Below are 57,671 nucleotides of genomic sequence, written 5' to 3'. Positions count from 1 at the left end.
AGAATTGAACGCAGTAGCGAAGAAATTTGTGGCAGTTTCTACCGCACGTAGCCTTGGTTTTGAAAACATGGGTATGGACGGATGGATCACGTGTTTTGTACGCGCTATCTTCTGTAACCTAATGGTGTGCCTAGGCGTGATCGGCAACATGACGGCACGTTCAGTATCTGGTCGTGTAGCGATGATGTGGTTCCCAATCTTCATCTTCTTCGCGCTAGTATTCGAGCACACCGTGGTAAACATGTTCCTATTCCCACTGGGTATGATTCTAGGTGCGGATTTTGGTATCGCGACTTGGTTGAACTTCAACCTTATCCCAACCATTCTAGGTAACATTGTTGGTGGTCTCGTAATGACTTGTCTGCCACTGTACCTAACTCATGCGAAAACAGCGCCCTCTATTAATGCTGAAGAAGAAGTAAATGCAGAGCCTGCAATCGCAAAATAAACTGCTTTTATCTGGCCCTACCTATGGTAGGTAGGGCTACTCAACTCATTTAACTTTCAATAGATATTGTATTGATTTGGCTATAAAAAGTAATAACTCCTTGGAGTAGTTTGAACCTTAAGTTAATAACGTGAGTGTTACTCTTTATATCCAAATTTCCGATAGGCGTTGATATGACTACTGCGAACTCATCTTTAAACAGCGGCTTTGTTTATTTAGTTGGTGCAGGTCCGGGCGATCCAGACTTGCTGACGGTCAAAGGTTTGAAAGCCATTCAAGCGGCTGAAGTTGTGGTGTATGACCGATTGGTATCTAAAGAGATTCTAGAGTTAGCACACGTATCCGCCGAGATGATTTATGTCGGGAAAAAGCTCGATTTTCACTGTGTACCTCAAGATCAAATTAACCAAATCTTGGTACAAAAAGCACAAGAAGGTAAACGCGTTGTGCGCCTAAAAGGTGGTGATTCTTTCATCTTTGGACGCGGGGGTGAAGAGTTAGAAGAGCTTGCAGAATACGGCATCAAATACGAAGTGGTGCCGGGGATCACCGCGGCGGCGGGTGCAACAGCTTATGCTGGTATTCCATTAACGCACCGTGATCATGCGCAAAGTGTTCAATTTATTACGGGTCACGTGCAAAAAGACGGTCGCGAAATTGAGTGGCATTCGTTAGCGCAATCTAACAACACACTTGTGTTCTACATGGGTTTGAAGCAAAGCGGTCACATCATGGATAACCTGATCACTTACGGATTAGATCCAGAGATGTCATGCGCCATTATTGAAAATGGTACGCGTCCAGAGCAGCGCGTGTTCCAAGGAAAACTGAACGAACTTTCTGAAATGGCTGAGAAAGCGATCAGTCCAGCATTGATCGTCGTTGGCAGCGTGACTCAGTTGCACAACAAACTAGACTGGTTTAGAAAATAAGTTCGTCTAATGGTTAGATTTTGCAGGGGCTGTGACGTCTCTGCATTTCTTGCTTACGCATTGGCATTTGATCAATCAAGTTGTTGATAAATGGCCAATCCGTTTCTGCGCCCCATCGGTATTTCTCTTGGCCATCTTTACCCAGTAAAATTGCGGTATGTGAGCCTTTTTCAATTTCATACAGCTTGGCAAGCATTTTCAAATCAAACTCTTCTTTGAGCCAAGCTGGAGACGTGTAACCTTGTTCTGTAATGACTAATGTGACCACATCTCTGTCTTCCAACTCGCACTCATTCATGAGTGTTTCTAGTAAGAATTGTTTAACGTATTCATCGTTTTCTGGAGCGAAGTAAAGCACACTCCGATGCGGCCAGTACTTTGAATGTGCTGGATAACCGAATGCTGTCGATGACAAGATACAAGAAAGTAGTATCACTAGTAACTTTCCGCCCATGACAGTTCCCCTAGAAACCCAAATACCGTTTATACGTTAAGTTTAGTGGAATTGGCTCATTGTGCTTTTACCAAAACTGACTTAGGGTAGGCAGCAAATAAATCAAGCGTAGAAAAGATGAATTCAGAAAGAAAACAAAAGATCGCCATTTTGGTTGATGTACAGAATGTGTATTACACCTGTCGCGAAGCGTATCGCAGTAATTTTGATTACAACCAGTTTTGGTATGTTGCGACGCAAGGGAAAGAGGTGGTGAGTGCTCGTGCTTATGCCATCGCGAGTAACGATCCAAAACAGCGTCAGTTTCATCACATTTTACGCGGTGTTGGGTTCGAGGTAATGCTTAAACCCTATATTCAGCGTCGTGACGGCAGCTCGAAAGGCGACTGGGATGTCGGTATTACTCTTGATGCGATTGAAATTGCCCCTGAAGTTGAGGAAGTGATTCTCGTTTCTGGAGATGGGGACTTTAGTCTGCTAGTGGAACGAATTCAGCAGCGCTTCAATAAAACGGTGACCGTTTATGGTGTGCCTAAGCTAACATCCCAAACTCTGATTGATTGTGCAGATAACTTTGTCGCGATTGATGATGACTTCTTACTGTAATAACTAACGTGACAAAGAAAAGGCGAGTCATTCAGGCTGTACGCTAACGTACAATGACTCGCCTCTAATTTATTGTTGATTTGGCTAATTATGAAGGAATGATCATTTGTCCTAACAAGTAGCCCAGACAGCAAGCACCAATCACACCAATCAAACCTACCGACATAAATGAGTGGTTGAAGTACCACTTACCAATCTTAGTGGTACCTGACGTATCGAAGTTCACTGTCGCGATATCTGAAGGGTAGTTCGGAATAAAGAAGTAACCGTATACCGCAGGCATTAGGCCGATAAGCAGTGCAGGATCCAGACCCAAGCCAAGACCAACAGGCAGCATCATACGAGCCGTTGCTGCTTGAGAGTTCACCACAACCGATACAATGAACAACGCAAGCGCGAACGTCCAAGGGTAGTTGGTTACCATCTCAACGATGCCAGATTTGAACTGAGGCATTGCGTATTGGAAGTAAGTATCTGACATCCAGGCGATACCGAAGATCGCAATGGCAGCCACCATACCTGATTTGAATACTACGCCGTTTGGTACGTCACGTGGGTCAGTTTTGGTTGCAAGCAAAATGATACCGCCGAAGCAGAGCATCATCATTTGAATCACAACGGCCATGCTGATTGGTTTCGCGCCATCCACGATGGTACGAATGTCCGGCCACATCGCGATAACGACGATAACCAAGATAGACGCGATGAACAGCAACACAGAGTTACGAGCACTTGTTGGTAGCACTTCATCAAGAGACGTTGCAGTGGTGTTGAGGATCTTTTCACGCCACACCGGATCTTTTAAACGCTCTTGGTATTCTTCATCGTCTTCCAGTTCTTTACCGCGTTTTAGGCTGTAAAGTGACATCAGCAACGTACCGAATAGCGTTGCAGGTACAGTAACGAGCAGAATAGAAAGCAGAGTGATCTCGTGTTGAATATCGGACAGCTGTGCCAAGTAGTAAACCACTGCCGCTGAAATTGGAGAGGCCGTAATCGCGATTTGCGAAGCGACGGAAGCGGCTGCCATTGGACGTTCCGGACGAATGCCGTTTTTCAGTGCAACGTCGCCAATGATTGGCATGATGGAGTAAACCGCGTGACCTGTACCGAGCAAGAAGGTCATAAAGTAAGTAACAAAAGGAGCGATTAGGGTGACGCGTTTTGGGTTTTTACGAAGAACACGTTCGGCAACTTGCAGCATGTATTTCAAACCACCAGCCGCTTCAAGAATGGATGCACATGTTACCACCGCTAAGATGATCAACATAACGGTGACAGGAGGGGAGGTTGGCGGCATCTTAAAGATGAAGACTTCAATCACCAAACCAATACCAGATACGACCCCAAGGCCTATACCACCATAACGTGAGCCGATATACAGCATCACGAGCAAAAATAGAAACTCAAGATACAACATGTGGATTTCCTTATTCAAAACAGGGGGCTATATAGCCAAATTACTTAATTACATTGTCCCGATATTCAGAAAGAAAATACTTCATGTTGTTCACACTCCTTTGGATAAGAAACAGCAATATTCAATTATTGGCAATAACTCACGCTACACAGGGAAACTGTTAACACAGTTTTATCAGGGTGTTTTTATGCTGTGTATTTTTGCGTTCATGTCAGCGCTAAATGCGAAGAGGTTTAAGAGTTTGTTGCTATTCATCGCATACGTAAGCAGACCTTACGGGCGCAAAGAGCTTGAAAATAGAGGCAGAGACCACAGATGAGAATAGCCTCTTGTTATGTAAACGCAAAGGATAATAGTTTGCATTGCGATTAGTGCTTGGGTATAAAGGTGTCAGAATGACTACACCAACAATAAACCATCATGTCTGAGCAATTTTTCCCGCAACTATTTCAAACTTCGAGTGAGATTACGCCTTACCTTCACGGTGATATTGGCGAAATAGGGCAAGAAGTTATTCATATCAAAAACGATATCAATCCGATCATTCAAGGCCTTTACCAACAGTTGTCTGAGGCTCATCCAGAAGCGGGGAAAGCGTATTGGTTGACGAGAACGTGGGATTTGTTGTGTTGGCAGCCTGTTTATGTTGCGTTCATTTCTATCTACGGTTTCCACACGTTGCCAAACATTCGTGAGATGGCGCAGCAACTCAAGCCTTGTTTTGTGTCTGGATATCGATTCGCTGACGAAACACATATACATGGTAAGCCAGAAGAATTAATAAAAGAGGCCGGACGTCAAATTCGAGAGTTGTTCGATTTCTACCAACAAGAAATGAGTCAATGGACGCGCATTCGCCCAGGCTTCACTCATCAATTGATGTCGGATGGGATCATGGCTTGTTTGATTCGTCTTCAACAGCGTTTTCCGCAAATGACCAACACGACACTGCGTGAACATGCCATCTTGTGGTTACAGGCATTGGGTTTAGATGCCAACAATAGTCATTCACTTTATGAGACATCACTGGATCAGCCGCTCAAATTGGTCAGAAAAAGCTGTTGTTTAGTCTATAAGTGTGAAGGCAGAAAGCTTTGTGAAGATTGTCCTCGTTTAGAAAAAAATCGACAGCTTATTAGCAAGCATAATCCTAATTAACATTTGGTTAACTTATGTAACAGTGCTCGATTTGAGAGTGAGAATAAGTATCATTGCATGCTCTTGTTGACAACAAAAAGATAAATACAATGATAAAAAGGACGTTTTCTCTTAATCTCATCGTACTTGCGATGAGCAGTGGATACGCAGTTAGCTCAATAGCTGCGGAAGAACTTCAACAAACATCAACACCAAGTGATGAACAAATGGTGGTCGTGGGCAGTGTGATGCCGAAATCGATCTCTGATATTCCAGGAACGGTTTGGTTTGTAGGGCAAGAGGAAATTGCCCAGCAATATCGCGCGGGCAAGACACTTGGTGACATTCTTTCTGCGACCATTCCTTCGTTAGACGTTGGTACGGGTGGTCGAACTAACTACGGCCAGAACCTGCGTGGCAGAGCGATGTTGGTGATGATTGATGGTGTCTCACTGCAGTCTTCTCGCCCAATTAGTCGTCAGCTTGATGCGATTGACCCATTCAACATCGAGCGAATTGAAGTACTATCTGGTGCAACCTCCATTTATGGGGCTGGCGCTACAGGTGGTGTTATCAACATTATCACCAAGAAAGCTTACTCCGATGACTTGTCATTTGAATCCTACGTGAGTGGGACTTCAGGCTTTAACAGCAGCGATGACTTTGATTACAAACTAGCTCAGTCTATCTCAGGTGGTAATGAGCGAATTGCCGCTAGGGGTTCGGTTGTGTACACCGAGACACAAGGTGCATTTGACGCAAATGGCGACATTGTCACGCCAGATATCTCCCAAGGATCTCTGCAATACAACTCGACGCTCGATGTGATGGGATCGACAGAGATTCAAATCTCCGATGCCAGCAAGTTAAACCTTGTCGCACAATACTATGACAGCCAGCAAGATTCGCCATACGGCTTGTACATTGTTAACAATAAATTTGTTGATGTACGAGAGGGATTCGATTCCGATCGTGAACACGGTACAGAGCGAGTTCTCTTAAGTGCGAACTACGCTCACGACAGCGTATTCGACCATCAACTGATTGGCGAGTTGTCTTACCGAAGTGAAGACCAAACGTTTACTCCTTATTACCAAGGTGCTTCTCAGCAAAAGACAGAGGTTTTTGCTGGACGTTTGGCACTGGCAAAAAACTGGGAATCATTCAACCTTGTTTATGGTGTTGATGCGTATTTAGACCGTTTTGAGAGCAATCAAGCTCTATTCGATCCAAGCATTGCAAACAACTCTGGAAACTTGATTAATAAAACGTACGCCGAAGTTGGTCGTTACCCAGGTGTAGATGTAACGTCTTACGCAATGTTTGTTCAAGGTGACTATCAAATTAATCAAGATTGGTCCGTTCAAGCAGGCTACCGCTATCAATACATGGACAACAAGATTGATGACTTTGTTGCCTATAGCGTACAAAAGAAGATTGCCTTGGGTAATGGCGTATCAGCGGATGCGGTACCAGGTGGCAGCACCGACTACTCTGTAAGTCTGTTTAATTTGGGCACCATTTATCAGCTTAATGATGAATCTCAACTTTGGGCAAACTTCTCCCAAGGTTTCGAACTTGCTGACCCTGCGAAGTACTATGGTCAAGGCAGCTATGACGCTGTGGATGCAAACGGGCACTATGCGTTGAACAACAGCATTAATGTGTCTGACTCAAAAATGTCAGGCATTAAAACGGACAGCTATGAGATCGGTTACCGTCTTGATACCAACTCTCTTGCGCTTCAGGCGGCAGGCTATTACTCGCTTTCAGACAACTCCATCAAGTATGATAGAAAAACGTTGTTGATTACGAATGTTGACGACGAGCAGCGTGTTTACGGTGCAGAAGCAAACATCAATTACTGGGTGACCCGCGATATCCTGTTAGGGGCATCAGGACACTACGTAGTTTCTGAGCTGAAAACCGATGGTAAATGGGAAGATTTGAGCGCAGGTAAAGCCAGTACGTCTAAGGCTAATGCATGGGCTGCATACTACCAAGATTCGTACTCGATTCGTCTACAAAGTCAGACGATGTTTGATTACGAAGATGACGCCAACAATAAGTTGGAGGGCTACACCACGTTTGATCTTCTGGGTAATGTAAAACTACCTGTTGGGCAGTTAGGCTTTGGTATTCAAAACCTATTTGACGAAGACTACACAACCGCCTGGGGTCAACGTGCGCAGATTCTCTATGCAGCACACTACGATGCAGCAGCGTACGACTACAAAGGAAGAGGTCGCACATTCACACTGAACTACAGTGTTGAATACTAAAGCTAACTCTCTTCGAGTATCAAAAAAGCCGCTTAAAGCGGCTTTTCTTTTAGGCTTGATCTGTCTGCGCTGTGTCTACAACGTTTTCCGTGTGCTCTGAAGCTTGGTTTTGCTCTTCAGCTTCCATTTTTGCACGTTCAGCTTTGGAGATATAACGCGGCTTATTGCTCTTATGTAGCTTAGCGTTGTGCTTCTTCTGCTTCGCTTTTAAGATCTGATTGATTTTCTTCTTGCGGTTCATGGTGGTGGTCCTTTAATTTAGCGGGGCAGGATAGTTATTTTTTTATCAAGTTACAACTAAATAAGCCCTTACGTCGGTCGCAAGATTCAAGTACGTTTCTATGTCCAATCATCTCTCGCGTTTTAATGGAGTCCAAATGAAAACACTGATCACTGAACGTTTGATACTACGTCTTGTGAGTGTAGATGATGCACCATTCATATTAGAACTTTATAACCAACCAGACTTTTACCGTTTTGTCGGAGATAAACAAATTCGTACTGAATATGAAGCGGCGCGTTATATAAAAGAAAACATGCTACGCATGCAAAAAGTTAAAGGCGTGAGTTTACTCTTAGTAGAGAAAAAGGACGATGGACGGCCGATCGGTATTTGTGGGCTAGTTAAGCGTGACACATTGCAACACTACGATCTCGGGTATGGTTTTTTACCTTCTGCTTATGGTTGCGGCTACGGAGTCGAGTCGGCAACCGTGGTGCTGGAATATGCTCGAGGGGAAATGAAACTCGATAAGTTGGCTGCCATCACCAACAATGACAATATTCGTAGTATAAGTTTGCTCAAAAAACTGGGCTTTGAGTTTGAACGAGTTGAGCAGCAATACGATAATGGTCGAACGTTAGAACTTTACACAATGACGTTGTGATTTTTGGAAGCTCATGAGCGATATTTTACTTGGCAAGCTCGCCACTGAATTTAAGACGGTAAAAGCCATGGTAGAGGTTTACTGTCACGATCACCATGGTACAAAAAGTGACTTGTGCTCAGAATGTCGTGAGCTGCTTGAATACGCAGAAGTTCGTCTTGACCGTTGTCCTTATGGAGAGAATAAACCTACGTGTAACAAGTGTCCGATTCACTGTTATAAACCGGACCCGAAAGAGCAAATGCGTTTGGTCATGCGTTACTCTGGCCCCAGAATGCTACTGAAACATCCCATCTTGGCGGTTCGTCATTTACTTCATGAAAAGCGCGCGGTACCGGAAAAACCTGCAGCGAACGCGTCAAACCGTCACAAACGTTTATCTAAACAAAAAAGCGAAGAATAAAAAAACGAGGGCGACATGCCCTCGTTTTCGTTGAGTAGAAGTTGCGTGGTTAGAGGCCAGCGGCCATACGCTGCTTAGTTTTGCTCGCTGCAAGTAGCATGTATACGCCAGTCGCAACTAAAGCGGCAAACAAGTAGCCTAGTAAGCCATGTTCTTGGCCCATAAATTTATCAGCGACAACCGGGCCAGCAACAGAGCCAATGCTGTAGCTAAACAGCATGACTTGTGTCGCAGAGACAATAAAGCGCTCATCAAGTCCTTCGCAACCTAAGTTGATCGCAATTGGGTACAAGGCAAAAGTAGCTGCACCTAAAAAGAATAAAGCAGCAGCTAATACCACGGCTGACGATGAAATAAAGGTCAAACCGATCGAAAAAATACCCAAAATACAAAAGAACGCCATTAGCACTGTGCGGCTCATGTATTTGTTCAATGTGGTCACCATTGGTTGAACCAACATGCCACCTAGGATCACTAGTGCCATCAATGTACCAATGTCTTGATGGTTGATTTTACGGTTAGTTAGCTCAACAGGCATTAATCCGTAGATCGCGCCTAAGGTCAAACCTGATACAACACAACCAATAATTGCAGCATGGTTTAGCTTGGCAATTTGCTTAAATGACAAAGCGGTTGATTCATGGTTGTTTGGTTGTTCACACTCAATAAACATCAGCACCAACATCGCCATTAGGATCAGCGTTGTAATTGCAATGAACGGAACACCGCCACTGACGCCAAGTACACCAATGCCAAATTGGCCTAATGCAGAACCGCCATAAAGCGATAGCATGTACAAGCTCAAACGTTTTGCACGTGATGCTTCGTCGCCAGACATTAGCCAAGATTCAACAATGACAAAAACGCCCGCAACGGCAATACCTGCGATAAAACGAGCAGCAAGCCACACTAACCCATTAGCAAAAACGGGTAGCGTGACAATCGTTAGCGAGAATGCCGCTAAGCAGCCAATAAACGCTTTGCGGTGACCAACTTGACGCACGACACGTTCAATAAACATCGCGCCGACCAATAAGCCGCCATAAAAAACACTCGCCAACCAACTCGCATAATCTGCTGAGATGTTGTATTCACCGAGCATGAGAGGGATCAAGCTCATTAAATAGCCCGAAGCCACCGCATAAAGAGACAGTGCGACGACTGGAACTGTAACTCGTGGTGATGCTGCAGGAACGACTGTGTTTTCCACTGTTTTGCGCCTATAAGTTAAATGAAATCTATGGGTTATTCGGCGCGAATATGAGGCTAATAGTTAGGTAAGTAAAATGATTAATTTAAGTCGTTTCGACAAATAATATTTGTTAAATAGATAGGTCGATAAGTTGCATAAAAACGCCAACCTACCAGTGAGGTTGGCGTGGAGAATTACTTATTAAGTGCTTGATTTAACCATTGATCAAACTGACTTTTAGGTAGCGCACCATTGATCATATCAACGCGTTGACCGTTCTTGAAAACCATGATGGTCGGAATGCTTCGAATGCCAAATTGTGCAGCGAGCGCTTGTTGTGCTTCTGTATCAATCTTTACAAAACGAGCCGTTCCTGCTTGTTCATGAGCGACATCCGAGAAAACAGGGGCAAAACCGACGCACGGATTACACCAAGGGGCCCAAAAGTCGACGACAACAGGCGTATCACTTTGTAATAGGGCAGAAAAGTTATCTTGCGTTCCTTCGATAGGCGCGCCATCAAAAAGTGCACTTTTACATTTACCGCAAGTTGCAGACTCTGCAACACGCTCATTAGGGACACGATTCAGACCGCCGCATGAAGGGCAGCGAGTTTTAAACGATGACATGACTTCTTCCTTTATTACGTATTGATGAAAACATGACTTACCAGTCAGCCTCATTATTTGTATACTTATTTTTTAACCTGCCGAAATAACGCAGAGCAGGTTTGTATTTGAGCCTAAGGTTCTAAGAAATTTTATTAAAATACAACAATAAATAGGTCTGCGATGACAAATTACTACGCTGAAATTACAGGTTGGGGGAAATGTGTTCCTCCTGCCGTGCTCTCTAACGATGATCTTAGCACTTTCCTTGATACTTCAGATGAGTGGATTCGTACCCGCACCGGTATCGAAAACCGCCGTATTAGCCATGTAAATACTTCAGACATGGCAACCGTTGCTGCCAAACACGCATTGGCGCGCGCGGGCGTTGACGCAAGCGACGTTGATTTAATCATTGTGGCGACTTGTTCTCCGGATTCACTTATTCCAAACATCGCATCTAAAATACAGCAGAACTTGGGCATTCGTTCTGCGGCGGCCTTTGATTTAAATGCCGCATGTACGGGATTTGTCTACGGCCTTGAAACGGGCACACGTTTGATTCAATCAGGTAACTATCGCAACGCGATCATTATTGGCGCGGAAAGATTGTCTTTCTACATCGATTGGGCCATGCGAGATACCGCTGTTCTATTTGGTGATGGCGCGGGCGCCGTTGTGTTATCAAGAACAGAAAAAGAAACGGGTCTACTGCAATCTCAAATTGGTTGTGACGCTAAAGGTCGCGATATTCTTTCCGTACCAAAGTTTGGTACTTGTATGGACCGTTTTGCGGAAGACAACGGTTACTGGGATTTCAACTTCGTAGGACAAGAAATTTTCAAACGTGCGGTAAAAGGCATGGGGCTAGCTGCGAAAACCGTGCTTAAAGCATCACAGTTAACTACCGACCAAATCGACGTTGTTATTCCTCATCAAGCGAATATTCGTATTATTCAAACCCTATGTGACCTATCTGGGATCCCACACGACAAAGCGTTTGTGAACATCCAAAACTACGGTAATACTTCTGCAGCGACGGTGCCAATTGCATTATGTGAAGCGGTAGAGCAAGGCCGAGTTAACCCAGGTGATAACATGCTTCTTGCTGCATTTGGTGCAGGTTTGACATGGGGTGCGGCAGTATTGAAATGGGGTGACCGCGTAACGCCAATTGGTGAAAGTGATGCGGCTCTGCCTGAATGTGAGCAATCCGCGCTAGAATTGCTTGAGCGTGCCATTAAGCTGTGTAACGAGCGCCGTCGCGACGAAGCGTAACGGACACTCAGCGGAAATGATATTGAAAAGGGAGCGTAAATGCTCCCTTTTTCATGACACGTTAATTAAGAGCTTATTAAAGCAGCTTAAGCCATAAAGCCAAGGTTTGAATTAGCGAAGTTGCGGATATTCGGGAACACGTATTCCAATGCCGCGTTATCACTCACGCCCATCCATTGCGCGAGGGTTGAGCCTACTTGATCAGCTGCAATTTGGGGTATGAGTCGACCTTGAGAATAGTCATCGTTTCCGCCCAATACTAGTTCAGGCCATGTGCCGATAGCTCGCTGACCATTCACTGCGCCTCCAATCAATAGTTGATGACCACCCCAACCGTGATCGGTGCCGTTACCGTTGCTTGTCATCCGTCGACCAAAGTCAGACATTGTAAAAGAGGTGACTTGCTTGTTTAGCCCCAACCCTTCAATCGCACGATACATTGCTAAGAGGTTAGTTGCTAGATCTTCGAGTAGTATGGGGTGTCGAACTAATTGAGAATCGTGTAGGTCGTAGCCAGAGTGTTTAACGAAGAAGACTTGTCGTTGTTGCTTTAACACATCTTGGCTTGCGATCAATTTATAGACGGTTTGCATCTGCTTGCCAAGTGTTGATGAGGTGAACAGCGGCGCGTCATCAATATGATTGAGTTGCTCGCTTAGCACACGGCTCATCATCATCGACTCATCAACCATCAAATTAAAGTGACCACTAAACGGATTCTTTGTTTGATGAGAAAGCAGTTGGTCATAGATCCCCTTGTATAGCGGGTTATCAATCGCGGTAAGCTGAACCGCACGGTCTTTTTTCAGCACGGTTTGGCGGTGTTCCATCGCGCGTAACCAAAGCGAGTTCCCGTGCACACTGTATAGTGGTGTTATTTCTGATTCAGAAGTTAATACGTCCAACATTCTTCCTGCCCAACCCAAGTTGCTAGATTCTTGCATACCACCAAGTAACCAAGCGTCAGTTTGTGAATTGTGGGAAAACAGTTGCTCGGGAAGTGACGCTTCACCTAGCTCAATCGCTTGTTTTGTAACGGGATGGTTGAGAATGCCGCTATTGAGCACGATATTGGCATCGCCTTGTTCGAAAATTGAAGACAGCGCCTTTAGTTTGGGGTGTAAGCCAAGTTCTACCAGATTATCCGAGCTATCGGCGGTACGCAAATTGATAGGGAGTATGTCGTCTTTAGCGACAGAAAGAGCACCTCTGACTTTGGCATATTGGTTATAGTGCGCGTCAGACAACGGCAGTACAGTGTTGAACGCATCGTTTCCACCTGCTAAATAAACACATATCAATGCTCGAAAGTCATTGGATGGCGCCGCGAGAGAATAACCCGGTAGACCAAGCGAAGCTAAAGCGCCCATCGATGCAGTGCTTTTTATAAAATTTCGTCGTGAAATATCCATAATCCACTCCTAATCCTGAATATAGAATTCATCGCCGGAAATGGCGGTAAAAATCACCAAGGCGAGCTTTGTTGTTGGCACATAGTCCTCACGATATTCATCTAACACGGTGAGCATGAGTTTTTTTAATTCCGCCGAGGCCGTTCCAGCAAAGAAGCGTGCGTTAACCAGCTCGACTAAGGCATCGTGATCATCCAAAAGAAGATAAAACTCGCCGAGATCGAGAGTGTAGGAATCACCGCCGCCTCTGCGAGTGCTGGTCAACATATAGTTGACCAAATCGGTATAAACAGACCAGTTCAGTAGCTCATACTCCGGAGAGCTAATACCAGACTCCGTAAACTCGTTAGATGGTTGGTAGTCAGGAGAGTAAAAATTAAATACGGAAGGAGAACGAAGAGGTCCTTGATTGGCGATATTCATCATCGTAGTAGCGTCTTCGTAACGTGTAGATTTGATTGTAAAACCCGCTGCTCGATGAAAATTAGTTAGGACCAGTATTGGCTCTTTCACTTTTATTGGCGGGGTATCTGTCATGCCTAGAGCCTCAGAATCGAGCAAGATGGCATGAATGACCGCGTTTAAATCTCCTTTTTCTCCTTTGCCATTGTTATTGAATACCGAAGCAACACGTGCGATGTATTCCGGACTTGGATTCGAAGTTACAAAACGTTGGATAAGTAGCTTAGAAACAAACGGCGCCATGTTTGGATGAGACATCAAAATATCGATCACTTTTGAAAGCTCTTCTTGCGCAGTTAAACCAGCAGGAATTGTGTTACCAAGCAATCGTTTCTCGCCACCATCGTGTCGGTGGCTGATGACTCGCATCGGTTCAACAAACGCTAAATCGGCATTTTTCCACCCAGTTAATGCTCGAGCGAGCTCTTGAATATCCGTTTGGGTATATGTGGGGATAGGCTTACCCGTTGTACGATCAAGCTTTTTACTGCCATCGATATTCAGTTCATACAAGCCTAGGGTGAACAACTGCATCAACTCTCGAGCGAAGTTCTCATCAGGTAATGCACCCGTCGTGTTGTTCTCTTTTGCGCTACCGAGCATGGACAAATAGCTGCCCATAACAGGATGAATGGAAACGTCATATAATAAATCTCGGTAGTTGCCAAAAGCGTTAGCAATCAATACATCATAGTAGTCGACTAGACCAGTGGGCTTACTGGAAAGGACACCGCCATAGCGAGAGACCACTAAGATCTGGCTTAATGCATACGCCATGCGCTGTCTGAGTTGATCATCAGCGGTAATAACAATTTGATACCAAGCGTTTTCTCGATTGGATTGTGCGCCTTTGGAAAAAGGTGTCCGATAGAGCGGTTGATGATAGGTGGCAGGAAGGTGGATTTGTTGAGATATCCAACTTTCCATCCCGACTTCTTCTACCTCATCAATTAATGTTGATGTTGGCCCAAAAGTGCTCTGATAGAGGAAACGCGCAACGGTTTGATCGGAGGGCGTTAGTTCCATTTCTGCTGGTACTGAAGGGACGTAACTTAGTAATAAGATAATCAACCCTAGTACCCAACAAGAGATTTCATTTTGTTTCTGACGTCTCATAGTTAACTCGCTTACCCGAGGGAACGACTTAAATCCATTTAACGGGAGTGATTAAGCTCATTTGAGCTAAATAATAAATTTAGAAAAATCAAGCAGCTGCAGGAACGAGTATAGTCTCTATAAGTGACTAACAAAAAACTCAATCTATGAATTTGGTACTTTAGTGCTAGATGTTTTTGATACTTATTTAGGTAACGTACTGATATTTAATATCGCGTGAGAATAGGGTCAAACAGTGATATAGCGAGGAATGTGTGGTGATACTGCAATAATGCGGTCAACGTGAGAGTGATGCAATCATTAAGTCTGCAATATAACTCAAACTAATTTATGAGCTAATAAATAAAGTTGTTTTATTGGCACAAGAGAAAACCGCATGGGTGTTCTCTTGTACAAAGTAAAAGGATTATTTTCTAGCAAGTTTATGGTGAGCCCGGGAGAAGTGATCGGCACAAAATGCGCCAACAATCGAGAGTTCGCCAGCCAGACAAAGCGCAGCTGCGACTTCGGCTAAGGCTTTCGCATTGCCGTTGCCGTGCAAACCCAAAATATCCAAACATGCTTTTTGCGTTGGAAGGCTAGTGCCCCCGCCAACCGTGCCAACCATGATGTTTGGCAAGGTCACGCACGCGTACAAGTTGCCTTGAGCGTCCACATCCATACGAGTGATACCAATGGCAGACTCTGCAACGCAAGCGGCATCTTGACCACACGCAATGTACAGCGCGGCAAGGGCATTCGCGTAATGCGCGTTTACGCCAATCGTCCCACTGAGTAAACCACCCACCGTGGTCATTTTGCCAAATTGAACCATAGACTCTGGCGTGGTATGCAGATATTTTTCCACTAACTCAGCAGGAATGGTCACTTCGGCGGATACTTTCTTACCGCGTACCGAGCGCAGCGTGTGCGCGTTTGGTTTTTTGTCGCCTGATAAGTTGCCATCCAAGAAGGCTTGCGTTGGTTTGATTGGGCTGGTCGCCAAAATATGATGGAACACTTCGTTTGTTGCGATGGTCACCATGTTTTGTCCGGAAGCGTCACCGGTCACGTATTCAAAGACCAAATAAACGTGGTTTCCTTCGATATTTACATTGATGTCTTTGAGTTTGCCATGTGAGGTGGTGGATTCCGCTATTTGACGAAATGCGTCAAACTGGGTCACAACCCAACTGACGAACTGACCCGCATCGGCAAGGTTATTAAAGGCGAACACTGGCGTTCGGCTCACCCCTTCACTCAGCAACAATGCGCTCGCGCCACCAGCAGCGGTAATAAGATTTGCGCCACGGTTGTAGGAAGCGACTAACGCGGCTTCTGTCGTTGCGAGCGGAACCAAAAAGTCGTCGTTCGCATACAAACCGTTGACGCGTAAAGGACCTGCGATGCCGACCGGCACATTGACAGTACCAATGAAGTGCTCGATGTTGTTGGAGTAAGCGTCGCAATGTGACTGTGTGAAAGTATCAAGAAGATGATCTTTATTGGTCACTTGTTCCAATACTTGCCAACGGCGCGCCAAATGCTTATCCGATAGGCCAGGGCTTAAGCAGAGACGTTTCTCTGGCTTGTGAAACTTCGGTTCTAATGCCGATTGAATCTTACTGCTGGTTTCGATATCGGAAAGGGCGGAGCTTTGAACAGGGTTATCTTGGTTTAACTTCGGCATACAAACGTTAACTGAAAAATCGAACCAGAGATTGTAGTGATTGGGGCTTTGATTACAACGTTGATTATACGTTTTGCAACAAATACCACTGTGTGAGCGCGTTTGTTATCCAAGTAATTTGATATTGGAGCGGAGGATTTACCAGAAATAAATGGGTTTTGACAATGAGTGCTGTAGTGAACAGAAGAATCGGGGGTAGAGAACTTAGATGGCTTAGGCCGCTGCGGATTTGAGTCGAAAAAGTGTAAGCATGAGTACCTTAAAAGCGGACTGGCTCAATCTATGAAAGGAATAAATTGTCTAACCCAGTCCCTTGGGTCAGACGCTAGTTTGAATCAGTTGTTCAAAAACTAGTTGAAGGCGCGAGCCACACGTCCCGCACTTTGAATGCGATAATGGCCAACGTAAGCAGGAACAAATACAGATTGTCCTTTCGCGGCGGTTAACGTCTCACCGTTATCACTGATGAGTGTCAGTTCGGCATCAATCGCCATCAAAATCTCTGCGCTGTTTGCCTCAACCACGTCGTGATTCGGTTGGTTAAGAATGCTGAAACTAAAGTCTGCGACTGGAACGGGGTAAAGGCTCTGGCAACCATTTGCATTGGGTTCAAGAACAAGGCTTTCAAACGGCTTAGGCACAAAGTCTGTGCATTTAACCAGTTCTTCAACATCCATGTGTTTCGGCGTGAGTCCTGCACGCAAAACGTTATCTGAGTTCGCCATGATCTCTAATCCCGTTCCTTTAATGTAAGCGTGTGGCGTTCTTGCGCTCAGGAACATCGCTTCGCCAGGTTGCAGCGTGATGACATTCAACAGTAATGGCGCAAACAAGCCGACATCGTCGGGGTATTGTGTGGATAGATCCAAGATGAGCTGGTAAACGTCGCTGTCAGTGCCTTGCTCCGAGTCAGTGCTTTGCTCCGATTGACGTGAAGCGTGGGTAAGAAGCTGTTTCAGTGCTCTTTCTTTCGTTTCGCCTTCCATGGTCAGAATGTGCACAAAGAAATCTCGCAAACCTTGTGAGTTGATTTCGCGTTTGAATGCATCTAATGGCGCACGTAGCTCATCGATATCACAAAGGCTAAATGCCTCAATAATCTCGGCATACGAGCGAAAACCGTTCATGGCTTGGTAACTTGTCAATGCGTATACCAACTCAGGCTTGTGATTTGGATCCTTGTAGTTACGATGGCTCGCGTTTAGTGGGATGCCAGCACTTTGCTCTTTTTCGAAACCTATTTCAGCATCTTGTTTACTTGGGTGAACTTGAATCGACAGTGCGTGTTCGGCCGCTAAGATCTTAAACAGAAAGGGCAGGTCGCCAAATTTCGCTGCGGTTTCTGCTGATAAGTAAGCGGGTTGGTTTTGTTTGATCAGTTCAGACAAAGGCAGCGTGTTTTGCTCAATCTGAACTTCAGAGCAGCCGTTTGGGTGAGTCCCCATCCATACTTCTGCTTGAGGCTCATTCGTTTCGTTAGAAAAGCCAAACAAATCGTGAATAGAAGAGGTGCTTCCCCAAGCGTAGTTTTGGATTTTGTTGTTCATTTGAAAGAAGCTATGCGATGAAATAGTGTTCAAATTCATGAATTTTTCCCATAGTTAACCCTCCGAACTGAATCGGAAGAAAAATTGAGCAGAGATACGTTAAATAAGGATGGCGAGCGCGGTTAGGTCACTCGCCAATTTGCCCGAAGGGCGATAAGTCGATTTACAACCGAGGTTTTGGTTCGAGTGGTTTTCGTGATGGTTGCGCTTGCAAAAATGGCAGCAACAAAAGGCCAATGACGGCTGCACAAACTGAAATGGTGATGAAGAAACCCGTCCAATGATATTCTTCAAGAATTAACGCCAGTGGATAGCCAGACAATGCTGCGCCCATGTAGGCGAACAAGCCCACGAATCCTGTTGCCGCGCCTGCAGAATCTTTGTGAGAGCACTCAGCCGCCGCCATACCGATCAGCATTTGTGGCCCAAAGACAAAGAAGCCGATGGAGAACAATCCCGCCGCTTGGAATGCAAAGTTGGTCAGAGGCATCAGCCAAAGCGCAGAGACAGATAAGAAAATCCCAATCGCGAACAGCAAGTTCATTGGCCCACGGTTACCGCCAAAGAGTTTGTCTGAGCCCCAACCCGCAACCAATGAACCAACAAAACCACCGATTTCAAACATCGACAGAGCAGCGTTGGCGTTAATCAGGCTATAGTGATGCTGCTCGGTTAAATACAGGTTTCCCCAGTCGTTTATTGCGGTTCGGACGATGTAAACCAACACATAACTGAACGCGAGCAGCCAGATGTATTTGTTGTTAAATACGTACGATTTCAGAATTTCGCGGTAGGTGAGGCCACGTCCGTAATTTTCTTGCGCAAGTTCTAGTGCGTCGTTGCGCCATTGTCCGACACTTGGTAAGCCCATTGTTGTGGGTTTGTCGCGCAATCGCCAACAAACGAATAGACCGAGTAATACACCGATGATGCCGGGTAGAATAAAGCCTTCACGCCAGCTGTAGTGCAACGTTAAATAGCCCACCCAAATAGGGATCAGCGCGCCACCAACGTTGTGTGCGGTGTTCCAAATCGCCCATAAGAAGCCACGCTCGGAGCGTGAATACCAAGTGGTTAACAGCTTGGAGCATGAAGGCCAGCCCCAGCCTTGGAACCAGGCGTTTAAGATCCACAGAGTAATGAAAGCCGCGAGTGAGCTAGAAAAACCGAACGCGATATTGACCAGACCTGTCGCAATCAATCCTAATCCCATGAAATAACGAGGGTTAGAGCGATCTGAAATCGTACCGGAAATAAACTTCGAGCAGCCGTAGGTAATGTAGAAAAGCGTGCCTATAAGACCCAAATCGCCTTTATCTAAGCCAAGATCGGTAATCATAGCTGGTGCGGCGTAGTTAAAGGTCTTACGGGTAAAGTAGAAACCTGCGTAGCCGATGTACATCCCCAACATAATGTGCAAACGCCAATGGCGGTAACGCTGGTCGATTTGCTCGTTGCTTAGACTCGGTTGAGTAAATTTAGGTGAACGTAAAAATCCAAACATCTTGAGTTACACCTTAGGTAAAGTAATGCTGATTTGAGTGCCGATCACTTGATCGCTGGTGGAGTAGATAACCATTTTCCCACCCAATGCGTGCACACGCTCTTGCATGCCGCGAACGCCCATGCCTTTCATGCTGTCCTGAACTTTGAAACCGACACCATCATCGTGAATCCTCAGTGACACCGCCGTTTCTCCAATTGTCAGTTCAATATTGATCAACTGCGCTTCTGCGTACTTGGCTGCGTTATTTAATGACTCTTGGCATAAACGGAATAGGGTGACTTTGAGTGTGTCACTCAGGCTTGTGTAATCGCCCTGCCAGTTCAGTTGAACAGTCGTTCCGTGATTGGCGAATTCCATCTCTCGCGTCAGTTGCTCGACGGATTCTTTTAAGTCCAAATCATCCAGCATTTTGGGTCTTAGCTTGCTTAACAGTCGCTTAGTGGTGTCGTACACGTTGAGGGAAAGCCCTTCGATGGTGTCGGCGCAACCGACGCTTGTTTCTGCGTTATTTACCCGCTTGATGATGTTGGCTTGTGTGCGGATCGCCGTGATGTTCTGGCCGATTTCGTCATGTAGCTCGCGCGCAATATCGCGTCTTACGGATTCTTCCGCTTTGATAAGCTGGCGAGACAAATTCTGATTGCGTGCAAGTTCGCCGCGCAATTTGTGATTGAGGTCTTTTTGTTTCTGAACCCCTAAGCCGAGCATAATGCCAGTGATGGTTTGCGCTGAGAGAGATAATAACAAATCGGTTATTTCTAGATTCGATACGCCGCTACGAGCCGCAATCAGCGCAATGCTGTTGAGCATGGTGGCGAGCAGGGCACCTTGCCAGCCGTAACGCAGAGCAAGCACGATGATTGGAATCGCCATACAAAATGGCGCAAATCGTTTTAGCTCTTCAGGCAAACTGGTTTGCACCAAAATACTGCCGATCAAAAGCAGCGCATAAAGCACGATATGACGCACCTGAAATACAACGGTATTACTAAGTAGGAGAGAGCTAAGCGGAGACCAACGACTTTGGAACAAATAACTCCATAACAAGTAGCACATAGGCACCACGAGCAAGCCTCCAGAAATGCTAGCCAGCCACACCATGTAAACCGAAGGAACGTGAAAACCAACGGCCATCACATTAATAAACGCGCTAATGATAATGACAACTCCCATGACGGCTAAGTGGCGGTTTTGGTCACCGTAGTAGTATTTTTTCGCAATCAGTGTGACAGGGATGCTGGCAACGCTGGCGATCAGCACGGTGAGCCATTGAGGTTGCTCTAATAGGGTCGCAAGTGCAATCGTCAGCGCCCATTCTGATACGTAGATTGTTGGCCAGTAAGCGGTGCGAGTGTGCAGCGCAATCCCCAGTCGTAAGGCGAATGGGAAAAGCAGAATGGCGAGCTCTGGATCGTTGACAAAGTAGTAGGCGATCACCCACAAACAGAACCAAGCACAGGCCATAACAAACAGGCCACAAATCGTTGTGACAGAATAGGCTCGCATTAAAAGGACTCTTGAGAGAATAGTTTGGCGAGCTCAACGTTGTTTTTCACGCCGAGTTTGTCGATGGCATTCGCTCGATGAACGTGTACGGTCTTGTGGCTCAAGCCAAGCTCTGCCGCGACGGACTTTACATCCAACCCGGTCGCAAGTAGCTGACATACCTCGTTTTCACGTTTTGTCAGTTGGCATAGAGAGGTGGTGTTGTCGCTAGGCGTTGCAAGTTTAAGTGCAATATCTGATGTGAGGTAACAGCCACCAGAAGCACTGGTTCTCACGGCTTGAATAAGTTCGTCTGGGCTACAGCGTTTACTAAGATAGCCTTTTGCACCTAGCTTTAGTGATTTTTCCACCATCGCAGGGGAGTCATGCACGCTAAGCATCACGCAGGCAATGCCAGTTGGTATTTCGCTAAGAAAGTTTAAGCCGCTTTCATCTGGCATGGAAATATCTAGGATGACGACGTGTGGGTGTACCGCAGGCAAGCCTGTGCGTGCTTCTGCGACAGAGCCGAACTCACCAACAACGGTAATATCACTTTCTAAATTTAATAATTGTGCGAAACCTGAACGCACGATGAGGTGATCATCAACTAGAGCAACATGAATCATTATTACAACCAAATAGAGCAGACAACTAACAACAATAAGCTCCAACAGGAGCCAATAGAAAAATCTTTAATGATACTGAATTGAACCATGCTTTTTAATGATCTTGCGCGCTTTACCGAAGTAAAGCGCGCAGAGAAGTTAGGCTTGGTTTTGTGCAAGTTGAAGCTTCTTCGCGTGTCGAATCTTCTTCTCTTCCGCGATAGCGACGAAAGCAAGCAAAACAATACAAATCATGGCGGAGGTATCTAGGGCTGCGAAGGTACCTTTCCAACCTGTTAAGCCGAAGATAGGTGTACCGTCGGCAATCATACCCAAGCCTAGTTTTGCAAAGCTGTCACCGATTAGGTAAGCGAATGTACCTTTTACGCCGTCAGCCACACTGATTGCTTTTTTAGGGACAAAACCAACCGCGGCAACACCGATAAGAAGTTGCGGACCAAACACCAAGAAGCCCAATACAAATAGTGAGGCCAAGTACATGAACTCGCTAGTGGCGTGCTGGTAGAACTCAAGCGATACGATGATCAAACCAAGAGATACACAAGCAACCAATGCGCGGCGACCGTTTGCTAGGTCAGACAGGTAACCCCACATCAAAGTACCCACAAGCGCACCGACTTCGAACAGAGTAAAGCCAGAGATTGCCGTTTCTTTTGACAGACCAAGCTCTTGGTACGCGTATACCGTTGACCATTGGTCGATGCCGATACGAACGATGTAAAGGAAGATATTGGCAAAACAAAGTAGCCAGATAACTTTGTTTTTAAGAACGTATTCAACAAAGATTTCTTTTTTGGTCATCTGATTTTCTTCTGCGGCGGTGTCTTCTTCACTCACTGCTTCATCGAAAAGTTCTTCTACTTTACCTAGACCGTAAGCTTCTGGAGAGTCGCTACCAAAGCGCATACCGATGAAGCCGACGATGATCGCGATGATAGAAGGGAACACGAACATGCCGATTACGTGGCCGTCGAATAGGTAGTTAGCACCGAAAAGAGCAACGCCCGCTGCGCCAGCACCACCAACGTTATGTGACATGTTCCACAAGCCTAGGTAAGAGCCGCGTTTGTTACGAGGTGTCCATTTTGTAATGGTTGAGTAACTAGAAGGGCCACCAGTACTTTGGAAGAAACCACTCAGAGCGTAGAAAGCCACCATCAAGAACAGGCTTGCACTACCGCCGCCCATGCTGAAGCTGAAACCAAGCATGGCAAGACCAGAAAGGATCAGCATAAAAGGGAGGAATTGCTTGGTGTTCTTACCGTCAGCGTAGTAAGACACAACGGTTTTACCGATGCCGTATGTGATGGAGAAGCCAAGGCCAATAAGACCTAGGTCTGTCATGCTCAAACCGTAAGTTGAGATCATGTCGTTTTGCGCGACATTGAAGTTCTTACGAATCAAGTACATGGTTAGGTAGCCGATGAATACGACCAAGTAAGATTGGATGAACGGTTTAAACCACATCTTTCTTCTAACTTCGACAGGAAGATCGAGGGTCGGCTTCCGCACCTGTTCGAGGAATTTTAACATGATGAACTCTCTTGTAATTGTTTTAGAAACACAACGGAGACCGTTATGCGCTCTTGTTACCTTTGACTGAGCGGAATTCTAGAGAGTGGTTTTGTGAGGCACATGAGATGGTTGCCTAGATCGGCTAGGAAAAATTCCTAGAAATGCCTAGGAAGGCGGAAAAGCGTGAAAAGAGTCACACAAAATCCTTACTAATTTATGGGTTTTTGACAGGGTTCTTATCGGATTGGAAAGCGTTCAAATGCAAGCGGGTTAATATGCGTAAGCTTAGTACAGACAAGGGGTGAGCACGTTTGGTTGGAGAGAATAGTGTCTTGTCGCTAAGTATCAATTGGGAACGAGAAGCAAACAACAGAGACCCAGAGGTCTCTGTTAGAAATATTAGGAATTCGGCTAAGTTGACGTGTTAAGGCGCAGGGCTGTATAGACGCGGCGAGCCGTGTTTTGGTAAGTGAATTAGGTTCAAATGGTTTCTTCTTGCCCATTCGACGGTTAACGCTGTAGGTGCAGATAAGCAAACCAGAGTGGGGATGCGCGCGCGAACGGCTTTGTGGATCAACTCCAAGCTGCAACGGCTTGTCATGATAGCGAAGCCACTTTGAGGCTCGATGTGATTGTTGGCCAATGCGCCAATCAACTTATCTAGCGCGTTGTGACGGCCGATGTCCTCTCGGCACAACTTGATGTTGCCTTGTAAATCTGCAAATAAAGCGGCGTGTAACGCGCCAGATTCACGTGCGGCTTCTTGATGCAGTGCGACTTTGTCTCGCAGCCCTTCAAATACATCGGAGCGCGGAGGAAGAGACGGGGTCAGCGGCGCCAAATCAGGCAAAGCTTGTTCAAGAGCCTCGACGCCACAAATGCCGCATCCTGTTGTGCCAGCAAGATTTCGGCGTTGTGTTTTTAACGCCCAGAAAGCGCGGTTGCTGATTTCCACTTCCGCATAGTGAGATTCGTGATCGCCACCAATTTCAATGTCTTTGATCTCTTTGAAGTCGTGGACGATGCCTGTGCTTAAGCTAAACCCTTTCACGAAGTCTTCCAGATGGCCTGGCGTCACCATCATGACCGCTTGGCTAATGCCGTTGTAGCTGATAGCTAAAGCGGACTCGCTCGCCAACGACATTTGTTGCACTGGGCGGCCATCAATCAATTCTCGGTAATTGAATGCACTTGGTTGAGGTGGTGCTTGATTGAAATCGGACAGTTCAAAATAAGATTGAGTAGTACATCTCATGAAATCACCTCATAAGCCGTTGTATATGCCAAAAATTGACGTGTGGATTGTTGTTATCGATTGAATATGCTTTTTGCTTCTGCGAAACACTGATCGGTTAGCGCGGAGAAGGGTTCTTGTTTTCGCTTTAACAAACCTAGCGGGGCGTGAACGGCGGCTTCTTCGATAGGAATAATGCGAAGCGTATCGTTCAACTCTTCCAATCCACAATTCAGCGGCATAATGGCGCAACAAAGGCCACTGGTTACTGCTTGGATCAAGTGAAAGGTGGAGTTACTTTCAATGACGGTTTGTGGAACTAGCCCTTTACTCACAAAGCTAAGATCAATCGAGTGGCGATAGTGCATGCCCTTCGAAAGCAGCCCTAGCGGAATGTTATTGAGTGACTCCCACAACACTTCAGATTCGGCAAAATCAAAATGACGCTCATCGAATAAAACACCAAGTTTGGTCGAATCTAGCTCGATAACATCGAAGTAAGCGGTGTTGACTTGATCGACATAACACATCCCCAAATCAAGCTGATTGCGATTGAGTTGGTCTATGATCTGTTCGGTCGTCATGGAGAGTATTTGAAAGCGTAACTCAGGGAACTGTTGAGCTAATGGTTTGAGCAATTGCATCGGGTTTTGGCTGGCGAGTGGCACCATTCCAAGCCGAAGTGAACCGACCAACTGACCACGGCAGTTGGCGGCTTCGGCTTGCAATCCATCATGAGCGGCTAAGACGGTTTTTGCCCAAGCTAAAATGCGCTCTCCGGCTTCAGTAAATCCTTCAAATCGTTGACTTCTCTGGATTAATTCGAGGTCGAGTTCTTCCTCTAAGCTTCGGATTCTCATGGACAAAGTAGGCTGCGTAATGTGGCACAATGCGGCGGCTTGACCAAAGTGTTTGGTCTGTTCAAGTGCGATGAGATATTTAAGTTGTTTGATATCCATAATGGCTTGTTAACCTTGCGTTGTGAGTCACATGTACGGGGGAACTCCCTAAAAAGGGCACAGCACTACCGTACTTTTTAAGCGCTGGAGCGTTTTAACTGGGGAATGAAAAACCAAAACCAAGTCAAGAATAAAACCACACTCAAAATTGATCTGAATCAAGGCTATTCCTGATATTAATTAGGGTCAAATTTAAAGTATCTATAGTGTGATAGATATTATCTATTATCAAGAGTGGCGATTTTATTGAGTTCGTTAAGCGAACTAGGCGGAATCGAATAGAAAAACGATTAACCTCATAAATTGTATTGATTAAAAATGTGATGACCGTTAGTGGAAAAATTCGTCATAGATTTTGTTTATCACTCGGTCAGGATTATCAATTGGACGCATATTGAATATCGACTTAATCTTTGATTTAGATCAAGACGCAACAATGCAAATTGAATCTAACAGTCTTAGAAACAGTAGGCGGGTATCCGATATCAAGAATCTAGATAAGTAAACGCTCGGACAAGCGAGAGTATGTTGAGTGGTTACTTATTTGGATTAAAAAATACATGGATTAGAAACTAAGCCCTTCAATACTTCCGCATTATCTCAATAAATAACGCGCTTGTTTTCACGGGCACCCTGCTTGCTGGTATATCTGCGAGGAGTAAAGTCGTGAGCCAAAAAGAACAAATAAAAACATACAAAGGTCCAGCTGGTGGTTGGGGTGCACTGAAAGCCGTAACCAGAAGTTGGTGGGGCAGTGAAAATGCAGTTAAAAACATTCGCACTATGCTCAAAACCAACCAAAATGGCGGTTTCGACTGTCCGGGATGTGCATGGGGCGAGTCGCCAGATAGTGGTAAAGTCAATTTCTGTGAGAATGGCGCGAAAGCGGTAAACTGGGAGGCGACCAATCGTCTGGTTGATCCTGAGTTTTTTGCCAATCACAGCGTTTCTTCTCTCTCAACTCAAACCGATTACTGGTTGGAATACCAAGGCCGTATCACGCACCCAATGCGATACGATGCCGAATCCGATCACTATGTGTCAGTCTCTTGGGATGAGGCTTTTTCTCTTGTGGCGAAACATCTCAATCAATTGGATTCACCGCACCAAGCGGAGTTTTATACCTCTGGTCGTGCAAGCAACGAAGCGGCGTTTTTGTATCAGCTATTTGTCCGTGCATTCGGTACCAACAACTTCCCAGATTGTTCCAACATGTGTCACGAAGCCAGTGCAATCGGGATGAAAGACACCATTGGTGTTGGTAAAGGCACAGTGATCTTTGATGATTTTGAAGAAGCTGATGCGATTTTCGTGATTGGTCAAAACCCGGGCACGAATCACCCACGAATGCTCGAACCTCTGCGCGAAGCGGTAAAACGTGGTGCACAGGTTATCTGCCTAAACCCGCTGAAAGAGCGCGGATTAGAGCGTTTCCAAAATCCACAAATGCCGATTGAGATGTTGAGTAATGGCTCAGAGCCTACAAACACGGCGTACCTGCGTCCTGCTTTGGGCGGAGACATGGCAGTATTTCGTGGCATCGCGAAGTTCTTGCTGCAATGGGAACGCGAGGCATTGCAAAACGGCGGCAAAGCGGTATTTGACCGTGAATTCATCAAGCAACACACGATAGGTATTGATGAGTATTTGGCTGAAGTGGACGCAACCTCTTGGGAACACATCGCGGAACAATCGGGTCTTGATTTAAGTGAAATCGAGATGGTGGCGAGCATGTATCGACGTGCAGAACGTGTGATCATGTGTTGGGCAATGGGGTTGACTCAGCATCGTCACTCTGTGCCAACCATTAAAGAAGTCGCAAACGTGCAAATGTTACGAGGTAACGTTGGTAAGCCGGGCGCGGGTCTTTCACCAGTGCGTGGTCACAGTAACGTTCAGGGCGACCGTACGATGGGCATTGATGAAAAACCTTCAGATCTGTTGTTGGATCGCATTGAAAGTCGATTTAACTTTGCCGTCCCGCGTGGTGAAGGCCACAACACTGTGCAAGCCATTAAAGCGATGGAAGAAGGGCAAGCGAAAGTATTTATCGGTTTGGGCGGTAACTTTGCACAAGCAACGCCAGACACAGAACGTACGCACAACGCGATGCGAAACTGTAATTTAACCGTACACATTTCGACGAAGTTAAATCGTTCTCACCTTGTCACAGGTAAAGATGCGCTTATTCTTCCGTGCTTAGGCCGTACCGAGATTGATCAGCAAGCGACTGGCCCACAAGGCGTGACGGTTGAAGATACCTTCAGCATGGTGCATATCTCATTTGGTCAGCTAAAACCGCGTTCGGAGCATTTACGTTCAGAACCAGCGATTATTGCCGGTATTGCCAATGCTACACTCGGGGAAAAACCAATTGATTGGCTGTGGGCGATTGAAGATTACGACCGTATTCGCGATTTGATTGCCGACACGATTCCGGGCTTTACCGACTTTAACCATAAGCTTAAACACCCGGGTGGATTCCACTTGGTAAACCCAGCAGCCGAGCGTCGATGGAATACACCAAGCGGTAAAGCACAGTTCAGCTCTAGCGAGTTGCCGAAACAATTGATCTGCGAAGCGATACTCGAAAAAGGCCAAAAGCCAGATTTGATTTTGCAAACCATGCGCTCACACGACCAATATAATACGACACTTTACGGCTTGAATGACCGTTATCGTGGAGTATTTGGTATGCGCGAAGTGCTGTTTATCAATGAAGTGGATATTCGTAAACTCGGTTTTGAACCGGGCGACAAAGTGGACATGGTGTCATTATGGGAAGATGGCGTTGAGCGTCGCGTGAGCGGATTTACGCTTGTTGCCTATGACGTGCCAGCAGGTCAGGCGGCGGCTTACTATCCAGAAACGAACCCATTGGTTCCTTTAGATAGTTATGGGGATAGAACGTTTACGCCAACCTCTAAGTTTATTGCGATCAAATTGGAAAAATCGACATCCGATAAGATCGCTTCGGTGGAAGCAGAATAGTTCCCAAACCAGCACAACGACATTCCAGATAAGCAAACGGCTGATATCAATTATCAGCCGTTTTTAATTGCTCACTTTGCCTTTAGATCATTTCGTCGAAGGCGTGTAGGGGGCTGAATTAAAATAGTTATTTTCGTTAATAACGGGGTTATTGGATAGCACTCTAAAAGGCAGCAATTAAGGCGCATTGGTCCAGCTTGTGTATAATATTAATGAAATTAGGCTATTAGACGTATAACCTGACGGATGTCTGTATTTGAGCCTAAATCTAAGCTGATGAAACTAACAAGAAGATAGATGACCTTGAAAAGTATAATTAAATTAACGTTAAGCCACTTAGTGGCTGTTGCGATTGGTATTGCGATAGGTATCTATACTTTACCGATTCTTATTGCACCGCCTGCGCCGACCGATGAGCAAGTTTCTGAGAGCATGCAAGGTGCAGAATACAGTGCAGTTGACACGAGGGACCTCAAAGGTAGCGACGCTTTTCATTGGGGAGAAGGTGAAATTCATTTGAGTTCCCAAGCTATTACGCTGGTAGGAAAACTCGCTCCCGGGCCTGACTATAAACTCTATTTATCTCCTAAGTTTGTCGAAACGGAACAAGCGTTTAATGACCTTAAATCTGAGATGAGCTTGGTTGGTGATGTCAAAACATTCAATAACTTCGTTGTTGAGGTTCCTCAAGGGATTTCCATTTCTGAATACAATACTGTTGTTGTTTGGTGTGAAACATTCGGTGAGTTCATTACTTCGGCAAAATACCAATAAATCCCATTAGGAGAAAAAGTGGTTTCTTCTTAGTTAATAAAGGTTTACTGCTCAAACAACAGGTGCAATACATTACGTGGTACAAATGCACTAAGTGCTGCTAATGGTTCTACAGTGGTTGATAGAACTTAAGGATATTTTGTGGAAGTTAAAATTTTTCAGGTCGACTCGTTTACATCAGATGTGTTCAAAGGCAACCCTGCAGGTGTGTGTATCACAGAATCAAGCCTTGGTGAGGAAATGATGTTGGCCATAGCGGCAGAGATGTCACTATCTGAAACCGCGTTTCTGTCATTAAACACAATGCAACTTCGTTGGTTTACATCTGAAACGGAAGTCGCTTTGTGTGGACATGGCACATTGGCCACGGCGCACGTGCTGAGAGAGCAAGGGTTATATAGCACTGGTGATACCATTGAGTTTGGCACGCTATCCGGCGCTTTAACTGCACAACTTGATCATGACGACATTCATTTGGTGTTTCCTGCTCCTATTTTAGATATGCGAGCAAGTATTAACACAGACTTGCTTCACGGCTTAGGTCTCGATGTGGCTGATGTAAACGCTTATGGTCAGTTTGATAATAAGCAGTTGATCGTCATCAATGATGAGTCTTTGATAGAGCAACTCGAACCTGATTTTAGTGCGCTACTTAAACAAAAAGGTCGTGGAGTTGTTATCACTGCTCACTCAAGCACTGACGCTGATTTTGTCTCTCGTTACTTTGCCCCTTGGGTGGGTGTTGATGAGGACCCAGTAACAGGTTCTGCTCATTGCGCTTTATGTGTTTACTGGGCCAAAGAGCTCGGTAAAGCGCAATTAAAAGGCTTCCAAGCATCCAAGAGAAGTGGAGTTGTTTATACAGAACTATTGAGTCCGGAATACGTTAAGCTTTCTGGAAGTGCGGTAACAATGTTGCGAGGAGATATGAGAATCGCGTAGTCGTCCTTTTTGGTTCTCGTTTTTTTTGATTGCAGGTTTATCCAGTTTGCACTAGTGACAAAGCTAGAAAGCTGTCTATCCACGTGGTTGATTTTGTTTGTAAAAGCACCCCTCCCATAGTGGTGTATAACGATTGGAGAGTTATATGAAAACTATCGGTCTTCTAGGCGGCATGAGTTGGGAGTCGACGCTTAGTTATTACAAATTGATCAATGAAGGAGTCAAAGAGGCGTTAGGCGGCCTAAATTCCGCAAAAATTTGTATGTATAGCGTGAATTTTTCAGAGATAGAGAAACTTCAACACCAAGGTAAATGGGAAGAAACGGCAAGTATTCTATCTGATGCTGCATCTTCAATAGAAAAAGGGGGCGCTGATTTTATTCTTATTTGTACGAACACAATGCACAAAGTTGCTCCTCAAATTGAAGCCAGCATTAATATCCCCATACTACATATCGCAGACGCGACTGCTGAGTTACTTCGTGAGAAAGGGGTTCAAAAGGTCGGACTCCTTGGTACTCAATTCACAATGGAGCAAGACTTTTACAAAGGACGGCTTTCCGACCTCTATGGGCTGGATGTCATAACTCCTGCTCAAGATGATCGCTCTATAGTGCATAACATTATTTATAAAGAGTTATGCCAAGGTGAAATCAAAGAGGAATCGAGAACGATATACCTGCAAATCATTGAAAAACTAAAAGAGCGGGGAGCTGAAGCTGTGATTCTCGGGTGCACTGAAATTGCCTTACTTGTAAACCAAAGTCACACCGATGTTACGCTACTTGATACCACTTCTATCCATGCTCAAGCGGCAGTCCGTTTGGCGATAGAAGGTTAATGAGTTAGATTTGAGTCCATGTAAATAAACAAAAGAGAAAACCAATCCCTCGGTTTTCTCTGTTTTTATTATCCCGTTATAAGCGCGAGAATTTGAGTGTTCTGTATCCACCAATCAAGTTGCGGGCTTTGTAACCATTGTTGACCAGTTGACGGTATGCCACGTTACCGCGCAAGCCTACTTGACAGTAAATCACAATCTCTTTGTCTTTTGGTAGTTCACCCATACGATGGCGTAGCTGATCAACCGGAATGTTGATTGCCCCTTCAAGATAACCAACAGACTCCAATTCACCCGGGTTACGGACGTCGAGGAGAATTTGATCTTCAGTCAGGTTGTCGATTTCATCGTAATGAATCGCCGCTGCGTCACCTTTGATGATGTTATTTGCCACAAACGCCGCTTGGTTGATCACATCTTTTGCACTGCCGTAAGGTGGCGCGTAAGTCAGTTCAAGATGCTGTAGTTGTTCAACCGTCATGCCAGCACGTTGTGCAACAGCCATAACGTCAATACGTTTGTCGATACCGTCTTTACCAACTGCTTGAGCACCTAAAATCTTGCCTGATTTTGGATCGAACAACATTTTGAACGACACCACTTCTGCACCAGGGTAGTAGCTCGCGTGGCTTGCGGTATGGACGTACACTTTTTCGTATTCAACGCCAGCGCGTTTCAATTGTTTCTCATTTTTACCTGTTGAAGCCACAGCAAGGTCGAAGATCTTACAAATCGCAGTACCTTGTGTACCTTGGTAAGTTTCTTTGCGACCAAGCATATTGTCCGCTGCCATACGACCTTGACGGTTTGCCGGGCCTGCAAGTGGCACTAGAGTTTGCTCGCCTGTCACGAAGTCTTTCTCTTCTATCGCGTCGCCGACAGCGTAGATCGAAGGATCGCTGGTTTGCATGTATTCGTTCGTGTAAATACCGCCTAGCGCGCCAATTTGAAGGCCAGCTTCTTGCGCCAGTTTTGTCTCAGGACGCACACCGATTGCCATGATCAGAATATCGGTAGTGAGTTTTTCACCGTTGTTCAGTGTTAACTCCAATTCACCTTCTAGGTGTTGGTGTTTCTCACTCTCACCAGAGTCGAAACTTGCAACGTGCTCGTTAGGTACGAATTTCACAGATTCAAGCGCGACGCCAAGTTTTAGGTCGACACCTTTGTCACGAATTTCTGCATGAGCAAAACCTGCCATTTCACGGTCTACTGGCGTCATGACTTGGTCTGCCATTTCGATCAGAGAGGTTTTAATGCCAAGTTGGTGGAAGGCTTCCATCATTTCTAAACCGATGAAACCGCCGCCAACAACCGTCGCATGTTCTGGTTTGTTCATTTGGATCGTTTCGATGATGCGATCCATATCTGGAATGTTACGTAGCGAGTGGGTGAGCGGGTTATCGAGGCCTGGGATTGGTGGAACAATAGGACCAGCACCTGGGCTAAGCAGTAGGAAGTCGTATGATTCTACGTATTCAGACTCATCCAACAGGTTTTTGATCGTAACGGTTTTGTCCTGTCGGTTAATAGAAACTACTTCATTCATCACGCGAACATCAACGTTAAAACGTGCTAAAAAGCTTTCTGGCGTTTGTAGTAGTAACTTACTGCGTTCTTGGATATCGCCGCCGATGTGATAAGGCAAGCCACAGTTGGCAAATGAAACAAACGGGCCACGTTCAAACATGATGATTTCGGCATCTTCGCTTAGACGACGAGCACGCGCCGCCGCAGATGCACCACCTGCAACACCACCGACGATTAAGATCTTAGTCATTTTTAACTCCAAGTTTTAGGGCGAACTGACCTTTCACGAATAGCCAGTGTGAAAGGTCACTACGCTCTAGATTATCTAAAACCAAATTTCTTTAAAAAATAAGCAGCAGGGCAGATTCCCGTGTAAGCACTTTGAATAAGATTAACGCCGATAAACACGGTGAACCAAATGAAGTTACTGTGAACGAACACGGTTAGTATGACCGAGATCAATACCATCGTGCCTGCAAAAATTCGTACTGCATTTTCTAACGTCATAACTCTTCTCCTTCGTACTCTCAAACTGAGAACGCCATCCTTTGATATTCATCACTATAATTATCTAAATTAGAAATGTCTAATGTTAATTTGTCTAAATTCATCATTGCTAATTTAGTGTTGACTAAATACATTGCTTTAGTAATATCTAATTTAGTTTTTAATATAGAGGTGAGTCATGAGCTATACAGATATGGATGTAGCAGCAATGAAAGGCAATGCTAATGAAGCTGCTGATCTCCTAAAAGTAATGGCACATCCGGAAAGGCTAATGGTGTTGTGCCAACTGACCCAAGGTGAGGTTGGTGTTGGGGAGCTACAAAAGAACTCGTTCCTTAGCCAATCCGCCTTTTCACAGCACTTGACGGTGCTTCGCAAACACAAATTGATCAAGGCTCGTAAGGCATCACAGCAAGTGTTTTATTCGTTGTCAGAACCGAGAGTTGAGTCATTAATCAAGGCGCTTCATAGCGTTTTCTGTAACTAATTCGTAGCTAAGATTTTAGAGGTAAATAATGTTAAACGTTATTCCATGGGAGTCGTTGTTTGGTGGCCTTTTGTTAGGGATCTCCGCCACTATATTGTTGTTGGTTAACGGGAAAATTGCCGGAATCAGTGGAATTATGAATGGCATTATGTCACCGAAAAAAGGCGATTATTCGTGGCGATTGCTTTTTGCGGTTGGAATGATAGCTGGTGGCTTGATTAGCGTCCTAATGTTGGGCGTTGCGGTTCCTAGTACCGCGAACCTTTCTTTAGGGATGGTGATTGCCGCTGGTTTATTGGTAGGAATCGGGACCAGACTGGGTAACGGATGTACTAGCGGACACGGCATTTGTGGCATGGGCCGTTTGTCTAAGCGCTCTATTGTGGCGACCTGTGTATTTATGGCTGTCGCTGGTCTAACGGTATTCGTTCGACTTCACCTAGTTTAAGAGAGATTCCATGAACAAGACTATTTTTCGTTTTTCTGCTCTTTTGAGCGGTGTGTTATTCGGTATGGGCATGGCGGTGTCTGGCATGATCGACCCAGCTAAAGTCATTGGATTTTTAGATATTTCTGGCAGTTGGGATCCAAGTTTGGCTTTTGTGATGGGCGGCGCACTCGCGGTATTCATGCCAAGCTATTTTTTAATCATCAAGCCGAGAAAACAATCAGTTAGCGGTGAAGCGTTTTGCACACCAACCAATAAGAACATCGACGGACGTTTGTTATCTGGTGCGGCCATCTTTGGTTTAGGTTGGGGTTTGGCAGGTATTTGCCCTGGCCCTGCGGTTGCGAGTCTGGCATTAGGCAACGTGAGCATTGTGGTGTTCTTCCTTGCGATGTTAGTTGGATCTCTGTTCGCGAAGGCGATCATTACTTACCGTAACGCGAAGAAGATGAAAACCGCGAACGCGTAAACAATCAATCTGATATGGAGGGGAAAGGATGCCCGACAAACTAAAGCGAAGTTTTGTTCAGTCCGTGATGAACAGCTTTTTCCCTCCGATCATGATTTTACTCGCGCTTATGGTCGGTGCCGCGGCTTTGTGGCTGACCCCGAAAGAGGAAGACCCGCAAATCGTTGTGCCGATGGCGGATGTATTGGTTTCGGCTCCCGGACTAAGCGCTTCTCAAGTCGAAAATCAAATCACTGAACCATTAGAAAAGCTTGTTAGCCAAATTGACGGTGTGGAATACGTTTATTCTTCGTCAATGGAAGGTGCTGCGCAAGTCATCGTTCGTTTCTATGTCGGCGAAAACCGCGAAGATGCTCTGGTTAAGCTTTACAACAAACTCTACTCCAACCAAGACAAAGTTCCTCCTTCTGTCACTAACTGGCTTGTAAAGCCTGTTGAAATCGATGATGTACCCATTGTTGTTGCCGCAATTTATTCCACCGATCCAGACATTCTCGATCGCCATCAGTTGAGACGTATTGCAGACCAAGCCACGTTAGGCATTAAATCATTGGATGCCACCAACAAGGTGGAAGTGATTGGCGGTGAGCCGAGAAAAATCCAGATAGAGCTTGATTCCGTTGCGATGGCAAACTTCAAAGTAACCATCGATGACCTCGAACAGGCCATTCAGCTCAGTAATAGCAAAACCCAAGGCAAGAACATTCGCGTAAACGGGCAAAATTACACATTGGAGTCGGGACGGTTTCTGACTAACGCCGAAGAGGTTGGCGATCTTGTTATCGCGGTGCTCAATGGCAAACCCGTTTATTTGAAAGATGTCGCGCGTATTTACGACGGTGAAGGTGAGGCAACATCCGATACTTGGTATCGCGATAAAAACCACGATGAAGCATACCCATCGGTGTTCATTTCTGTCGCTAAACAAAAAGGCTCGAACGCGGTTAACGTCGCTCAGTCTGTTCGGGATAAACTGGCGGCGCTTCAATCCGAGCAGTTTCCTCCACAAGTTCAATTTGCAGTCATTCGTGACTATGGCGAAACGGCGAATGCGAAAGTGAACAACTTGGTATCAAGCCTTGGCATCTCTATTCTAACGGTCGTGGTGTTTGTCGGTTTGTTCTTGAACTGGCGAAGCGCATTGGTGGTTGGTATCGCGATTCCGATTAGCTATGGTGCCGCGCTCGGGATGGACTTGGCATTTGGCTATTCCATCAATCGAGTCACACTCTTTGCATTGATTTTGGCGCTAGGTTTGATCGTGGACGATCCGATCGCGAGTATCGACAACATTGAACGCTACCTCAAACGAAAAAATCTAACACGAACCAATGCGATTGTTCTCGCCATGGCAGAAATTCGTAGCGCCTTGTTAATGTCGACGGTCGCGATTGTTATCGTGTTTACGCCGATGTTTTTTATCACTGGGATGATGGGGCCTTACATGGCGCCACTGGCGTTCAACGTTCCGATCAGCGTTATCTTTAGTACCGTTGTCGCGTTTATGATCACGCCTTGGCTTGCCAAGAAGCTACTCAAAGGTGCTGAGGAAAACGGCCACTATGACATCCAATCTTCGCCGATGTATCGTTTGTATCGTGGTGTGTTGATTCCGCTACTTGAAAGCCGCAAGAAAGCATGGCTTTTCCTTGGTTTGGTTGCCTTGTTGTTCGTCTTGGCAGCATTGTTGCCAGCACTTCGCTTAGTTCCACTCAAGTTGCTGCCTTATGACAATAAAAATGAGTTCCAATTGGTATTAAACATGCCAGAGTCTTCAAGCTTTGTGGATACCTCCAACGCGCTGTCGAACTTTACGGACTATTTAATGACGGTGCCGGAAGTGACAAGTGTGTCGGGCTTTGCAGGTACCGCTTCCCCAATGGATTTCAACGGCATGGTGCGCCACTACTTTATGCGTAGCGAACCATACCAAGGCGAGCTTCGAGTCGTTCTTGCAGAGAAGAATCGCCGCGCAATGCAATCACACGAACTGGTGACACGACTCAGGGCGGATTTAGAGCAGATTGCAGATAAGTTTGACGCTGACGTGCAGCTAGTCGAAGTGCCACCAGGCCCGCCTGTTATCGCCACCATTACGGCAGAAGTTTACGGTGATGAAGCGTCATCTTATGAAGATCTGATGATCCAAGCAGAGAAAGTCGCGGATAGGCTTCGCAAAGAACAGTTGGTTTCTGAGGTGGATACCAGCATCCAAGGTGATTTAGAAACATGGCAATTCATCGTTGATCAAGAAAAAGCGGCGCTGTCTGGTGTTTCTGTTGCTGATATCAATAACACGCTTATTACCGCCGCGAACGCCAAAGTGCTCGGTTATATCGCCGATCCAAGAGAAGTGGAACCACTACCTATCGAAGTGCAGCTCCGACGCGAAGACAGAGATAACCTGAATCAACTAGAGCAGCTTTATGTGCGAGGCCGTCCGGGCATTGCAAAAGTAGAATCCAATGGGGCTGTTGTGGATGCTCCTCAGCCTATCGTGCAGTTGTCTGAAGTCGGTCATTTTGTGAAACGCGCAGCGGACAAACCGATTTTCCATAAAAACCTCAAGCCTGTTGTGTATGTCTACGCCGAGGTAGTTGGGCGTGTTCCGGGTGAAGTGATTGCCGATGTGATGGCTGACCAAGATACAACTCACGCGGAAGATGTGCATCGTCACTGGCAAGATCGCACGTACTTGAGCAATGGCGCTGGTGTCAATTGGAGCGTGCCAGACAACATCGAAGTGGTTTGGAGTGGTGAGGGGGAATGGAAAATCACAGTGGACGTATTCCGCGATTTAGGCATTGCTTATGGCGCTGCGCTGCTTGGCGTATTTGTGGTGATGTTGATTCAAACTGGTTTACCTGCGGTATCGGGCATCATCATGCTGGCGATACCTCTGACTGTGATTGGGATTATGCCGGGGTTCTGGATTTTGAATGTGTTAAGCAGTGATATCGGTAATTACCCGAACCCGGCTCTGTTCACGGCGACCGCGATGATCGGCATGATTGCGCTAGCTGGGATTGTGGTGCGTAACTCACTCGTTTTGATTGAATTTGTTCAGCAATCGCTGGCTGAAGGTCGTAGTTTACATGATGCGTTGATTGAATCTGGTGTTGTTCGTATGCGGCCAATATTGCTGACCGCGGGTACAACGTTACTGGGTAACGTCGTGATTACGTTAGACCCAATTTTTAACGGTTTGGCTTGGGCAATCATATTCGGTATTACCGCCTCGACCATCTTTACGCTGCTTGTGGTTCCGGTGGTTTACAACCTTGCATACCAAAACACCAAAGGACATGGATTACCTCAGATGGAGGAAGAGAAATGAAATTAGATACCAAATGGTTAGGCGTGATTCTGTTTGCCATACTCGCGCTTCTTTTTCTCTATATGGCTGGATTTTTTACCGAAAAGTTGCCGACAGAACATGACGCGAAAACCAACCAGATTGATGTAAATAACGCAGAGACACATCAACTGATGTTAACCAGCGAATCGGTTGTTCGAGAGTTTCCGGGCGTCGTCGTTGCAGAGCAGCACGCCGATATCGCGGCACGGTTAACGGCATCGGTGATGGAGGTATTGGTGAAGGTTGGCGATAGAGTGAAGCAAGGAGACGTGTTGGCGCGGCTAGAAAGCGATGATCTCGACGCGCGAGTTCGTCAAAGTGAGCAGGCTTTATCCTCTGCACAAGCGCAGCTCAATGCGGCGAGAAAGGAGTTTTCTCGTGTCAGAGCGCTTTTAAACAAAAAGCTGATCCCTCAATCGCAATTTGACCAAGCGGAAAGTGCGTTGCAAACCGCACAAGCCAACTTCAATAAAGCGCAAGCGGCGGTCTCTGAGGCGGAAACGACCTTTGGCTACAGCATCATTACTGCACCGTTTGATGGCTTGATCACGCAAAAGCCCATCAACAAAGGTGATACCGCGACGCCGGGGGCTTTGCTTTTATCAATGTACAATCCAAACTCGTTGGAAATAGAGGTGAACTTTGCTGAGTCTGTCATGCCTTATGTGACTTACGATAAAGAAGTGGACGTTGTTTTTCCGTCTTACAATCTCAATGCGCAAGCGGCTGTAAAAGAAGTGACGCCGTCGGCAGATGCCAACTCGCGTAGTTATACCGTAAAGCTTCAATTTGAGCCGCCAACGGCTATCTATCCAGGTACATACGCCAAAGTCGCGTTGACCTTGACCGACGATGTCGTACTTCGCGTGCCAAAAGAGGCGGTTTACCAAGTTGGCCAATTGGACTACGTAAAAGTGGTGCAAGACAGCGGTGAGGTAGAAACTCGGCTTATTCAGCTTGGAGAGTTGGGGAGAGTGCGAACGGGGTTGAAGCAGGGTGACGTCGTACTGCTGAATCCAAGAGCGCTTTGATAGAACGGTTTCTTTTGTTAACTAGTTACTATCTAACAAACAACATAAAACAGCCCAGCATGATGCTGGGCTGTTTTGTTCGTTCAGTTAAGCGTTACCGTTGCGTTTACAGGACAATGGTCACTCAGTTTGTAATCCAAAACATCTTGTGAGCTGAACAGCGTTTGATGTGCGTTTTTCGCTTTTATTTGCGGGCTAACAATAATGTGATCAATCAAAGAGCGGAATTGGTGTGTTTTTCTTGGGTTCTTATTTGAGCGAACCTTGCAATCCGCTTTGGTATCTCGCGTTACCAATTGTGCATCGTTACCAAGCGTCATGATCGCCCACAACCAATCACGTTGATACGACAAGTTGTGATTGAAATCGCCCATTACGGCGTACTGTTGCTTTTTCTTTTCTCTCTCGCTCATCCATTTCGCAAGTGCTTCTCCTTGTTGGCTCAATGTTTGGCAATTGCGGTTGTTTTTGTATGCTCCGCTGCATCCAGCTTTTAAATGCACAGAGAGCAGGTGAAGCTCGTCCTTTTGGTTTGGGTTAACGACGATGTAGCTGGCAAAGCGCAACTTGCTATTACCACGCGTGATTGAGAAGTCTGCTGGGTCAGACACTTCAATGTCTTTGCGCACAGCAAAACCGGTGTACTGGTTGGTATCAGAAAACTGAAGGTGCTTATTGTTTGATTGAGCTCGATCAGAGAGGTAAATCGCGTAGCCATCGCCTACGGCTTTTTGAACGGCGGCTTTGGAGTCGACCTCTTGAAAGGCGATGATGTCGGCTTGAGTTTTATCCACATATTGATTGAGTTTGACGAAATCGTCACTGGTTCTCGAAACCTTACCTCCATTTATAGATAGCCATTCTATATTCCAACTGGTTAAGTTGATGGAGTTTTGAGCAAGTGACGTTGAACTAAAAATTAATAAGGCAGTAACAAATAGTGATCGCATATTGGCTTGTTTCACTCCTGGATTTTAGCGTATTCCTTTCCAACCTTTATCCTATAAGCGCTCTAAAAAAAGCAAGTAGATTTCGTACCAATTTTGCAATTTTCATGGTTTTCTTCTCAACTGAGATCAGTACCAATAAGATCGATTTGTTCTTGTCCGCTAGCCGATCTTTATTGATCAAAATCAATGTTTTCAAGTGGTGCTTTTCGTTAAATACGCCACAATATATTGTGTTAGCAGAATAAAAAATAACCCCATATAGTGTGTTTGTGGATAACTCTGTGAGTATGCTGGGGTAAGGAGAAGAAAGTGAAACCAATCGTAATCAAGCGTGACGGCTCAAGAGCTCCGTTCAACAGGGATCGTATCCAAGCAGCAGTTGAAGCGGCAGCGGAAAACAAAGATAAAGATGTCGCCATTTATGCTCTTAATGTCGCTCTTGCTGTCGAGTTACAGCTAAAAGATCACGATGAAGTTCACATCCATGAGATTCAAGACTTAGTCGAGAATGAGCTCATGCAAGGTCCTTACAAAGCCCTAGCACGTTCTTATATTGAATACCGCCATGACCGCGACATCGCGCGTGAAAAGCAAAGTGCACTAACTCGTGAAATCGAGGGTTTGATTGAAGAAAGTAACCTTGATTTGATCAACGAAAACGCGAACAAAGACGGCAAAGTTATCCCAACTCAGCGTGACCTTTTAGCGGGTATCGTGGCGAAGCACTACGCGAAAACGCACATCCTGCCTCGAGATGTGGTTCAAGCACACGAAGTGGGTGACATTCACTACCACGATCTGGATTACGCCCCATTCTTCCCGATGTTTAACTGTATGCTTATCGATTTGAAAGGCATGCTAACGCACGGCTTCAAAATGGGTAATGCAGAAATCGATACGCCTAAATCGATTTCAACTGCGACTGCCGTAACGGCGCAAATTATTGCTCAAGTGGCTAGCCATATTTATGGCGGTACAACTATCAACCGTATTGACGAAGTGTTAGAACCTTACGTCATCACGAGCTATGAAAAGCATTTAGAAATCGCGAAAGAGTGGAACATTGCTGAGCCAGAAGAGTTTGCTAAAGCGCGCACAGAGAAAGAGTGTTACGACGCATTCCAATCTCTGGAATACGAAGTAAACACATTGCACACGGCGAACGGGCAAACCCCATTCGTAACGTTTGGTTTTGGTCTTGGTACAAGCTGGGCGTCTCGTCTTATTCAGCAATCGATTTTGAAAAACCGTATCGCTGGTCTTGGCAAAAACCGTAAAACCGCCGTATTCCCTAAATTGGTGTTCGGTATTAAAGACGGTCTAAACCACAAATCAGAAGATCCAAACTACGACATCAAGCAACTTGCGCTTGAGTGCGCGTCTAAGCGTATGTACCCAGACATTCTTAACTACGACAAAGTCGTGGAAGTAACGGGTTCATTCAAAACACCGATGGGTTGTCGTAGCTTCCTAGGTACTTACGAAGAGAATGGCGAACTTATCCATGAAGGTCGTAACAACCTTGGTGTAGTTAGCTTGAACTTGCCACGTATCGCGCTTCGCGCAAAAGGCAGCGAAGCGAAGTTCTATGAACTGCTTGATGATCGTCTACGTCTTGCTCGTAAAGCACTAGAAACACGTATTTCTCGTCTAGAGAACGTAAAAGCGCGCGTTGCACCAATTCTATATATGGAAGGTGCATGTGGTGTGCGCTTGAAAGCAGACGATTCGATTGCAGAAATCTTCAAAAACGGCCGTGCGTCAATTTCTCTAGGCTACATTGGCGTGCATGAAACTATCAACGCGTTGTTTGGTACTGAAGAGCACGTTTACGATGATGCCGTACTGCGTGAAAAAGCGGTCGCGATCATCAAACATCTAAAAGATGCGGTGAACCAATGGGCTGATGAAACTGGCTATGGTTTTAGCTTGTACGCAACACCAAGTGAAAACCTATGTAGTCGTTTCTGCCGCATCGACACCAAAGAGTTTGGTTTGATTGAAGGCGTAACAGACAAAGGTTACTACACCAACAGCTTCCACTTGGATGTTGAGAAGAAAGTTAACCCTTACGATAAGATCGACTTCGAGATGCCTTACCCGGAAATCTCAAGCGGTGGCTTCATCTGTTACGGTGAGTTCCCGAACATGCAACGTAATGTAGAAGCACTAGAAAACGTGTGGGACTACAGTTACACCCGCGTTCCTTACTACGGAACCAACACTCCGATTGATGAGTGTTACGAATGTGGTTACACCGGCGAGTTTGAATGTACAAGCAAAGGCTTTACTTGCCCAAGTTGTGGCAACCACGATTCAACCAAAGTGTCGGTGACACGTCGCGTATGTGGCTACTTGGGCAGCCCAGATGCACGTCCGTTTAACTTCGGCAAACAAGAAGAAGTTAAACGTCGAGTGAAACACCTATAAGGTTAATTACCACTCGATTCAACACTTTGAAAATCAACCTGCTTTAGGTTGGTTTTCTTTTTCGCGATAACAAAGAGACGCATTATGAACTACCACCAATATTATCCAATTGACGTTGTTAACGGACCGGGTACGCGCTGCACATTGTTTGTGTCGGGCTGTGTACATCAGTGTCGTGGCTGTTATAACCAGTCGACGCAACGCTTAGATTCGGGTGTGTTGTTCACGCAAGAAGCGGAAGACAAAATCATCAATGACTTGAATGACACGCGCATTAAACGTCGCGGTTTGTCGTTGTCGGGCGGAGATCCGCTTCATCCTGCTAATGTGCCTCATATTTTAAAGATCGTGAAAAGGGTGAGAGAAGAGTGTCCCGGTAAAGACATCTGGGTTTGGACAGGCTACACGCTGGCTGAACTGGATGACGCGCAAAGAGAAGTGGTGCAACACATCGATGTTTTGATTGATGGTAAGTTTGAACAAGACAAGAAAGATCTCAATCTCGAATGGCGTGGCAGTTCAAATCAAATCATTCATCGCTTTACGGATATTTAATCAAGTATTCTCCAAACATAAAAAGGGCTCACACGTGCATAACGTGTGAGCCCTTTTGGTGTGAGTTCGTTAGTGTATTTCCAGTTACGCTGTCACCGCTTGGTCATCCTCGACCATATTATTTATCCAACGTTTAGATTGGATACGATAAGTCGTAAGTACGCCTTTCACAAATTCTTCAGCTAGCAGAGACATCAAGACAAAATGCAAAGGCAACCCGAGTACCATACCAGTGTAATAGGTAAGGGGAATACCAATAGCCCACTGACCAAACGTATCAATGAAAATACTGTAGCGAATATCTGCGCCGCTCTTTAGTACGCCGCCAATCCCTACCATGTTAAAAACTCTCAAAATCATACCCAGCGCCATGACTAAGCATACGTTGAGTGCCATTTCTGCATCGGTTAATGGGCTCAGTACCAATAGATGATGAATCAGAGGCGAGCTCAACCACACTAGGAAAAACAATAAGGTGGCTAAGATTGCGCTGGTTAACACATACCACCACGCCGTTTTCTCGACCCGATCATAATGTTTTGCGCCAATATCATTCCCAAGAAGAACGGATGCAGCGACCGCAAATCCCATAAAGGTTGAAATCAGTACGCCTTCAATCGGGGATAAGAATGAGATGATCGCAAGTTCTGAAACGCCCAATTGACCATAGATGATGCTGAAAACGATCAGCCCACCAGTCCAGAGCGCATCGTGGACCAACATGGGTAGAGAAACCTTAAAGTATTTTTGACGATACTGCTTTAAACGGCCTTTCGCCCAATCGAACTTGGTCGGAATAAGGTATGCGTAGCGTTTACAGAAAAAGTAAATCAACACTGCCGTTTGGAAAAATCGAGAAACAAAGCTGCCAACGGCTGCACCAAATACGCCCCATTGAGGGAAGCCGAATAAACCGAAAATCAAAACATAATTAAGCACGACGTTCACGACAATCGCGGAGACACTGACGTTGGTTGCCAGTTTGGTTTGGCCTACGGCGCGCAATACCGCTTCTATTGGCACCACTATCGCGGTTGCAATGAGGCTAAAGCCCGTAATCACAAGATAATCACGCGCATAAGCGACGTATTCAGGATCGTCTGACATGAAAGAGACGATCTCTTTATCAAAAATCGCGTAGAGAATAATAAACGGCAGCGTCACTAAAATGGAAATACACCAAGATTGCGCCAATGTTCTGCGGATTCCTGCCAGGTTCCCTGAACCGTAATATTGAGAAGCCAGCACTGTTACTGCACCGCAAAGACCGAAAATGACTGCAAGGTTAAAGAAAAAAATGCGATTTCCGACTCCAACGGCTGCAGTGGCGGATTCGCCGAGTTGGCTCACCATGAAAATATCCACGACGCCGAGTAACGCAAAAAGCATGGATTGAAGTGAAACAGGAAGGCCAATCGAAATCAGCTTTTGCCAAAATGCTTTATCGATGTATTCGCGTGTTAAGAGCATCGCATTTCTCCTTAAAGATTAATGCGAGTAGTTTATCCCTATGATTTGGCGGTGTATTTTTCAAAGGCATCCAAAACCTTTGTAAAACTCTCCACTAGTGTATATGTGAGCCAATAAATCATGGAAGATAAACAAGAACGCTACGCGATTTCAGAAAAAACCTATCAAGAGTTTATTGATCACAGTCGAGTACTGGCATTGGAGGAGAGAGGCATTGTGCAGTGCGGAATTGCAACCTGTCGTGACTTCTTCTCTGTTTATCGTAAAAACCAAAAAAAACACATGCTGCTTTACACCGTGCGCGGTAAAGGTTGGTTAGAAAGTGGGGCGTGTCGATATGATTTGGAGCCTGGCTCGTTGATCACGGTGCCTGCAGGTGTTGAAAACGGTTTTGGTATGGAAGAGGAACCCTGGCAGATCGCATGGCTTTTTCTTACTCCTGATAGAGCATGGCCAATGATAGAGAGTAATATTAGTTACCAGCTCACATCTGCACCTGAGGTGATGTATGCGTGTATCCAAACGTTGTTACGCAGTATTAATCTTCCTATTGATTATGGTGGTGCGGTTGGTGCACATAGCGTGGCTCAGTTAGAGCTGATGTTAAACATGCCGCCCTCAGAGTCGATATCACGCAGCCAATTGAGGCTTCGGCGCGTATTCGATCTTGTCCAGCGTCAGCTCCATAAGGATTGGAGTGTCGAGCAAGTGGCAGCTTTATATCCATGTTCGGAGCCACATTTGCACCGTCTGACTCAAAAGCAGTTTGGTCGAAGCCCGATGGCACATTTAACACGTATGCGCATGGAATACGCTGCTAGGTTACTTCGTTCAACAGAATGGCCGATTCAACATATTGGAGAGATAGTCGGATATCCAACTAGTGCCAACTTTAGTACACGTTTTAAAGCGTGGTCGAGCATGACGCCAAGAGAATTTAGGAAAAACGGAAGAGTGGATTGGTATATTGAGGAGTGAATCGTTCTTTTTATAACCGATAGAGCGCACAAAACTTATCGTAACCCAGAATTTTGTTCTCTAATTGATGAAATAAGTGAAAAATCATTTCGCCATTTTTTGCGATGGTGTTAACGTGAGGTTCGGTACTTGAATTTCAAAGGGTTATGACTTTCATGTTTTCTAATCTCCCAACTCCCGTATTAGATCCTATTTTATCTCTATCCGTTGCATACCGTAACGATGACCGTCCAAACAAGGTTGACCTTGGTATTGGCGTCTATAAGAACAGCGCAGGCGAAACGCCGATCATGAAAGCCATTCAAATGGCGCAGGATGTCGTTGTTGAAACTCAAAAAACCAAATCGTACGTTGGTCTTGCGGGTTGCGAAGAATTTAATAAAAGCATGATCGATTTGCTACTGACGGGAACGTCAGCAATGGATCGTGTTGCAGCCATTCAAACGCCAGGTGCAAGTGGTGCGCTGCGTATGTTAGGTGACCTGATGAAGGTCGCACAGCCAGATACGACGGTTTGGATTTCAAACCCTAGCTACGTAAACCATAAACCAGTGATGGAAGCGGCAGGTCTTAAAGTTAAGTTCTACCATTACTTTTCTCCAGAAACGAAACAAGTAGACACTGCAAAAATGATGGATGACCTTGCGAAAGCAGGACCTTCCGATGTTGTATTGCTGCATGGTTGTTGTCACAACCCAACAGGCGCAGATATCGATTTTTCTGCTTGGCAAGCCATTACGGAATTGTCACAGAAGAACGGTTTCACCCCATTTGTTGATATTGCCTACCAAGGCTTTGGTGATGGCTTAGAGGAAGACGCAAAAGGGCTTCGCTTCATGGCAGATAACGTTGAAGAGATGTTAATTACGACATCATGTTCGAAGAACTTTGGCCTATATCGCGAGCGCACAGGTGCGGCGATTGTCGTTGGTAAGAACATGCAAGACGTGGCCAACGCAAAAGGCAAGTTACTTACGTTAGCGCGTTCTACTTACACGATGCCACCCGATCATGGAGCGGCTTTGGTTAAGACGATTCTTCAAGATGACAACCTGACTTCCGTTTGGAAGCAAGAGTTGAGTGAAATGCAACATCGTTTGGTTAGTCTTCGTCAAAGTTTGTGTAACGAATTGAGAAACAACCATAATACCGATCAATTTGACTTCATTGAGGGTCACAAAGGCATGTTTACTGTGCTAGGCTTTAGTGAAAACCAAATGGCGCAACTGCGTGAAGATTATGGCATTTATGGTGTTGGCGATGGTCGAATTAACATCGCTGGACTTACCGAAACTCATATTCCATACGTAGCGGACGCAATTAAGAAAGTATCTCAAGCTTAATTGGAGTGTGGATGAAAAACTGGAAACTGATTCTGCCGCTTATGATGAGCGGCAGTTTAATTGCTTGTACGTCAACTCAAACGACGCAGGAACCTGTTGAGCCTGAGTCGCCGAAGGTCGAAGAACCTGTCAAAGTAGAGCCAGAAGTGAAACCAGAGGTTGATCCAACGCCTGAGGTTGAGCCTAAGCCTGAAGTAAAACCTGAGAAAAAGCCCGAGCCAAAACCGACAAAACCAGCCAAAGTGACAAAGACACCAGACGGCATGTTGATTCTTGGTTCTGAAGAGTGGGTTTACGTTCCTGAAATTGATCAAACCTTCAAAGCTAGGGTCGATACAGGGGCGACAACATCATCAATTAGCGCGACAGACATTGTTCCGTTTGAGCGTGATGGTAAAGATTGGGTTCAGTTTAAGATCGACTTGGGCGATAAAGAAACTAAAGAGTTTAAAGTACCTGTAGAGCGCTGGGCTAAAATCAAGCAGTCATCGTCAGAAGAGGTGGATAAACGAGCGGTAGTAAAAGCGTATATTACCGTCGGTGACCACAAAGAAAAGACTGAGTTTACGTTAGCTGAGCGTGGGCATATGAAGTTTCCAATTTTACTTGGTCGAAGCTTTTTTAGAGATATCGCCGTTGTGGATGTATCGAAAAAGTATGTCCAAGATAAACCTAAAAAATCCGGCAAAAATTAATGCCTTATTACTAGTTCCGGCTAACAATCTGTACTTAACAAAAATGGCCTCCGAAACCGGAGGCCATTTTTATTGAATCACACACTTGTTAATGCAGTTGCTTAGTTACTTAATTAAAATGCAAAACGAGCAGACATCACAATTTGTTGGCCATAGACACCATTATTTTTGAAATCCGCGCCAAGTGATAGTTGCTGAGTAGAGTGGAATCTTGCGCCAAAATTATAAACGGTATTGGAATCGTCGTTATCCATTATTTGACCGATACGGGCATGTAGCTCAACATTTTGCATGAACCAAATACGAGTACCAATATTCACCTCAGTGCGCCACTCGTCACCCACTTTATCACTGCCGTTTTCTTTCATGTTGTGTACCAACATTTGGCCATAAATATCTGCAAATTGGCCTGCTGGGCCGTTAAAGCCAATACCACCAGCAATGTCCCAGTCTCCGCTAAACTCACTGTCTGCGCGAGCAATGAAGTGGGTGTTTTCTGTAAAGTAGGTATTGAACTCGCCACCAAATGTACCAGGGCTAGTGCCCATGCGAAATTCCATCGTGTTGTAGTTGAAATTATTTGCATGTGCGGAAAGTGGCAAAACAGCGCACAAACCAAAGGCTGCAACCTTTAGAGCTTTACCTAGCATGGTGTCTCCGGGCAAGATGATTAAAATGAACAAAAAAATGGTCTGCAAAAAGCAGACCAAGATTGATAAAGCTATCATTTTAAGTGCTTGCCGTCACCATTTAGCTGTAGTGCTCACCACATCATGCTGATATCCAAAGCAATCGGGGTTGTTTTACATGATCACCAGTTGCTCGACTTCAATTTCTGGCTTATTTCCGCCTTCAAATTCACCAAACAGACGGACTTTAGTCGTGTGATCAATCGGAGTGTTTAGCTGAATATCGTCATCGAATTCCACCATCACTTCACCGGAACCGTCGCTAAAGACAAACTTATCCGCGCGAACTTGACGTAATAAGTTACCTTCAACGACTACATCTTTTTCAGTAAACATATTGGAGTCGTTTAGCAAGGCGTCCAATTTTTCCACAGTGACAGGACCATTAAACTGCAAGTTTGATTGGTTTTGAGCGTGATCTTTCGCGAACGCGATAGAAGGAGCAATAACTAAGGCGGCGATTGTTGCGATAATTGTATTCTTTTTCATGTTACATCCTCATCGGTTTGTTTTGATGGGTTCATTAAAACAGAGCTTGTTTGAACCAATGATGATTTCAACATTCATATTCTATTCATTTGCTTGAGTAAGTGGGGACGATGACGTTATGATTGTTCATCTTCCTCTATTCCTTACAAATGTTCATGAAATCAGTGATCCCATCTTTAATGGTTCAAGGCACCACTTCGGATGCCGGAAAAAGTGTCCTTGTGGCAGGTTTATGCCGTGTATTAGCGAGAAAAGGGATAAACGTTGCCCCATTTAAGCCACAAAACATGGCACTAAATAGTGCGGTAACCAAAGATGGCGGTGAAATAGGTCGAGCTCAGGCAGTTCAGGCACAGGCGTGTAATATTGAGCCAACCGTGCACATGAATCCGGTTTTGATTAAACCCAATAGTGATACAGGTGCTCAGATCATTTTGCAGGGCAAGGCAATTTCCAATATGGATGCGGCTGGCTTTCATGATTACAAGAAAGTTGCGATGGACACGGTGTTAGATTCCTTCTCCCGTCTAACTCAAGAATTTGATTCGATCATGATCGAGGGCGCAGGGAGTCCTGCTGAAATCAATTTACGAGAAGGCGATATTGCGAACATGGGTTTTGCGGAGGCCGCTGATGTTCCGGTGATCATTGTTGCTGATATTGATCGTGGTGGTGTGTTTGCACATTTGTACGGAACACTCGCGTTACTTTCTGAATCTGAACAAGCGCGAGTAAAAGGATTTGTTATCAACCGTTTTCGAGGTGATATTCGTTTATTGCAATCGGGCCTCGACTGGCTAGAAGAAAAAACAGGCAAACCTGTACTCGGCGTGCTTCCTTTTCTTCATGGTTTGAATTTAGAAGCAGAAGACGCGATCACCGCGCAGCAAGAGTTGCACTCTGAGGTAAAACTGAATGTCGTTGTGCCTGTTTTAACCCGGATTAGTAATCATACTGATTTTGATGTGTTGCGATTGAATCCCGACATCAATCTACGTTATGTAGGCAAAGGCGAGAAAATAGATAAAGCCGATCTTGTTATTTTGCCTGGGACCAAATCAGTTAGAGACGACTTAGAGTATCTAAGAAGCCAAGGGTGGGATAAAGATATCTTACGTCATATTCGTCTTGGTGGAAAAGTGATTGGTATCTGCGGTGGCTACCAGATGCTTGGAAACTTGATTGATGATCCAAATGGCGTCGAAGGCCAGCCGGGTCAAAGCGAAGGGCTTGGCTTACTAGACATCACCACGACGCTAACTAACAGCAAACAGCTTACAAATACACAAGCACAGCTTTCTCTTAATGGCAAAACAGCCAATGTAAAGGGTTATGAAATCCACGTAGGACAAAGTGAAGTGCAGGGCGTTCAACCTCTTACATTGAGTTCCGATGAAGCAGAGGGGGCTATCAGCAAGTGTGGCCAAATCATGGGAACCTACCTTCACGGGTTCTTTGATGAGGCAGATGTCTTAAGCCTGGTGTCAGAGTGGGTAAACGGCACTCAAATCAAACAACAAGACTTTGAAGAGTTAAAGGAGCAAGGAATTAATCGTATTGCAGATGCGATAGAACAACATATGAACCTTGATTTTTTGTTTAAATAGCACATTTACAGATTGAACGTTATACCCAAATAACCAGTTCTTTCGCTTGCCTTGTATTGGAGTTTCTCTATGAAAGCATGGAAAACGCATGCTTGCCTCGCGGCAATATTAAGCATTTCATTTTCAGCTAACGCAGCTACGAACCTCAAAGTATATGCGGCGTCTTCGATGACGAATGCGATCGACGAAATCGCACAAAACTTTGAAGAAAAGTATGACGTTTCTATCACTCCCGTTTATGGTGGCTCTTCTTCTATCGCTCGACAAATTATCAACGGCGCACCAGCGGATATATTCATTTCTGCGAATACTAAATGGATGGATTATTTGGTCGATAAAGACGTTATTTCTAGTGACAATGTCACAAGCTTGGTGCGCAATAGCTTAGTGTTGATTGCGCCTCAGTCTTCAGAATTAACCTCATTTAACTTCTCTGATGCAACAGCATGGGAGAAGGCATTGTATGGAAATCGCCTTGCGTTAGGCAATCCGACGTCAGTGCCTGCTGGTATGTACGCGAAAGAATCACTGACTACACTGGGTGTATGGAAAGAGATTCAAACTCAAATCGCACCAGCAAAGAATGTGCGCCTAGCGTTGGCGTTGGTTGAACGTGGAGAAGCACCTTTAGGCGTGGTCTACAAAACCGATGCGCAGTTAACCGACAAAGTCAAAATTGTCGGTGAATTTGCGAGTGATACGCATGCGGCTATTGTTTATCCGGCTGCAGTTGTGAATGATTCTACTGAGTCCGAGCAGTTCTTCCAGTACCTAAAATCGGACGAAGCCGCACGCGTTTTTGCTCAATATGGCTTTCAGCAATAAACCGGCTTTCAATAATAGGAACGAAGCGTGACAGAACTGGAATACCAAGCCTTAATGTTAAGCCTCAAAGTGGGCGCGTACGCAGTACTTTGGCTCATTCCTCTCGGCGTTTTTCTTGCTTGGCTACTTTCTCGAAAAACGTTCTTCGGTAAATCGATCCTCGATAGCTTAATTCATTTACCACTGGTATTGCCGCCAGTGGTTATCGGCTATTTGTTGTTGATTTCTCTTGGGCGGCAAGGGTTTCTTGGAAAGTGGCTCTATGAACATGTAGGGCTAGTCTTTAGCTTTAATTGGAAAGGAGCAGTAGTCGCTTGTATTGTCGTGGCCTTGCCTTTGATGGTTCGGTCTGTGCGGTTAAGTTTAGAGAACGTCGACCCAAAACTGGAACATGCCGCTTCAACGTTAGGCGCTTCTCCTTTAAAAGTTTTTCTCACCATTACGTTACCACTGACCATTCCCGGAATTATTACTGGGACGATGCTGTCTTTTGCTCGTAGTCTTGGTGAGTTCGGGGCGACGATCAGTTTCGTCTCTAACATTCCGGGAGAGACCCAAACGATTCCACTGGCAATGTACAACTTTATTGAAACGCCAGGCGCGGAAATGCAGGCGGCTCGCCTATGTATCATTTCTATCGCGTTAGCTTTGTCTACATTAATGATCTCTGAATGGTTAAATCGTAAAGCGGCAAGTCGATTGGGTGCGAAGTAATGACGATTAAAGTTCAATTTAAACAAATGCTTGGTGATACTGATTTCGATATCAAACTTGAGTTACCTTGTAACGGAATTAGCGCTTTGTTTGGGCGATCTGGTGCGGGAAAAACTACGTTAATTAATATCATCAGCGGATTAGTTGCACCAAAACAGGGACATGTTGCGATTGGTGATAACGTTTTGTTTGATAGTGAAAAGGGGATCAACTTACCAACACACAAGCGCGGTATTGGTTACGTGTTTCAGGATTCACGTTTATTTCCTCACTATTCGGTTCAAGGCAATTTGTTGTATGGCGTTAAAGAAAAAGATGACGAGTACTTTGATGCAGTCACCGAACTCTTGTCTATCAAACCGTTACTAAAGCGCTTCCCGATCTCACTGTCTGGTGGTGAAAAGCAACGTGTTGCGATTGCACGAGCATTACTATCAAAACCCAACTTGCTTTTGATGGATGAACCACTTGCGTCGCTTGATATGCCGAGAAAACGTGAGGTGATGCCATTTCTGGAGGAATTATCGGAGAAGGTAAATATCCCTATTATCTATGTCACGCACAGTCTTCAAGAAATTTTAAGGCTTGCTCAGCACCTTGCAATTATTGACCAAGGTAAAATTACGAGTTCAGGTAAGCTTGAAGACGTGTGGGCTTCTCATGCTATGCGTCCATGGCAGTCTTTCTCGGATCAAAGCAGCTTATTTGAAGGCCGAATTGCTGAGCATCATGAGCGCTATGCGCTGACTTGTGTCAGCCTTGCACCTAATGCATCACTATGGGTGCAAAAGATTGATGGTGAGCCAGAGACGCCAATTCGCTTACAAGTGCGTGCCAACGACGTTTCTATTACGCTAGAGCAACCTAAGGCGACTTCTATTCGAAATATCCTGCCTGCGACTGTCGATTCAATCGAGGTGTTTAACGCGGCTGATGATAAACAGAGTATTAATGTATCGCTAAAGCTAGATGAGGGATGTTATTTGTGGGCAACGATAACACCTTGGGCGCTTGATGATCTCGACTTAAAGGCAGGTGATAGTGTATTCGCACAAATTAAAGGTGTCAGTGTCACGCAGAAAGACGTGGCATTAGCGCCGCATTAATCATTTAAAGCTACGCACGCTTAATGATCAAAAAAGGCCGCAAACGCGGCCTTTATTTTGTCGGAAAAACGTTATTTTGCGAACACTTCTTTGAATTCGCGTTTAAGAAGTGGGTCGCGACGTGCTTTCTTAAGTTGCTTAACCATGTCTTTCACGCAGTTGTGAAGCACATTATCAAGTAATTGAGCGCGGTATTCTTCTTTATCTTCATCTGTCATGTTTTCTGGCAGATTAAGAGTAGGGAATTCTTCCATCACGTTGATACCAGCAAATGCTTGGCCAACAGAAACTAGAGCATGAAATTGCTCGAAGTTATCTAGAATGTTCTGAGCACTTGCAGGCATTTCGTCCCAAGACTCACGCACTGCTTCTTCAGACACTTCATGGATAGAGGTAACCATTTCGAACATTTGCTCTGGAACTTCGTCAAACTCAATAACTTTACGTAGTTCAGGAGAAATGGTTGCTAGATCGATTTTTTTGCTTTCGCTGTTAGTTGCTTCTGACATGGTGTGTCTCTCATTACAAAAAGGCGGGAATATTAATACCAAATGCATCAAATAGCTATACCCATGTGTCCGTAAGATGACCAGAACACGTGAGTTTATTGAACTAACGTTCGTTGGTCATGTTTTGGTAGGGCAATTCTCAGTGTAATCGTTATAGACAATTGATTCCGTGATATTTAAACAAAAATATAGCACTTAATTATGAGTCGAATGCAACAACTCTATGAGTATGGTATATGTTTAATAAAGACAAAATAAGAAATGGAACGCGTTATGCAACCGACAGGGACATCAATGCGAATCCTCCTGGTTGACGATGTTCAGCTAGACAGGATGCAGTTGGCTATTCGTCTTAAGCAACTTGGACATATTGTAAAAGCGGTGGGGAGTGGGCTAGAAGCACTAAACACCTACGAGAGTTTTGATCCTGAACTGGTATTACTCGATATATCGATGCCAGATATGAACGGTTTTGAAGTCTCTCTTCATATCAGAGAAACCTTTCCCGACTGGATCCCAATAATTTTCCTGAGCAGTCACGAAGAGCCAGAAATGATTGCAAAAGCCATAGAGGCCGGCGGTGATGATTATTTAATTAAACCCGTAGATAAACTCGTACTGAACTCTAAGCTTATCGCAATGCAGCGTATTGCCCATATGAGACGAGAGCTTAAACAAGCGACAGCTCAATTGGAGAAAGTGAACCAACTTTTGACCCAGCAAGCGAATGAAGATGGCTTAACCAAACTCTATAACCGTCGTTATATCGATCATAAGTTAGAATCGATGGTTGCATGGCATGGCCGTCACAACATGCCAATGGCTTTGATTTTATTGGACGTCGATTTTTTCAAACCGTTTAATGATAATTACGGTCATATAGAAGGAGATCGTTGCTTGCAAGCCATTGCGAACCAACTTAAAGCAACATTTTGTCGCTCTGGCGAATACGTAGGGCGCTATGGCGGAGAAGAGTTTGTGGTGTTACTGGGTTGCACAGACGCCCAAACCGCAGAGAGAGAAGCAGAACGTATACAAGAGGCCATGTACTTTCTGGATTACCCACATGAGTATTCTAGTGTGTCCAGCAGGGTGACAGTGTCACAAGGTGTTTTTGTTTTTCAACCGACGGGAAAAGAGCAGCAGTCTGATTTGTATGCGACGGTGGATAGAGCGCTGTATACCTCAAAGTCTTTAGGAAGAAATACACATACGGTGGTAAATGCAAGTTGAAACAAGCTGTTATCAATAGTTACGCCTTAGCTACACTGTCACTTTTTTCATTATGTTCTAAGGCTAATTCGATTCAAGATCAGATACAAAAAGAGTATAAAAGGAACTTTGCTATTGGGATCGTTCTGTCAGATAGCGATGTCTTTACGGTAGGATTTCATGATTTCGATCCGAACGAATACTTCAACATAGATAACGAAGACATTGGTACTCAAGATTCGGTTGATCTCAGAAAGAAGATCGCAGTATCAACGCTACCATTTAGTTTTGATTTGTTTGAACAAGAGGGAATAAAAACTCATTATCTATTAAATGGCCGAGTTTATGCCTTAAGTACAGAGCAAGATGTGTATGTAGACCAACAAGGACAGATTCCAGATAAAAGTAAAGAGTTAGTCATGGGCGGATATATTGAGTTTGCTGGAGAAAAATACCTCACAGACAAACTAACGCTTAGCGGCGCAATCGGCTCACACTTAATGTACTATCAAAACGATTATAGTTATCGTAGTAATGCACTGAATGACCTAAAACCATTTCTAGAAGGTGTATACCTAAACACCAGTGCTTGGGCCGTTGTCGGAGAAGTCAACACAAAGCTTAAATACCTAGAGCATGAATCGTGGGGGAAATGGTACCTCTGGTCGGCTCCTCACTATTTTTATGGCACTGGCTGGGGTAAAGCAAATAATGGTGATATTGGCAATCCGGAAGGCTGGTATTGGGTCAATGGAATAAAGGTGTTTTATGATTTTACCCACATTGGAGATACTGTGCAGTCAGTGTATTCGAGCTTCAATCGAGTTGATATTGGTGGTGATACAAGAAAACCCATGAATACTGTGCACTACTACGAAGCCAGTGTTGGATGGTTAATGACACCACCATTTGACTCCGATTGGATAGATAATATCGGGATCGGATTAACGATCAATTATGGCAGTGCGTTAAAAGGAGGAAGCTTAGTCTTGTTCTTTAATCAAGATTAGTCAGCTAACTTTCGCTCTGGGGTATTAATGAAGCCTCACGCAATTGCGTCCAGCTTTTTTCGCTTTGTAAAGCGCTTCGTCCGCTAACTTAATCACGTCCTGAGGTGCTTGCCCGTTTTTACTGTCGGCCGCTCCGAAACTTGCGGTGACAAAGACTGACTTTCTCCTCGAACTGTCGTTACCACGCTTTTTTTGGCCTTGTTTATGGTTATCTGGGCGGGATTCTTCATCACGTAAAATCATCTCATACTCTGCAATGGATTTACGTGCTTCTTCTAAAAATTCTTTACACTCATCTGCGTACTTACCTTTAAAGACGATGGTAAATTCTTCTCCGCCAAACCGGTATACTTTTGCGCCACCGGGAGTTTTAGTTAGACGCGAAGCGACCATTTTTAATACGTCATCACCCGTATCGTGACCGTAGGTATCGTTAAACTTTTTAAAGTGGTCAACATCAAGCATTGCGATCGTGAACTTTTTGCCCATGTGTTTTAAGTCAAGGTCGAGTGCGCGTCTACTCGGGATACGCGTTAAGCTATCTGTGAAAGCCAACTGATGGCTGGCAGAGGCTGCATAAATAATGATAAGCAAGCCCGTTAGCGTAAACATGGTGCTAGATATGTATTGCACATCAAAGAAAATGAACGTCGCGGACGCCAGCACCATTGCAGAGTAGGTCATCGCATGGATGATTTCATTCTTCTTTAAAACAAGAATACCGAGGAAGCAGACAATACCCACACAATATAAAACTAGAATAAAAGGCAGTTTAGAAACCGTAGGTACGATAAATAAAATGCCGCTTGTCCATTGTTCAAACCCACCTTCAACGTAATACGCTAACGTAAGGTAAGACCAAAGAACGAACATCGTTAACATCAAGAGGTAAGTAAACATGGCTCTTGAGTCGAAACCGTCTTTACTAAACAAAAATACCGCAAGAAAAGAAACAGGAAGTAGCGTGGCTAAAATGGTCAGCTCAAGTAAGGCTGTACCACTTTGAAGTGGGACTTGTAGCCTGTGCTGTATCACGAAATAGGCCAGTAACATCGCTAAGCACACCATTGACTCCCGACCTTGCTTAAATGAATAGCAAAGGAGCAGTGCACAGCCTAACAGTATGTACGGCAAATTTGCGGCAATACCCCAGTTTGACTGAGTCATCTGAATGATGTTGTTCATGCTCGAACTCACTAATCCCAGCAACATAAATGGGAAAAGGAATCGAAAGCCTGATGAAGTCATTGATGATGAGGACATCTATTACAAATTGCCTGAAAATAGTTGATTATATAATTGGTTAGGTTAAGCGTTTCATCAATATAGATATTAATCTGCTATCGATTTTCATGCTTCGAGAACTAGCAAGAATACGTCTATTTGCTCATTTTCCCAAGTATTTTGGGAGACATTACGACAAAAAGAGAGAGATTGATTAAATTAAGAGCAATCAATAAGTTGTTATAAACAAGTCGTTGCTATACTTGTTTTCATAGAACAAGGGAGATTTGCCAATGCAGATAAGTTCAGATGTGCATAACTACATGGAAACACTTGTTGGACAAGTGCTCAGTTTGCCTCAGTTTGTAGAGCAGTATAACAACGAGCAGCTCGCAGATATTGCGTGCCTTGCACTTATTCAGCTTAAACCTGTCTATATTCGTCATGATATTGATTTTCTATCTTCGCTTCCGGAACAAAAGCTCACCCAATTTAAGCAAAGTGCAGATATCGCGGTGAAAAACGCGGCAGAAATGGTGAAAGAAGACCGGCGTAAAAACCGAGATTATGATGTACCTGTAATTTTTACCCATACCAGTTATGATGAAGACAAAGAATTGGACTGGTATGAAAAACCAATCCTCAATGTCAATATTAAGTGATACAAGCTTAATCTATCGATGAGCTTACCCAAGGAGGAACCGTGGGATTTTTTTCGCGTTTGTTTGGTGGTAGTGAAAAGACTGCTGAAGTAAAAACTGTGGAACCAGTTGAGTACAAAGGTTTCCTTATTTACCAAGAGAGCCTTTCAGAGGGTGGGCAATACCGCATTGCTGGTCGAATAGAAAAGCAATACGACGATGAAGTGAAAACGCATCGATTTATTCGTTCAGATTTGCTCGGCTCGGAACAAGATGCCAATGAACTTATGTTGAAGAAATCTCAAATGTTTATCGATCAAATGGGCGATAAAATCTTCGACTAACAATTCACCGCAACTTGATTCCAATCATCTTAAAAAGAGCCATTAGTGTATATGCTGATGGCTCTTTCTTTTTTAGAGCTTAAATGTTTGTTAAGTCAGCATTTAATTATGATCTGGTTAGACCTCAGTCTAGTAAGGCATGGCGTTGTTATTTTTCGTGCTCAGAGCGACAATCATTCATTACTTAGCGTTATATGTAATGAAATTTAGTATTTAAATTACAAAACACTTGAAGTAATGAGACGCGTTCGATACAAACAGAATAATAACAGGGCTGTTAGTCAAGGTGTTATTGTGCAAATGGGTGGCCCCAAACACCA

Annotated in this window: 53 protein-coding genes (1 of these 53 only partly in view); 30 read left to right on the top strand and 23 right to left on the bottom strand. The window is 44.9% G+C overall.

Features of this window, described 5'->3' with window-relative positions; genetic code table 11:
• Both L3V30_RS07500 and cobA read left to right on the top strand, forming a co-directional pair.
• On the top strand, nucleotides 1-448 hold the 3' portion of the coding sequence (locus tag L3V30_RS07500) for a formate/nitrite transporter family protein (protein ID WP_046875392.1). 401 nt of this gene lie to the left of the window's left edge; only the last 448 of its 849 coding nucleotides appear in the window; the start codon falls outside the window, past its left edge; its stop codon occupies nucleotides 446-448.
• A gap of 173 nt (nucleotides 449-621) precedes the next feature.
• Nucleotides 622-1,380, top strand: a complete 759-nt coding sequence (gene cobA, locus L3V30_RS07495; RefSeq protein WP_237308619.1) for a uroporphyrinogen-III C-methyltransferase — start codon at nucleotides 622-624, stop codon at nucleotides 1,378-1,380.
• 13 nt (nucleotides 1,381-1,393) lie between these two features.
• Here cobA and L3V30_RS07490 read toward each other — a convergent pair whose 3' ends face one another.
• Nucleotides 1,394-1,834, bottom strand: a complete 441-nt coding sequence (locus L3V30_RS07490; RefSeq protein ID WP_012842228.1) for a DUF4174 domain-containing protein — start codon at nucleotides 1,832-1,834, stop codon at nucleotides 1,394-1,396.
• A gap of 117 nt (nucleotides 1,835-1,951) precedes the next feature.
• Here L3V30_RS07490 and L3V30_RS07485 point away from each other — a divergent pair, with 117 nt between their 5' ends.
• The gene (locus tag L3V30_RS07485; protein ID WP_005394594.1) at nucleotides 1,952-2,440 is read left to right on the top strand and encodes an NYN domain-containing protein; all 489 of its coding nucleotides are present in this window, start codon (nucleotides 1,952-1,954) and stop codon (nucleotides 2,438-2,440) included.
• 88 nt (nucleotides 2,441-2,528) lie between these two features.
• On the opposite strand, the gene L3V30_RS07480 is transcribed toward L3V30_RS07485, so the two are convergent.
• Entirely contained in the window at nucleotides 2,529-3,860 is a 1,332-nt protein-coding gene (locus L3V30_RS07480) for an anaerobic C4-dicarboxylate transporter (protein ID WP_005394592.1), read from the bottom strand.
• Nucleotides 3,861-4,280: 420 nt separating this feature from the next.
• On the opposite strand from L3V30_RS07480, the gene L3V30_RS07475 reads away from it, so the two are divergent.
• Together L3V30_RS07475 and L3V30_RS07470 are read left to right on the top strand one after the other, a co-directional pair.
• Nucleotides 4,281-5,018, top strand: a complete 738-nt coding sequence (locus L3V30_RS07475) for a siderophore ferric iron reductase (protein ID WP_237308618.1) — start codon at nucleotides 4,281-4,283, stop codon at nucleotides 5,016-5,018.
• 89 nt (nucleotides 5,019-5,107) lie between these two features.
• Complete coding sequence (locus L3V30_RS07470) at nucleotides 5,108-7,279, top strand: TonB-dependent receptor (RefSeq protein WP_237308617.1); 2,172 nt, start codon at nucleotides 5,108-5,110, stop codon at nucleotides 7,277-7,279.
• A gap of 49 nt (nucleotides 7,280-7,328) precedes the next feature.
• Here L3V30_RS07470 and L3V30_RS07465 read toward each other — a convergent pair whose 3' ends face one another.
• Nucleotides 7,329-7,520, bottom strand: coding sequence for a DUF2986 domain-containing protein (locus tag L3V30_RS07465; protein ID WP_005376066.1), 192 nt, complete (start codon nucleotides 7,518-7,520; stop codon nucleotides 7,329-7,331).
• A gap of 136 nt (nucleotides 7,521-7,656) precedes the next feature.
• Here L3V30_RS07465 and L3V30_RS07460 point away from each other — a divergent pair, with 136 nt between their 5' ends.
• Both L3V30_RS07460 and L3V30_RS07455 read left to right on the top strand, forming a co-directional pair.
• Entirely contained in the window at nucleotides 7,657-8,166 is a 510-nt protein-coding gene (locus tag L3V30_RS07460) for a GNAT family N-acetyltransferase (protein ID WP_237308616.1), read from the top strand.
• 13 nt (nucleotides 8,167-8,179) lie between these two features.
• Nucleotides 8,180-8,569, top strand: coding sequence for a nitrous oxide-stimulated promoter family protein (locus tag L3V30_RS07455; RefSeq protein WP_005394584.1), 390 nt, complete (start codon nucleotides 8,180-8,182; stop codon nucleotides 8,567-8,569).
• A 49-nt stretch (nucleotides 8,570-8,618) separates the two neighbouring features.
• Here L3V30_RS07455 and L3V30_RS07450 read toward each other — a convergent pair whose 3' ends face one another.
• Together L3V30_RS07450 and trxC are read right to left on the bottom strand one after the other, a co-directional pair.
• Nucleotides 8,619-9,779: an MFS transporter gene (locus L3V30_RS07450; protein ID WP_237308615.1), complete on the bottom strand. Its 1,161-nt coding sequence runs from the start codon at nucleotides 9,777-9,779 to the stop codon at nucleotides 8,619-8,621.
• Nucleotides 9,780-9,955: 176 nt separating this feature from the next.
• Nucleotides 9,956-10,390, bottom strand: coding sequence for a thioredoxin TrxC (gene trxC, locus L3V30_RS07445; protein WP_005394579.1), 435 nt, complete (start codon nucleotides 10,388-10,390; stop codon nucleotides 9,956-9,958).
• Between the two features lie 162 nt (nucleotides 10,391-10,552).
• Between trxC and L3V30_RS07440 the strand changes: the two genes are divergently transcribed.
• Complete coding sequence (locus L3V30_RS07440; protein ID WP_005394577.1) at nucleotides 10,553-11,647, top strand: ketoacyl-ACP synthase III; 1,095 nt, start codon at nucleotides 10,553-10,555, stop codon at nucleotides 11,645-11,647.
• A gap of 86 nt (nucleotides 11,648-11,733) precedes the next feature.
• Here L3V30_RS07440 and L3V30_RS07435 read toward each other — a convergent pair whose 3' ends face one another.
• The 10 genes from L3V30_RS07435 to L3V30_RS07390 all read right to left on the bottom strand — a co-directional run bounded on the left by L3V30_RS07435 (nucleotide 11,734) and on the right by L3V30_RS07390 (nucleotide 25,182).
• Nucleotides 11,734-13,059 (bottom strand): DUF1501 domain-containing protein, encoded by a 1,326-nt coding sequence (locus L3V30_RS07435; RefSeq protein ID WP_237308614.1) that lies wholly within the window; start codon nucleotides 13,057-13,059, stop codon nucleotides 11,734-11,736.
• 9 nt (nucleotides 13,060-13,068) lie between these two features.
• Nucleotides 13,069-14,637, bottom strand: a complete 1,569-nt coding sequence (locus L3V30_RS07430; RefSeq protein WP_237308613.1) for a DUF1800 domain-containing protein — start codon at nucleotides 14,635-14,637, stop codon at nucleotides 13,069-13,071.
• Nucleotides 14,638-15,043: 406 nt separating this feature from the next.
• Nucleotides 15,044-16,306 (bottom strand): hydroxymethylglutaryl-CoA reductase, encoded by a 1,263-nt coding sequence (locus L3V30_RS07425; protein WP_237308612.1) that lies wholly within the window; start codon nucleotides 16,304-16,306, stop codon nucleotides 15,044-15,046.
• Nucleotides 16,307-16,656: 350 nt separating this feature from the next.
• Nucleotides 16,657-17,892 carry a mannose-6-phosphate isomerase, class I gene (gene manA / locus L3V30_RS07420; RefSeq protein ID WP_237308611.1) on the bottom strand — a complete coding sequence of 412 codons (1,236 nt, stop codon included), beginning with the start codon at nucleotides 17,890-17,892 and terminating at the stop codon, nucleotides 16,657-16,659.
• Between the two features lie 124 nt (nucleotides 17,893-18,016).
• A complete protein-coding gene (locus L3V30_RS07415; protein ID WP_005394568.1) occupies nucleotides 18,017-19,357 on the bottom strand; it encodes an MFS transporter in 1,341 nt (446 codons plus the stop codon).
• A 6-nt stretch (nucleotides 19,358-19,363) separates the two neighbouring features.
• Nucleotides 19,364-20,866 carry a signal transduction histidine-protein kinase/phosphatase UhpB gene (gene uhpB / locus L3V30_RS07410; RefSeq protein ID WP_237308610.1) on the bottom strand — a complete coding sequence of 501 codons (1,503 nt, stop codon included), beginning with the start codon at nucleotides 20,864-20,866 and terminating at the stop codon, nucleotides 19,364-19,366.
• The gene (uhpA, locus tag L3V30_RS07405) at nucleotides 20,866-21,474 is read right to left on the bottom strand and encodes a transcriptional regulator UhpA (protein WP_182033763.1); all 609 of its coding nucleotides are present in this window, start codon (nucleotides 21,472-21,474) and stop codon (nucleotides 20,866-20,868) included. The genes uhpB and uhpA overlap by 1 nt, the downstream gene beginning before the upstream one ends.
• 138 nt (nucleotides 21,475-21,612) lie before the next feature.
• Nucleotides 21,613-23,007 (bottom strand): hexose-6-phosphate:phosphate antiporter, encoded by a 1,395-nt coding sequence (uhpT, locus tag L3V30_RS07400; protein ID WP_021707729.1) that lies wholly within the window; start codon nucleotides 23,005-23,007, stop codon nucleotides 21,613-21,615.
• A 406-nt stretch (nucleotides 23,008-23,413) separates the two neighbouring features.
• Nucleotides 23,414-24,244 (bottom strand): formate dehydrogenase accessory sulfurtransferase FdhD, encoded by an 831-nt coding sequence (gene fdhD / locus L3V30_RS07395; protein WP_017447522.1) that lies wholly within the window; start codon nucleotides 24,242-24,244, stop codon nucleotides 23,414-23,416.
• A 53-nt stretch (nucleotides 24,245-24,297) separates the two neighbouring features.
• Nucleotides 24,298-25,182 carry a LysR family transcriptional regulator gene (locus L3V30_RS07390; RefSeq protein WP_046875405.1) on the bottom strand — a complete coding sequence of 295 codons (885 nt, stop codon included), beginning with the start codon at nucleotides 25,180-25,182 and terminating at the stop codon, nucleotides 24,298-24,300.
• Nucleotides 25,183-25,848: 666 nt separating this feature from the next.
• Between L3V30_RS07390 and L3V30_RS07385 the strand changes: the two genes are divergently transcribed.
• The 4 genes from L3V30_RS07385 to L3V30_RS07370 all read left to right on the top strand — a co-directional run bounded on the left by L3V30_RS07385 (nucleotide 25,849) and on the right by L3V30_RS07370 (nucleotide 30,730).
• Nucleotides 25,849-28,173 (top strand): FdhF/YdeP family oxidoreductase, encoded by a 2,325-nt coding sequence (locus tag L3V30_RS07385; protein WP_237308609.1) that lies wholly within the window; start codon nucleotides 25,849-25,851, stop codon nucleotides 28,171-28,173.
• 297 nt (nucleotides 28,174-28,470) lie between these two features.
• Entirely contained in the window at nucleotides 28,471-28,947 is a 477-nt protein-coding gene (locus L3V30_RS07380) for a DM13 domain-containing protein (protein WP_237308608.1), read from the top strand.
• A 141-nt stretch (nucleotides 28,948-29,088) separates the two neighbouring features.
• A complete protein-coding gene (locus L3V30_RS07375; RefSeq protein WP_237308607.1) occupies nucleotides 29,089-29,889 on the top strand; it encodes a PhzF family phenazine biosynthesis protein in 801 nt (266 codons plus the stop codon).
• A gap of 145 nt (nucleotides 29,890-30,034) precedes the next feature.
• On the top strand, nucleotides 30,035-30,730 hold the full coding sequence (locus tag L3V30_RS07370) for an aspartate/glutamate racemase family protein (protein ID WP_237308606.1): 696 nt from the start codon (nucleotides 30,035-30,037) through the stop codon (nucleotides 30,728-30,730).
• 76 nt (nucleotides 30,731-30,806) lie between these two features.
• Here the strand turns inward: L3V30_RS07370 and L3V30_RS07365 are convergent, their stop codons facing one another.
• Together L3V30_RS07365 and L3V30_RS07360 are read right to left on the bottom strand one after the other, a co-directional pair.
• The gene (locus tag L3V30_RS07365) at nucleotides 30,807-32,510 is read right to left on the bottom strand and encodes an FAD-dependent oxidoreductase (protein ID WP_048625070.1); all 1,704 of its coding nucleotides are present in this window, start codon (nucleotides 32,508-32,510) and stop codon (nucleotides 30,807-30,809) included.
• 71 nt (nucleotides 32,511-32,581) lie between these two features.
• Nucleotides 32,582-32,767, bottom strand: coding sequence for a DUF2892 domain-containing protein (locus tag L3V30_RS07360; RefSeq protein ID WP_012842250.1), 186 nt, complete (start codon nucleotides 32,765-32,767; stop codon nucleotides 32,582-32,584).
• A 178-nt stretch (nucleotides 32,768-32,945) separates the two neighbouring features.
• Here L3V30_RS07360 and L3V30_RS07355 point away from each other — a divergent pair, with 178 nt between their 5' ends.
• The 5 genes from L3V30_RS07355 to L3V30_RS07335 are packed head-to-tail and all read left to right on the top strand — an operon-like array spanning nucleotide 32,946 to nucleotide 38,560.
• Entirely contained in the window at nucleotides 32,946-33,254 is a 309-nt protein-coding gene (locus tag L3V30_RS07355) for a metalloregulator ArsR/SmtB family transcription factor (RefSeq protein WP_012842251.1), read from the top strand.
• A 28-nt stretch (nucleotides 33,255-33,282) separates the two neighbouring features.
• Nucleotides 33,283-33,702: a YeeE/YedE family protein gene (locus L3V30_RS07350; RefSeq protein ID WP_048625069.1), complete on the top strand. Its 420-nt coding sequence runs from the start codon at nucleotides 33,283-33,285 to the stop codon at nucleotides 33,700-33,702.
• Nucleotides 33,703-33,712: 10 nt separating this feature from the next.
• Complete coding sequence (locus tag L3V30_RS07345) at nucleotides 33,713-34,171, top strand: YeeE/YedE family protein (RefSeq protein WP_046875443.1); 459 nt, start codon at nucleotides 33,713-33,715, stop codon at nucleotides 34,169-34,171.
• 28 nt (nucleotides 34,172-34,199) lie between these two features.
• Nucleotides 34,200-37,508, top strand: coding sequence for an efflux RND transporter permease subunit (locus tag L3V30_RS07340; protein WP_237308605.1), 3,309 nt, complete (start codon nucleotides 34,200-34,202; stop codon nucleotides 37,506-37,508).
• Nucleotides 37,505-38,560 (top strand): efflux RND transporter periplasmic adaptor subunit, encoded by a 1,056-nt coding sequence (locus tag L3V30_RS07335; protein WP_104970722.1) that lies wholly within the window; start codon nucleotides 37,505-37,507, stop codon nucleotides 38,558-38,560. Before L3V30_RS07340 ends, L3V30_RS07335 begins: the two co-directional genes overlap by 4 nt.
• Nucleotides 38,561-38,643: 83 nt before the next feature.
• Here the strand turns inward: L3V30_RS07335 and L3V30_RS07330 are convergent, their stop codons facing one another.
• Nucleotides 38,644-39,510, bottom strand: a complete 867-nt coding sequence (locus tag L3V30_RS07330; protein ID WP_074189625.1) for an endonuclease/exonuclease/phosphatase family protein — start codon at nucleotides 39,508-39,510, stop codon at nucleotides 38,644-38,646.
• Nucleotides 39,511-39,819: 309 nt separating this feature from the next.
• Here L3V30_RS07330 and nrdD point away from each other — a divergent pair, with 309 nt between their 5' ends.
• Both nrdD and nrdG read left to right on the top strand, forming a co-directional pair.
• Entirely contained in the window at nucleotides 39,820-41,940 is a 2,121-nt protein-coding gene (gene nrdD, locus L3V30_RS07325; protein WP_237308604.1) for an anaerobic ribonucleoside-triphosphate reductase, read from the top strand.
• 84 nt (nucleotides 41,941-42,024) lie between these two features.
• Complete coding sequence (gene nrdG / locus L3V30_RS07320) at nucleotides 42,025-42,495, top strand: anaerobic ribonucleoside-triphosphate reductase-activating protein (protein WP_182036281.1); 471 nt, start codon at nucleotides 42,025-42,027, stop codon at nucleotides 42,493-42,495.
• A gap of 84 nt (nucleotides 42,496-42,579) precedes the next feature.
• On the opposite strand, the gene L3V30_RS07315 is transcribed toward nrdG, so the two are convergent.
• A complete protein-coding gene (locus L3V30_RS07315; protein WP_237308603.1) occupies nucleotides 42,580-43,965 on the bottom strand; it encodes an MATE family efflux transporter in 1,386 nt (461 codons plus the stop codon).
• A gap of 120 nt (nucleotides 43,966-44,085) precedes the next feature.
• On the opposite strand from L3V30_RS07315, the gene L3V30_RS07310 reads away from it, so the two are divergent.
• From L3V30_RS07310 to L3V30_RS07300, 3 genes are all read left to right on the top strand, one after another.
• Nucleotides 44,086-44,943, top strand: a complete 858-nt coding sequence (locus L3V30_RS07310) for an AraC family transcriptional regulator (RefSeq protein ID WP_053808398.1) — start codon at nucleotides 44,086-44,088, stop codon at nucleotides 44,941-44,943.
• A gap of 155 nt (nucleotides 44,944-45,098) precedes the next feature.
• Nucleotides 45,099-46,286 carry an amino acid aminotransferase gene (locus L3V30_RS07305; protein WP_048625063.1) on the top strand — a complete coding sequence of 396 codons (1,188 nt, stop codon included), beginning with the start codon at nucleotides 45,099-45,101 and terminating at the stop codon, nucleotides 46,284-46,286.
• 11 nt (nucleotides 46,287-46,297) lie between these two features.
• Nucleotides 46,298-46,981: an ATP-dependent zinc protease gene (locus tag L3V30_RS07300; RefSeq protein ID WP_054867620.1), complete on the top strand. Its 684-nt coding sequence runs from the start codon at nucleotides 46,298-46,300 to the stop codon at nucleotides 46,979-46,981.
• Nucleotides 46,982-47,094: 113 nt separating this feature from the next.
• Here the strand turns inward: L3V30_RS07300 and L3V30_RS07295 are convergent, their stop codons facing one another.
• Together L3V30_RS07295 and L3V30_RS07290 are read right to left on the bottom strand one after the other, a co-directional pair.
• A complete protein-coding gene (locus L3V30_RS07295; protein ID WP_237308602.1) occupies nucleotides 47,095-47,631 on the bottom strand; it encodes a hypothetical protein in 537 nt (178 codons plus the stop codon).
• Nucleotides 47,632-47,784: 153 nt separating this feature from the next.
• Nucleotides 47,785-48,159, bottom strand: a complete 375-nt coding sequence (locus L3V30_RS07290) for a NirD/YgiW/YdeI family stress tolerance protein (RefSeq protein ID WP_085343791.1) — start codon at nucleotides 48,157-48,159, stop codon at nucleotides 47,785-47,787.
• A gap of 155 nt (nucleotides 48,160-48,314) precedes the next feature.
• Here L3V30_RS07290 and L3V30_RS07285 point away from each other — a divergent pair, with 155 nt between their 5' ends.
• From L3V30_RS07285 to modC, 4 genes are all read left to right on the top strand, one after another.
• A complete protein-coding gene (locus tag L3V30_RS07285; RefSeq protein WP_237308601.1) occupies nucleotides 48,315-49,766 on the top strand; it encodes a cobyric acid synthase in 1,452 nt (483 codons plus the stop codon).
• 69 nt (nucleotides 49,767-49,835) lie between these two features.
• On the top strand, nucleotides 49,836-50,591 hold the full coding sequence (modA, locus tag L3V30_RS07280) for a molybdate ABC transporter substrate-binding protein (RefSeq protein ID WP_104970717.1): 756 nt from the start codon (nucleotides 49,836-49,838) through the stop codon (nucleotides 50,589-50,591).
• Between the two features lie 27 nt (nucleotides 50,592-50,618).
• Nucleotides 50,619-51,305 carry a molybdate ABC transporter permease subunit gene (modB, locus tag L3V30_RS07275; RefSeq protein WP_005394498.1) on the top strand — a complete coding sequence of 229 codons (687 nt, stop codon included), beginning with the start codon at nucleotides 50,619-50,621 and terminating at the stop codon, nucleotides 51,303-51,305.
• Nucleotides 51,305-52,411 carry a molybdenum ABC transporter ATP-binding protein ModC gene (gene modC / locus L3V30_RS07270; RefSeq protein ID WP_237308600.1) on the top strand — a complete coding sequence of 369 codons (1,107 nt, stop codon included), beginning with the start codon at nucleotides 51,305-51,307 and terminating at the stop codon, nucleotides 52,409-52,411. The genes modB and modC overlap by 1 nt, the downstream gene beginning before the upstream one ends.
• 71 nt (nucleotides 52,412-52,482) lie before the next feature.
• On the opposite strand, the gene L3V30_RS07265 is transcribed toward modC, so the two are convergent.
• Nucleotides 52,483-52,920 (bottom strand): DUF3069 domain-containing protein, encoded by a 438-nt coding sequence (locus L3V30_RS07265; RefSeq protein ID WP_005394495.1) that lies wholly within the window; start codon nucleotides 52,918-52,920, stop codon nucleotides 52,483-52,485.
• 273 nt (nucleotides 52,921-53,193) lie between these two features.
• On the opposite strand from L3V30_RS07265, the gene L3V30_RS07260 reads away from it, so the two are divergent.
• Entirely contained in the window at nucleotides 53,194-54,153 is a 960-nt protein-coding gene (locus tag L3V30_RS07260) for a diguanylate cyclase (protein WP_074190148.1), read from the top strand.
• Entirely contained in the window at nucleotides 54,150-55,142 is a 993-nt protein-coding gene (locus L3V30_RS07255; protein WP_237308599.1) for a Solitary outer membrane autotransporter beta-barrel domain, read from the top strand. Before L3V30_RS07260 ends, L3V30_RS07255 begins: the two co-directional genes overlap by 4 nt.
• Before the next feature lie 24 nt (nucleotides 55,143-55,166).
• On the opposite strand, the gene L3V30_RS07250 is transcribed toward L3V30_RS07255, so the two are convergent.
• Nucleotides 55,167-56,405, bottom strand: a complete 1,239-nt coding sequence (locus L3V30_RS07250; protein WP_048625059.1) for a GGDEF domain-containing protein — start codon at nucleotides 56,403-56,405, stop codon at nucleotides 55,167-55,169.
• A gap of 254 nt (nucleotides 56,406-56,659) precedes the next feature.
• Between L3V30_RS07250 and L3V30_RS07245 the strand changes: the two genes are divergently transcribed.
• Both L3V30_RS07245 and L3V30_RS07240 read left to right on the top strand, forming a co-directional pair.
• A complete protein-coding gene (locus L3V30_RS07245; RefSeq protein WP_085343796.1) occupies nucleotides 56,660-57,028 on the top strand; it encodes a late competence development ComFB family protein in 369 nt (122 codons plus the stop codon).
• A 41-nt stretch (nucleotides 57,029-57,069) separates the two neighbouring features.
• A complete protein-coding gene (locus tag L3V30_RS07240) occupies nucleotides 57,070-57,351 on the top strand; it encodes an HlyU family transcriptional regulator (RefSeq protein ID WP_005394488.1) in 282 nt (93 codons plus the stop codon).
• The last annotated feature ends 320 nt before the right edge of the window (nucleotides 57,352-57,671 follow it).

This window comes from Vibrio sp. A1-1, from assembly GCF_021728175.1.
Lineage (GTDB): Bacteria > Pseudomonadota > Gammaproteobacteria > Enterobacterales > Vibrionaceae > Vibrio > Vibrio diabolicus.
The sequence above is the reverse complement of the archived record's forward strand: the minus strand, read 5'-3'. Positions and strand labels throughout refer to the sequence as shown.

Bases quoted from the DNA above. Each gene is read 5' to 3' on its own strand.
- L3V30_RS07380 (WP_237308608.1), top strand. From the start codon at position 28,471: ATGACCTTGAAAAGTATAATTAAATTAACGTTAAGCCACTTAGTGGCT.
- L3V30_RS07455 (WP_005394584.1), top strand. From the start codon at position 8,180: ATGAGCGATATTTTACTTGGCAAGCTCGCCACTGAATTTAAGACGGTA.
- L3V30_RS07245 (WP_085343796.1), top strand. From the start codon at position 56,660: ATGCAGATAAGTTCAGATGTGCATAACTACATGGAAACACTTGTTGGA.
- L3V30_RS07340 (WP_237308605.1), top strand. From the start codon at position 34,200: ATGCCCGACAAACTAAAGCGAAGTTTTGTTCAGTCCGTGATGAACAGC.
- L3V30_RS07475 (WP_237308618.1), top strand. From the start codon at position 4,281: ATGTCTGAGCAATTTTTCCCGCAACTATTTCAAACTTCGAGTGAGATT.
- modA (WP_104970717.1), top strand. From the start codon at position 49,836: ATGAAAGCATGGAAAACGCATGCTTGCCTCGCGGCAATATTAAGCATT.
- L3V30_RS07460 (WP_237308616.1), top strand. From the start codon at position 7,657: ATGAAAACACTGATCACTGAACGTTTGATACTACGTCTTGTGAGTGTA.
- uhpT (WP_021707729.1), bottom strand. From the start codon at position 23,007: ATGTTAAAATTCCTCGAACAGGTGCGGAAGCCGACCCTCGATCTTCCT.
- L3V30_RS07350 (WP_048625069.1), top strand. From the start codon at position 33,283: ATGTTAAACGTTATTCCATGGGAGTCGTTGTTTGGTGGCCTTTTGTTA.
- L3V30_RS07390 (WP_046875405.1), bottom strand. From the start codon at position 25,182: ATGGATATCAAACAACTTAAATATCTCATCGCACTTGAACAGACCAAA.
- L3V30_RS07490 (WP_012842228.1), bottom strand. From the start codon at position 1,834: ATGGGCGGAAAGTTACTAGTGATACTACTTTCTTGTATCTTGTCATCG.
- L3V30_RS07265 (WP_005394495.1), bottom strand. From the start codon at position 52,920: ATGTCAGAAGCAACTAACAGCGAAAGCAAAAAAATCGATCTAGCAACC.
- L3V30_RS07310 (WP_053808398.1), top strand. From the start codon at position 44,086: ATGGAAGATAAACAAGAACGCTACGCGATTTCAGAAAAAACCTATCAA.
- L3V30_RS07430 (WP_237308613.1), bottom strand. From the start codon at position 14,637: ATGAGACGTCAGAAACAAAATGAAATCTCTTGTTGGGTACTAGGGTTG.
- fdhD (WP_017447522.1), bottom strand. From the start codon at position 24,244: ATGAGATGTACTACTCAATCTTATTTTGAACTGTCCGATTTCAATCAA.
- L3V30_RS07485 (WP_005394594.1), top strand. From the start codon at position 1,952: ATGAATTCAGAAAGAAAACAAAAGATCGCCATTTTGGTTGATGTACAG.
- nrdG (WP_182036281.1), top strand. From the start codon at position 42,025: ATGAACTACCACCAATATTATCCAATTGACGTTGTTAACGGACCGGGT.
- L3V30_RS07425 (WP_237308612.1), bottom strand. From the start codon at position 16,306: ATGCCGAAGTTAAACCAAGATAACCCTGTTCAAAGCTCCGCCCTTTCC.
- trxC (WP_005394579.1), bottom strand. From the start codon at position 10,390: ATGTCATCGTTTAAAACTCGCTGCCCTTCATGCGGCGGTCTGAATCGT.
- L3V30_RS07305 (WP_048625063.1), top strand. From the start codon at position 45,099: ATGTTTTCTAATCTCCCAACTCCCGTATTAGATCCTATTTTATCTCTA.
- cobA (WP_237308619.1), top strand. From the start codon at position 622: ATGACTACTGCGAACTCATCTTTAAACAGCGGCTTTGTTTATTTAGTT.
- L3V30_RS07260 (WP_074190148.1), top strand. From the start codon at position 53,194: ATGCAACCGACAGGGACATCAATGCGAATCCTCCTGGTTGACGATGTT.
- L3V30_RS07300 (WP_054867620.1), top strand. From the start codon at position 46,298: ATGAAAAACTGGAAACTGATTCTGCCGCTTATGATGAGCGGCAGTTTA.
- L3V30_RS07480 (WP_005394592.1), bottom strand. From the start codon at position 3,860: ATGTTGTATCTTGAGTTTCTATTTTTGCTCGTGATGCTGTATATCGGC.
- L3V30_RS07465 (WP_005376066.1), bottom strand. From the start codon at position 7,520: ATGAACCGCAAGAAGAAAATCAATCAGATCTTAAAAGCGAAGCAGAAG.
- L3V30_RS07250 (WP_048625059.1), bottom strand. From the start codon at position 56,405: ATGTCCTCATCATCAATGACTTCATCAGGCTTTCGATTCCTTTTCCCA.
- L3V30_RS07315 (WP_237308603.1), bottom strand. From the start codon at position 43,965: ATGCTCTTAACACGCGAATACATCGATAAAGCATTTTGGCAAAAGCTG.
- uhpA (WP_182033763.1), bottom strand. From the start codon at position 21,474: ATGATTCATGTTGCTCTAGTTGATGATCACCTCATCGTGCGTTCAGGT.
- L3V30_RS07330 (WP_074189625.1), bottom strand. From the start codon at position 39,510: ATGCGATCACTATTTGTTACTGCCTTATTAATTTTTAGTTCAACGTCA.
- L3V30_RS07360 (WP_012842250.1), bottom strand. From the start codon at position 32,767: ATGACGTTAGAAAATGCAGTACGAATTTTTGCAGGCACGATGGTATTG.
- L3V30_RS07435 (WP_237308614.1), bottom strand. From the start codon at position 13,059: ATGGATATTTCACGACGAAATTTTATAAAAAGCACTGCATCGATGGGC.
- L3V30_RS07370 (WP_237308606.1), top strand. From the start codon at position 30,035: ATGAAAACTATCGGTCTTCTAGGCGGCATGAGTTGGGAGTCGACGCTT.
- manA (WP_237308611.1), bottom strand. From the start codon at position 17,892: ATGAATTTGAACACTATTTCATCGCATAGCTTCTTTCAAATGAACAAC.
- uhpB (WP_237308610.1), bottom strand. From the start codon at position 20,866: ATGCGAGCCTATTCTGTCACAACGATTTGTGGCCTGTTTGTTATGGCC.
- L3V30_RS07345 (WP_046875443.1), top strand. From the start codon at position 33,713: ATGAACAAGACTATTTTTCGTTTTTCTGCTCTTTTGAGCGGTGTGTTA.
- L3V30_RS07470 (WP_237308617.1), top strand. From the start codon at position 5,108: ATGATAAAAAGGACGTTTTCTCTTAATCTCATCGTACTTGCGATGAGC.
- L3V30_RS07295 (WP_237308602.1), bottom strand. From the start codon at position 47,631: ATGCTAGGTAAAGCTCTAAAGGTTGCAGCCTTTGGTTTGTGCGCTGTT.
- modC (WP_237308600.1), top strand. From the start codon at position 51,305: ATGACGATTAAAGTTCAATTTAAACAAATGCTTGGTGATACTGATTTC.
- L3V30_RS07290 (WP_085343791.1), bottom strand. From the start codon at position 48,159: ATGAAAAAGAATACAATTATCGCAACAATCGCCGCCTTAGTTATTGCT.
- L3V30_RS07440 (WP_005394577.1), top strand. From the start codon at position 10,553: ATGACAAATTACTACGCTGAAATTACAGGTTGGGGGAAATGTGTTCCT.
- L3V30_RS07355 (WP_012842251.1), top strand. From the start codon at position 32,946: ATGAGCTATACAGATATGGATGTAGCAGCAATGAAAGGCAATGCTAAT.
- L3V30_RS07285 (WP_237308601.1), top strand. From the start codon at position 48,315: ATGAAATCAGTGATCCCATCTTTAATGGTTCAAGGCACCACTTCGGAT.
- L3V30_RS07335 (WP_104970722.1), top strand. From the start codon at position 37,505: ATGAAATTAGATACCAAATGGTTAGGCGTGATTCTGTTTGCCATACTC.
- L3V30_RS07365 (WP_048625070.1), bottom strand. From the start codon at position 32,510: ATGACTAAGATCTTAATCGTCGGTGGTGTTGCAGGTGGTGCATCTGCG.
- L3V30_RS07415 (WP_005394568.1), bottom strand. From the start codon at position 19,357: ATGTTTGGATTTTTACGTTCACCTAAATTTACTCAACCGAGTCTAAGC.